The sequence below is a fragment of the Streptomyces sp. SID8352 genome (assembly GCF_009862265.1).
In the GTDB taxonomy this organism is placed as follows: Bacteria; Actinomycetota; Actinomycetes; order Streptomycetales; family Streptomycetaceae; genus Streptomyces.
In genome coordinates this window covers 26,632-83,435 of the sequence record NZ_WWGX01000022.1, presented here as the reverse complement: position 1 = coordinate 83,435, position 56,804 = coordinate 26,632, and the positions used below count along the sequence as shown (strand labels likewise).

The window sequence follows — 56,804 nt, the reverse complement described above, 5'->3', positions numbered from 1 at the left end:
GGCGTCGTGGACTTCCCGGGCGGCACCGGCGAGCCGCCGCCGGGCCGCTCCCACACCTCCGGGACCACCCGTCCTTGGCCCCGGGGCGGCGGACGGGGCGGCCGTCCCGGCCCCCCGGGAACACCAGCGCGGGGAACGCCCCGATGCGGTGAAGTCCCGCCGGGGCCGTAGACGTGTCATGTACACGTCACTACCGTCTAACCAGCCGCACATCCGTGCGCCATGCGGCAACGCGAGCATTCCCCACGCCCGCGCCCCAACACCCCCACACCACAAGGGAGTTCGCATGTCCAGATTCTACGCGCGTCGACGGCTCGGTGTCCTCGCCGCCCTCACCGGACTCATCGCCTCGGCCGGCCTCCTCAACGGCCCGGCCGCCTCCGCCGCCCTCCCCACCCCGGTGAGCGCGGCCACCGCCCGCTCCTACCTCGCCTCCCTCACCGTGGCCACCGAGAACCGCACCGGCTACAAGCGCGAGCTGTTCCCGCACTGGATCACCCAGTCCGGCACCTGCAACACCCGGGAGACGGTCCTCAAGCGCGACGGCTCGGGCGTGGTCACCGACGCCGCCTGCGCCTCCGTCAAGGGCAGTTGGTACTCCCCCTACGACGGTGCGACCTGGACCGCCGCCTCCGACCTCGACATCGACCACGTCGTGCCGCTCGCCGAGGCCTGGGACTCCGGCGCGGGCTCCTGGACCACCGCCCGCCGCCAGTCCTTCGCCAACGACCTGACCCGTCCCCAGCTCATCGCCGTCACCGACAACGTCAACCAGGCCAAGGGCGACAAGGACCCGGCGGAGTGGATGCCCTCGCGCTCCGACTACCGATGCGTCTATGTGCGCGCCTGGGTCCAGGTGAAGTACTACTACGACCTCTCGGTCGACTCCGCCGAGAAGTCCGCGCTCCAGTCGTACCTCGCGGGCTGCTGAGGCCGCTCCCCCGCCCCGGTCCCGGGCCGCCGTCCGCGCGCCCCGGGACCGCCGGGCACGGGGCCGCCGGGCCCCGACCCGCGCGCACGGCGCCCGGCGACACCGGACCGCGCCGGACCGCACGGCACCGCCACCGTCACCGGTCGCCGAAGTGGTACAGCCAGACACCGGCGATCCCGGCCCGGTCCGCCGCGGGCACCTCGTGCAGGGCCGGTTCCAGGCCGTCCCGGGCCAGCGCCCGCAGCCCCGCGATGGCCTCGGCCTGCACCAGGGTCCGGAACCGCCGGGCCCGCGCCCCGCGCGGCGCGGCGGTGACCCCGCTCGCGTCCAGCACGTAGAAGTGGTGCCCGGCCCTCTCGTAGCGGGTGATGTGCCGCGCCGCGCCGTACCGGGCGTAGCCCTCCGGCGGCGCGTACGGCCCCTGGCCGCCCTCCGGCGCGGACAGCAAGGCGACCAGCGTGCCGTTCCGCAGCCCGGCGGCCTCCGCGCCGCCCAGGCGGTGCGCCCCCGTGGAGCACAGCACGAGCCCGGCCGCGCCGAGCGCGCGGTCCCGGTCCTCGACGACGCCGAACCCCTGTGCGAGGGCCCGGGTGCGGCCCACCGGGTCGGTGTCGTGCACCGTGACGCGCACCCCCCGGCCGCGCAGCAGCCGGGCCGCGTGGCCACCGGGCCCGCCGAAGCCGAGGAGCAGGGCGCGGATGCCGTGCGGGGTGTCCCCCCGGCCCCTCAGCAGGTCCTCCGCCGAGGAGACCATGGAGTGCCCCGCCAGGTAGTTCTCCGGCTCCCGCAGCGGGGACCGGGCGACGGACACCACCGGGCAGGGCAGCGCGGTCCGTGCCGCGTAGCGGTCGTGGCCGCCGCCGGTGGACTCGACGACGCCGAGCACGGTGCCGCTGAACCGCTCGCACAGCGCGTCGAGCGAGGACGCGAACCGGCCGCCCGCGTCCAGCAGCACGACCCGCTCGCCCGCCGCCCGCGCCTCCAGGTAGGTGACGGCGGTGTCCGGGTCGGCCAGCCGGTCGCGAGCCAGCTCGTCGACGGCGAAGGCGCGTTCGACCTCGCGGTGGGCGAGGCCGTCGGCCGGATCCGGACCCGGCAGCACGGCGCGCAGCCGCGAGACGGCGCCGACCGCTCTGACGAACGGAGGGTGCTCGGGCAGCAGCGGCGTGACCAGCACGGCGGACGGCGGCGGCTCGGGCATCGTGAACTCCCGTGCCACATGGGCGAAGTAGGCGTCGAGCCGTGTGCGTTCCCGGATGTCCATGGGGCACCTCTCCTCGGTCGGGTCGGGACGGGCCGCCCCCCACTGTCCGGTACGGGACGGCGGGGGTCCGGCGGTTCGGCGGTTCACCGGTACGGAGCGCGGTGGCTCCGGTACGGCGCGGGGCGGGCGTACGGCGGGGCGGTACGAAAGCGTCGGTACGGGGATGCGGACGGCTGCGTCCGCCCGTACGCGGCGCATACGGGACGGGCGTCGGGGCGGGCGGGGTGTCAGCGCGGGCGGGGCCGGGGCCGGGCCTCGCGCGCGCCCCACTCCGCCAGGCGTCTGCCGACCCAGGCGGGATGGACCCCGAACTCGCGCCCGAGACCGGCGGCGGAGACCTCGCCGGAACGGTAGCGGCGGACCGCCTCGTCGCGTGCGGCGATGAACAGGTCGCGCGCCGCCCGCACTTCGGCGGCGGTCCGCCGGGTCAGGGGCCGGCCCCGGAAGACCCGGCCGGCGGACCGGCGGTGCGCGTGGGCCTCGTACCCGCGGCGCGGAGTGACGCCCCAGTCGCGCAGCCGCCGGGTCAGCCAGGCGTCGGTGACGCCGTACCCGGCGGCGATGCGCCGCACCGGTTCCCGTGCCCGGTAGCGGCGCACGATCGCCTCGCGGTCGGCCCGCGCGGCCTGCCGCGCCGCGGCCCGCTCGGCGGGGGTCGGGCGGCGCGCCTCCGCTACGCCCATGCGCCCTCCCCCGTCGGCGGCGGGCACGCGGTCCGGGACGGCGGGGCGCCGTTCCGCGGGGTCCCGGGAGCGCGCGGCGCGGTGCCGCCCGGCGGGACGGGACCGACGGTCAGCGTGTAGGCGCAGTCCAGGTCCGCGAAGGTGACCGAGAGCGGCCGACCGCCCTTGACGCGCTCCCGCGCCGCGCGCTCCCCGGCCACGTCCCCGGCCCAACGGCGCAGCTCCGCAGGGCAGTCGGGCTCCGACCGCGCCGTCGCGCGCACGACCCGTCCGGCCCACTCCGACCGTGCCGGGTCCGGGTCGATCCGGTCCGCGATCCGCCGCGCCTGCCCGCGGAGCCAGCGCAGCGCCAGCACCGGCGAGAGGGTCCGGAAGGTGCCGAGCACATGCCGGGCGCTCTCCCCCGTGCCGCACACCGGCCCCCGCGCGACCACTTCCGCCCAGTAGCCCGGCGGCTCGGCCGGGGGACCGCCGCACGGGCGGATCACAGCACCTCCCCCCGGCTCCGGGCGTTCGCACGGGCGGCCTTGGCCCGCAGGCACTGCTCCGGACTGGCGGGCCGCGTGTCCTCGGGCCGCACGCTCCACTCCCTGCCGCCCGCCGGGGGCCTCAGGTTCCAGAACCCGGCCCACTCCCCCCGGAACTCCCCGACCCTGTCCCACGCGTCCACCACGTGCGTTCCCACGGCCGGGGGTTCGGGCGGCTCCGGAGGGCGGATCAACCCACACATACACGGCACGACCACTCCTCTCCGTAGCGACTCCGCTACCAAGCGGCTTCAGAGTGACCTAGAGTCGAGAACCCTTCAACTGACCACATCCGAAGGAAGGGTTGAGCCAACATGGTCAATCGCAAGACGCTGTCCCCGGAGAGCAGCCCCGCAGCCGCCTATGGTGCGCGTGTACGCAAGTCACGGGAGGATCAAAGCTGGACGCAGGACGAGTTGGCCGCCCGAGTCGCCTACTCAAGCCAGCACATCTCGGCCATTGAAACTGCCCGCAAACCGCCAACCCTCCCTTTCTCACGCAAGCTCGATCAGGTGTTCAGCTTCAGCAACTCAGCTGATTCCTTCGAACAGGAGTGGCGGGACATGCGGCACGGCTCATTACTCGAAGGGTTCCCGGAGTACGTCGCACACGAGGGCCGGGCAGCGGAGATTCGACTCTACGAAGTCGGCGTGATCCCTGGGCTGCTCCAGACTCCGGAGTACGCCGCCACCCTTGAAGCGGATGCGGTGCGCCGAGGCGCCATCACCGCCGCCCAGGCCAGGGAACGAGTGGATCTGGCGCTTCGGCGACAGGCAACGCTCTCGCGGCCCACCGCCCCACAGCTCTTCGCTGTCCTCGACGAAGGCTGCATTCGTCGGCCGATGGGGACGGCCGATGTCATGAATGCCCAGTACGAACGCCTACTTGAGTTCGCCCAGATGCCGAACACGGTGTTGCAGGTCGCACCGTTCTCAATGGGCGCGCGTCGGCCGTTCAGCCTGCCCATCACCGTGCTCACGATGCCGGACCGCTCCTTGATGTCGTACGCGGAGTCATCGCAGCGGGGCCATCTTGAACGGGAAAGCGCCTTCGTACTCCCCACGCTGGCGGCCTACCATCAACTACAGGCCGAGGCACCGTCCCAGGCAGATTCAGTGGCCATGATCGAAAGAGCACGAAAGGGTATGTTTTGACGACCGAAACCCCCTGTTGGCACACATCCTCCTACAGCGGCAACGGCGGGCAGTGCGTCGAGGTGGCCACCAACCTCGCCCCCTCGCACGGCACGATCCCCGTCCGCGACTCAAAGGTTCAGGACGGCCCGGTGCTCACCTTCCCGGCCGCCGCCTTCTCCTCGTTCGTGAACGGCCTCAAGGCGGTCGGGCCCGGCGCCGTCTGACGCACCGCCCGACGGCCCCGCCCCTCCCCACGGAGCGGCGGGGCCGTCACACGCACCCCGAAAGCACCTCCGCAACGCCCCCGTCGGCGCCCTACCATCGGAAGCACGCCGAAGCACCCCAGCGGCAACCGTTCCGAAAGGGCACCCCATGACGACGCCCCGCACCCCCCGCTGGAAGACCTCCTCGTACAGCAACAACGGTGGCAACTGCGTCGAGGTGGCCACCAACCTCGCCCCCTCGCACGGCACGATCCCCGTCCGCGACTCAAAGGTTCAGGACGGCCCGGTGCTCACCTTCCCGGCCGCCGCCTTCTCCGCCTTCGTGAGCGGCCTGCGCGCGGGCGCGCGGCGCACGCGCTGACCCGGCGGCGGCTCCCCCGGCGCCCGGGACGACGGGCACCCTCGCCGTTCCCGCCGGACGGACAGATGCGTTTCGGCCATCGAGCCGGCCGCGATCCTCACTCTGGGAGCGCTCCCAATCATGATTACGCACTCCGCGACCCCCCTCACCACCAGCGAATTCTTGGCTGAATGTTGAACTTGCAAGCATTAGTTAGGCACCCCTAACGTGAACAGCTCACTCGGTTCCGTCCCCCCAGCCGGCCTCCCCGGGCCAGCCGACCGAAGGAGCTCCATTCGCATGTCCCAACGTCTAGACACCTCGGCGCCCTACGCCCTCGGCCTGTACCGCATCGTGGTCGGGCTCCTCTTCGCCTGCCACGGCGCCGCCTCGCTGTTCGGCGTCCTCGGCGGTGCCGCGGGCACCAACGGCGGCACCCTCCAGGCGGGCACCTGGCCGGGCTGGTACGCGGCCGTCATCCAGCTCGTCTGCGGGGTCCTCGTGATGGTGGGCCTCGGCACCCGCGTCACCGCGGTCGTCGCGTCCGGCTCCATGGCGTACGCCTACTTCAAGGTGCACCAGCCGGACGCGCTCTGGCCGATGGAGAACGGCGGTGAGGCGTCCGCGATGTTCTGCTGGACGTTCCTGCTGCTGGTCTTCACCGGCTCGGGCGCGCTCGGCGTCGACCGGGTGTTCGCCCGCAGGGCGGCCACCCAGGAGAACCGTGCCGGGAAGACGCCGATAGCGGCCTGACCGCACGGCACGCACACGGCGGTGCCGCACCCCCAAGGGCCGGGGGTGCGGCACCGCCGCCGTTCACAGGACCTTCTGTGAACGGTTCGTGGCCCCCGCTCGTGCCCCCTGTGAACCACCGCCCCCACCCGGCGCGTACGCTGTATGGCTGTCATTGGCCGCTCCCGCCGTTCCCCGCGTCGCGGCTTGGTCCGGCCAACGGGGGATTCACGGGGAGTAGTGGTGGTGGAGAGTTTCGGGAGTGTCGTGGCGCTGGTCAGCAGCCCATGGATCTACGCGATGGTGACCGTGTCGGTGCTGCTCGACGTGTTCCTGCCGGTGCTGCCGAGCGGGGTCCTGGTGATCGGGGCCGCGACGGCGGCGGCAGCCGGTTCGGGAGCGGCGGCGGCGGGGCACGTCCCGCACGACGTGCCCGACATACTCGTGCTGCTGCTGTGCGCCACGACGGCCTCCGTCCTAGGTGATCTGGTGGCGTACCGGCTCGCCTGGCGCGGCGGGCCGCGCCTCGACCGCGCCATCGCCCGCTCCCGGCGGCTGACCTCCGCCCGGGAGCGCCTCGGCGGCGCGCTCGCGCGGGGCGGCGGGGCCCGGGGCGCGCTGGTCGTCCTGGCCCGCTTCGCGCCGGCCGGGCGCTCGGTGGTCTCCCTGGTCGCCGGTGCCGCGCACCGGCGCAAGCGCGAGTTCCTCCCGTGGTCCGCGGTGGCGGGGCTGGCGTGGGCGGCGTACAGCGTCGCCCTCGGGTACTTCGGCGGCCAGTGGCTGGGCGCGACCTGGCTCGCGACCGGGGTGTCCCTGCTCGCGCTGTTCGGCGCGGGCGCGGGCGCCGCCTTCGTGGTCCGGCGGCGGCCTGCGGCGGAGACCGCCTGACGGACCGGACCGGCCCTCCGGGCGGGGGTGTCAGTCCGCCCGGCGGGCGCCGCCCCGTACCTCCAGGTCGGCCAGCAGATCGGCGGTGGCCCTGGCGACCGCGTCGACGGCCCGGTCGAAGACCTCCCGGTTGTGGGCGGCCGGCGCGCGGAAGCCGGAGACCTTGCGCACGTACTGCAGGGCGGCGGCCCTGATCTCGTCCTCGGTGGCCTCCTCCGCGATCGCGGGCGGCCTGAGTGTCCTGATGCTGCGGCACATGAGCCCAGTGTCTCCCCTCATCCGTCCGGCGCGCCGGTCCCGGCACCTCGCGACGGGACCCGTCCGGCACCGGTCGCCCCGGGGACGGGTCCGGTGACGCGTGGGGGACGCCCCGGCCGACGGGCCCGGGCGCGACGCCCCCGTCCCGGCGGCGGAACCGCGCGCCGACGACGTCCCGCACGTCGTCCACGCTCCCCACCGTAGAACGCCCCACCGACAGACGCGGCCGCGTCCGCCGCCGGAAACCCGGCGCCATGTCGGCACGCGACGGCGCGCGCCATAAAATCGAACAGGCGTATCATCGGGGTGTGGCAACGACCTATGACTTCCCCAGTGACCTCCTCGCCGGCCAGGAGGAACTGCATCAGGTCCGGGCCGAGCTGTCGGCCCTGCTCAAACGGCTCCCCTGGTCGGTCGAGCCGCTGGACGGATTCAGCGACGAGAACGGCTGGCGCAAGATCGAGCGCCCCGCCTCCCCCGGCTGGTCGGAGGACGAGCAGGCCGAGGTGGAGAAGCTCCGCCGCCGCGAGCGCGAGCTGGCGGTGTTCGTCAGCACGCACCGCTACTGGGCGGAGATCACCGGCCCCGACCGGGTGCGGGCCCGCAGCGACCTGAAGCGCACCCGGGAGCCCGCGGACGGGGACGGGGACGGTCCGGAGCGGGACGCGTAGGACACGGGAACGGGAACCGGGACGGCGAGGCCGTCGGCACCCGACCCGGCGCACACCCGACACCCGACACCCGCCGGCGGCGCGGTCGGCGGGGGCAGGGGCCGCGCGGTGGCGCGGTGGGCGGGGGCTGCGGGGTGCGGGGTGCGGGGGCGGGGGGCGGGGTGTGGGCGACGCCGGTCGGCGGCGCCGCCCGCCCGCTCCGGTCAGTCCTCGCCGAGCAGCTCGTTCATCTCCGTGATCTCGGCGTTCTGCGCGGTGACGACGTCGTCCGCGAGGGTCTTCGCGGGGCCGTGGAGCCCCTTCGCCCGCTCGGCCTCGGCCATGTCGACGGCGCCCTCGTGGTGCTCGACCATCATGGCCAGGAACATCCGGTCGAACTCGGCGCCCTCGGCCCGCTTCAGCCTCTCCATGTCCCCGGCGGCCATCATGCCGGGCATCGAGGAGTGCTCCGAGTGGTCCATGCCCGGCATCGAGCCGCCCGCCTCGGGGACCGGCTCGTCCCACGACGTCAGCCAGCCGGTCATGGTCCGGATCTCCGGGTCCTGCGCCCCGCGGATGCGCGCGGCCAGATCCTTGACCCCGGCCGACGCGGACCGGCCCTCGACCAGCTCCGCCATCTCCAGCGCCTGGCGATGGTGCGGGATCATGCCCTGCGCGAAGGCGACGTCCTGCGCGTTGTGCGCGCCCGGCGCGGCCGTGCCGCCGTCGGCCCCGGTGGACGCGGGGGCCGACGCGCCCTCGCCGCCCCGGTCCGGGGCGCCGCCGTCGCCCCCGCAGGCGGCGAGGGCCAGCGCGGCGGTGGCCGTCACCGCGGCCAGCGCCGCCCGGCGGGCGAACGGACGGCGCGGGCGGGCGGCGCCGGCCATGCGGAAGGTACGGATCTGCTTCATGGGTGAACTCCTGTACGAGAATGGGGGGGTCGGCACGCCTCTGCGGCACCCGGCGCCGGGACGTCGGGGTGCTGCGCGGCGGTGCCTATATCCGCAGGAGTTGCAGTTCGGCCAGGGAGGGCGGCGCGCGGGCGCCGTCGGGCGCCCCGGCCGCGCGGGCGCGTACGACCGCCTCGCCGGGTGGCGCGGGCAACGGGTCGGCGGCGGGCGGGGCGGGCGCCGGGGCGTCGTCCGGCGCGCCGGAGGAGCACATGGCGTCGGCGTGGTGCACATGGCCGCCGCCGCAGCCGCCACGGTCCTCGACGCATCCGGCGTGCGCGAGGGTGCCGGACGGCACTGCCCCGGCGCCGGGATGCGCGGAAGCACCCCCGGTGACGGCGCGCGCCGCCGGGGAGGGGCCCGCGCCCAGCGGTCCGGCGGGTGCCGCGCTCGGCGCGCCCGTGGCGGAACCCGCCGCCTCCGTGCGCCCGTTGCCGACGTGCCCGGCGACGGTCCGCCCCATGACCGCGGGTCCCATGACGGCCTGTCCGGTGACGGTCCGCTCCATGACGGCGGGTCCCATGACGGCGGGTCCCATGACGGCCTGTCCGGTGACCGCGTGCCCGGTCGCGGGGTGCCGGGGCACCGGCTGCGGGAGGCTCCCGCCGGGTGCCAGCCCGTGCATGCCCAGCAGCCCGGCCAGCAGCCCCAGCACGCACAGGGCGTACCACCGCCCCAGGGGCGGTCGTCGGCGCTGCTCGGCACTCCTCACGGACCCCATCGTAGGAACTCCCGTGCCGGGCACGGGCGTCGGGCCCCCGAAGGGGCGACCCGGGCGTGGCGCGGGGAGGGTGTGCCGGCTCCGGCCCGCCCAGGGGCCGCGGTTTCCCGAAGGTCCTTCCGGGACCCAGGAGGTCGCCCGGTCCGGGACCCGCGCGGGTCCCGGACCGGGCGCGCCCGTGACGGTCTCCGGCGGGCCGGCGGTGCCCGGCCGGCCCCCCGCCCCGCTCCGTGTGCCACCTCCCGCCCGGCCGAATACGCTGGCATGAGGAACCGTTTCATCCGTTCCATGAAGTGGGCGGTCGCGCAGCGGTCCGCGCCGACCGCCGTCGCCGGGCCGGTGCGGTGCGGTGCGGTGGCGCGAGTTGGCGCCCCCGCGCGGCCCCGTCGCCGGGCGGAGGGCGGTGGAGGTGCGCCGCGGTCGGGTCCGGTGGGCGGGGGCGGGCCGCGGCTGCCGATCCCGAGCGTTTGGAGGCCCGGCCGTGTCCGGAGGGAAGAGGAACCCGGTGGTGGTGCCGCCGGAGAACGACGACGCCGCGGACGTCGCGATGCCCTGGGCGCCCCGGGACCGCGTGTGGTCGGGCTCGAAGGCGGAGTCCCGGGCGAGGGCGTGGGCGGACGGCGACCCCGTCAGGCTGGCGAGCGTCTTCCTGTACCGCAGGCCCGGGGGCAACCCCGCGACGGAGGCGGACTACAAGTTCCCGGTCGCGGACATCGTGGACGGGCGGCCCGAGCGGGTCCTGCACGCGGTGCACGCCGCCGCCGGACGGCTCGACCGGGCGGCGATCCCCGAGGAGGCGCGCCGCCGGGTGAAGGAACGCCTGACCCGCCTGTACCACTCGGCCGCCGAGGCGTTCGACGACCCGGCGATCAAGCCGCCCTGGGAGTGACGGCGGCCCCGGCGTCCCGGCGGCGGCGTCCGGGGTGCCCGCGGGCCCGGCGCGGTGGCCGGAGGAAGCGGGGGAAAACCCCGGCACGGCGAACGGGCACGCCGGCACCACGCGCCCGGGGCGGAGGCGGACCCGGGCCCGGAGCGTCGCGGCCGTCGCGGCCGGCTCGGCCGACGGTGCGCGGCCGCGGCCGTCGCCGCCCGGCGCCCAGGACCACCGGACCCGGCGGCAGTCGGCGCCCGGCTCGGCGGACCGCCGGACCGGGCGGCCGACAGGTCCGGGAGGCGTCCGCCGGCGGCCCCGGACGCGACGATGCCCACCGTCCCGAAACGGGTCGGTGGGCATCGCTGTCGCCGTGTCCCCGCCTTCGGCGCGGGCCGGAGGGCGGGGTCCTGGTGGGCGCGGACGGTTTCGAACCGCCGACATCCTGCTTGTAAGGCAGGCGCTCTACCCCTGAGCTACGCACCCAGGACGAGACGACAGCCTACATGGACACCGGCGGTGCCCCGCAAACCTGTCCCGGCCCTGATCCGCACCCCGATTCCGACCTGGGGACAACCCCACCCCGAATCAGGGAGCGGCCCGGATGCCCCGGTGGGCCCCGGCTCCGTACGGTCGTAGAGCATCACCGCCGACCGTCCCGAAGGTCCACCACCGACCGTCCCGAACGCCGCGCCGTCCACCGTTCCGGGAGCGCCCCGCCGTCCGCGGCGGACGCCCCGGACCGGCCGTTCCACGGCCTCCGCGCCACTCGTCCCAGGGGGAGAACCACCATGCCCGCCCGTTCCGTACCCGCCCGCGCCCTCGCCGTCGCCGGGGCCGTCGCCGTCCTCGTGGCCGGCCTCGCCGCCTGCAACGACGCCTCGGACGACCAGGACCCCGACCGGCGGAGCTTCTCCCTGCCGGGCCGCACCCTCACCATCGACTCCGACGACTCCGCCCTGGAGATCGTCGCGGCGGACGGGCACAGGGCGGGCGCCGTCGAGGTCACCCGGTGGTTCAAGGGCTCGGTCGCCGTCGGCTCCAAGCCCGAGGTGACATGGAGGATGGAGGGCGACCGGCTGACCCTGCGGATGCACTGCTCGGGCATCGTGGCCGACTGCTCGGCCCGGCACCTGATACGGGTCCCGCGCGGCGTCGCCGTCACCGTCCGGGACGGGGACGGCAGTGTGCGGGCCCGGGGCTTCGAGGAGCCGCTGACCATCCGCAGCGGGGACGGCTCCGTCCACGTCACCGACTCCAGCGGCCCGCTGGAGCTGCGCACCGGCGACGGCCACGCGCGGGCCGAGGTGTCCTCCCGCCGGGTCATCGCCCGCACCGGTGACGGCTCCCTGCGGCTCCAACTCAGCGCGGTGCCCGACCTGGTGGAGGCCCGCAGCGGCGACGGCTCGATCTCCCTGACCCTGCCCCGCTCCGCGTACCGGGTGACGACGCGGACGGGCGACGGCTCCGCGAAGGTCTCCGTGCCCCGGGACGACGACAGCGCCCACGTGGTGAACGCCCGCACCGGCGACGGGAGCATCACGGTCGACGCGGCGGGCTGACCGCCCCGTGTGTTCGCCGGTCACGGATGGGACAATGGATCCTGGCAGGACGGACGACACGGGAGAGGGATGTGACGGCGACTCCATCGCAGCCGTACTCGCCGATGGTGCCGCGCGCGCATCGCCGCCCGCCGCACCGGTTCCGGGACCGGCGGACACCCGGCGCGGCTCGGGACGCGCTGGCGCTCATGGGGCTGCCGCTGCTCGGCCTGCTGGCGCTGCCCGCCGCGTTCGCCGGGGGCGGCACCCGGCGCTGGTTCGGCGGGCGGGCCGAGAGCCAGCGCGCCCAGGCCCAGGCCGCGAAGGACGCCGCCGCGGCCGCCTTCTACGAGCTGGACACCGCCCAGCGGGACCTGCGGATCTCCGTGGAGACCATCGCGGCCGTGGACTCCTCCCCCGCCGCGCGGCGGGCGCTGGAGGCCTTCGAGGCGCTGGGCCGCCGCATCGACGAGGTCAGCCACCAGTACATCGGCGCCGTCGACGCCCACGACCTGGACCGGGACGATCTGGAGGCCTCCGCCGCCACCCGGGCGCGCACCGAGCTGACCGCCGCCAAGGACGCGCTGGACCGGGTCGGGCGGGAGCTGGACCGCTACGCCGAGGGGCTCGGCCCGCTGCTCGGCAAGGCGGAGACCCAGCTCGCCCGGCTGGCACCCGCCGTCGAGCGGGCCCGCCAGGCCCTGCGGGCCGCCTCCGGCGCGCTGGACGCGGCCCGGGAGTCCGGGCTGAAGGCCGACGGGCTCGCCGCCCGGCTGGCCGCCCTCGGGCCGGAGCTGACCCTGCTCAACCAGGGGGCCGGCCAGCACGGGGTGCCGCAGACGGTGGAGCGGGCGGAGCGGGTCACCCGGGAGGCAGAGGCCATCCGCGCCGAGGCCGAGCGGCTGCCCGAGCTGGCCGCCGAGACCGACCGCCGCCTGGTCTCCCTGCGCACCCGCGCCCAGGCGCTGACCACCCGGGCCGGACAGGTGGAGCCCGTCCTCAGCGAGTTGCGGCGGCGGTTCACGGCCGCCTGCTGGCAGGACCTCCAGCAGGTGCCCGAGCAGGCCGGGGAGTCCGTGCGGCAGGCGGAGCGGAAGCTGGCCGAGGCGCGCACCGCGCGCGACGAGCAGCGCTGGCCCGACGCCACCTCCCTGCTGTCGACGGCGCGGGCCCTGCTGAACGGGACCGACGAGGCCGTCTCCGCCGCCGGTGACCGGCTGCGGCGGCTGAACGCCGTGCAGAAGGACCCCCAGCAGGAGATCGACCGCACCAGGTTCGCGGTCCGCGACGCCCAGCGGCTGGCCATGGCGGGCCGCCACACCCCCGACCCCCGGCACGCGCGTCCGCTGGACGAGGCGGTGGCCCGGCTGGACCGGGCGGTCGCCACGCTGGAGGACCGGCACCCCGACTACTGGCACTTCCTCACGGAGACGGAGGCGGTGCGGCGCACCGCGGCGGACGTCGTCACCCGCATACGCGAGGAGCTGGGCTCCGGCCAGTGAACGGGAAGCCGCGCGCGGGGCTCGCCGCCCCGGAGCCTGCGCGCGGCTCGGCTCCCGGAACCTGAGCCGGAGGGCCGTGCACTGCGGGCCGGGCCCGTGACCGCACCCGCGAGCCGCAGTCCGCGGACGGGCCCGTCCGGGCCGCCCCGTGACCGGGACGGCCCGGACGACGCTCCATGAGCGGCCCCGCACCCCGCGATCCGAGGGCCGGTCGGGGGCGGACCCGCGCCCCCGGTTCGCCGGGACTCAGGGCTCAGGACTCCCTGAGCTGCGGTCCGTGAACCGGGCTCCGTGAACGGGCCCGTGTCCCGCTGCCGCCGCGAGCCGGGCACCATGAGCAGCCCCGCGCCCCGGCGCCGTACGTCGGATTCCGTGGGCGGGCCCGCGCCCCGGCTTCCCGAGCCGGGGTCCCCGGACCGGGACCCGTGCACGGAACCGCTCACGGGCTCCGTGGATATGCCCCGGACCGGATTCCGGTGGGGCCCGACGGGGCGGCGTGGGCAGGGGCCCCCGGGCCGAAGGCCGGTGGGACCCAATGAGGCGGCATGGGCAGGGGCTCCCGGACCGAAGGCCGGCGCGGTGGCGTGGGCCCGGCCCCGGTCGCCGCGCGCGGACCCGGCGGTGAGCCGCCGGGGCCGCGGGGCTGCGGGGCTGCGGGGCTGCGGGGCTGCGGGGCTGCGGGGCTGCGGGGCTGCGGGGCTGCGGGGCTGCGGGGCTGCGGGGAGCATGCCGTCGCAGGGCGCCGCCGGTCCCGTCCGGTTTCGCGCGGGCCCCGGCCGGGCCGGGCGGGTGGCCGTTAACCTGTGGGCATGCCTCGCTACGAGTACCGGTGCCGCAGCTGCGGAGACACCTTCGAACTGAACCGCCCCATGGCCGAGTCCGGCGACCCGGCCGTCTGCCCTGCCGGGCACGGGGACACCGTGAAGCTGCTGTCGACGGTCGCCGTCGGCGGCTCCGCCTCCGCGTCGGCCCCGGCGCCCCCGTCGGGCGGCGGGGGCGGCTGCTGCGGGGGCGGCTGCTGCGGCTGACCCCGTCCGCCCCACCGGCGCGGGCCCGCGCCCACCGGCACGGCTCACACCCGCCGGCCCCGGCCCGCGCCCGCCGTGCCCAGCGGAACTCCCGCGCCCCGCACCGCGCGGGGCCCCGCGCCGCTTCCCCCCTCCGGGCCGCTACCGCCGCCGGGCCGCCCTGAGGAACTCCCGCAGGATGCGCTCCCCGGCCAGCACCCCCCGCTCGGGCAGAGCGGTGACCGACGGTGCCGACCAGCCCGTGTCGGCCAGTTCGCCGTGGCCGGGGCGCCAGCCCCGGTCGGCGGCGAGCAGCAGGTCCGCGTCGAGGAGGGAGTCCCCCGCCGCGAGCACCGGCTCCGCGCCGCTGCGGCGGACGACCTCCCGGACGGCCGCGCTCTTGGTGAGCGGCGCGGGAACGGCGTAGATCTTGCGGCCCTGGAGGGAGACCGTCCAGCCGCGCTCCCCGGCCCAGGACGCCAGTTCCTTCACCCAGCCGTCGGGCAGCAGCTCCCGTTCGACGACGAGATAGACGAACAGGTCCTCGGCGACGCGGAGCTTGCGCACCCAGGACGGGTCGGCGGTGCGCGCCAGGTGCTCGCGCACCTCCTCCAGCGGGGCGCACTCCGCGGCCAGCCGGGCGGTGACCCGCGCGTTCCAGCCGGGGTCGGAGACGCCGTCGACCAGCAGGTGCCCGCCGTTGGCGCAGATCGCGTACGTCGGCTGGGGGCCGGGCAGGTTGACGCGCTGGTACTGCTTGCGGGTGCGGGTGGTGACCGGGACGAACAGCGCCGCGTCGCCGAGGTCGGTCAGCAGCCGGGCGGCCCGCTCGGTCAGGAAGGACAGCGGCCGGGACTCGTAGACCTCCACGCACAGCAGGCGCGGCGCCCGCAGGTCGGGCATGGTCAGGCCGAGCGCGGCCGTGGAGTAGATCAGGGTGCGGTCGAGGTCGCTGGCGACGAGGACGGTCATCGGCCCGTCACCGCCCGGCCGTCGGCGCCGGTCGCCCCGCGCGTGTACCGGGGGTGGATGAGCCCGACACAGGTGTACGGCAGGCCGGGCACCTCCTCCACGGGCACCCCCCGCTGCTCGGCCAGCAGGCGCACGTGGTCCAGGTCGCTGCCCGCGTCCGGCCGGGCGAGCACCTTCCAGGGCACCCGGCGGAGCATGACCCGGGTGGTCTCGCCGACGCCGGGCTTGACGAGGTTGACGTCGTGGATGCCGTACTCCTCTCTGATCCGCTCGACGGCGGCCCAGCCCTCCCAGGTCGGTTCGCGGTCCGCGGACAGGAGCCGCCCGACCTCGCCGTCGACGGTCTCCGCGGCCTCGGGGAAGCGGGCGGAGACGGCGTCCAGGAAGTCCGGGGAGAGGTCGGCGCCGGCCAGCTCGCGGTAGAACTTGGCGCCGTGGAAGTCCTGCGGCCCCACCAGGTCGGCGCGGAGCACCGTGCGCGATATCAGGCCGGAGACGGTGGAGTTGAGGCAGGCGGAGGGGATCAGGAAGTCGTCCCGGGTGCCGTAGGTGCGCACACAGGAGCCGGGGTCGGCGAGGACCGCGATCTCCGGGTCGAAGCCGGTGACGCCCTCGGCCTTCTCGAAGTCCCGTATGGCGTCGGCCAGTTCACGGGTGATGGCGCCCTTGCCGGTCCAGCCGTCGACGAAGACGACGTCGGCCGGGTCGTGGTGGCGGGCCAGCCAGCGCAGGGCGTTGGCGTCGATGCCGCGGCCCCGGACGATGGAGACGGCGTAGTGCGGCAGGTCGAGGCCGTGCCGGTAGCGGGCCCAGCGGCGCATGAGGACGCCGACGGGGGTGCCCGCGCGGGCGAGGGAGACCAGGACGGGGCGGGTTGAGCGCTCCGCGAGCACGATCTCGGTGACGGCGGCGACGGCCCGCGCCAGCCGGGCGCCGGACGCGGCGAGGGCGGTGTGGAACAGCTCCTGGTACTGGGCGCCGGGCTGGAACTCCACGGGCAGCGACTCGGCGTAGTGGGCGCCGCCGCTCTGGATGGCCTCCTCGCGCTCCTCGGTGGGCGCCTCCAGGGTCACCTCCGAGAGGTCCTGGAGCAGCCAGCCGACCTCGTCGGGCGCGTACGAGGAGAAGGCGGGGCCGCGGAGTGGCTCGGACAGCATGGGGGGCCTTTCGGGGGCGTGCGGCGCGCGCGGCGCGTACGAGGGGACGACCGCGAGCAGGACGTGCGGGATGTGGGCGGCGAGCCGGGCCGTCAGGCCGTCGGGGGCGTGCAGGGCGGGGGTGTCGGCCACCGAGTCGACGACGGCGACGACGGCGTCGAAGCCCGCCCCGGCGACGTTGTAGGCGTAGCGCTCGCCGGGGCCGTCGGCTGGGTCGTCGTGGGCGGGGAAGGCCAGCCGGGTGCGGATGGCGTAGCCGGGGTCGTCGACCGCGAGGACGGGTGAGCGAGTGGTGGTGGAGAAGCGCACCTCGGTGTCCGGGAGGCTCCGCTCCAGCTCGGTGCCGAGCCGCAGCGGGGCGTACATCAGCTCCTCGAAGCCGAGGACGAGCACCCGGCGGGCGCCGTCCGGCAGGGCTCGGGCGAGGCGCTCCGCCATGCCGGGCAGGGCGGCCTCCAGCCGCTCCCGCTGGCCGGGGGTGAAGCCGTGCCGGCCGCCGTCGGGCAGCCCGGCGGGCCAGCCCATGTCGACCCGGGCGACGCTGCCGCCGGGCCGGGTCCCGGCACCCGCCCCCGGAGCACCGGTCACGGCGGGGGCCCCGGGCACCGCGGATACGGCGGGCGGACCCGTCGTACCGGACGCGGCGCCCGCACCCTCCGTACCGGACGCGGCCGTCGTCCCGGACCCGGGGGGCACGGACGCGGGGACCCCGGACACCCCGGGCACGGACGCGGGCGTCGTCGCGGCCTCCTGCCGGGCGACCAGCTCCCGTCCCCGTTCCAGCACGTCCTCGGGAAGCCGCACGGTGCCCGAGGCGGTGGCCACCAGGTCCACCCGGGCGCCGATCGCCCGGGCGAACTCCGTCAGCCGCCCGGCGTCGGCGGGCGAGCGCATGTCGACCAGGGCGACCACGACGTAGTGGCCGCGGGGGTGGCGCTCGTGCAGGGCGCGGATGGTGTTGAGGACGGTGTTGCCGGTGGAGAACTCGTCGTCCACCAGGACCAGCGGCCCGTCACCGGCCAGCAGGGCCGGGTCCTCGGGCAGCAGCAGATGGGAGGTGGCGTGCGAGTGGGACTCCTCGAAGCCCCCGGCGGTGGCGGCCCCGGCGACCGGGCGCCGGGTGGAGTGCAGGTAGGGGGCGGTGCCCAGGCCGTCGGCGACGCTGTGGCCGAGTCCGGTGGCGGTCTCCGCGTACCCGAGGACGACGGCCCGTCCGGCCGCCTCCGCACCGAGCAGTGCCCGGACCCGGCGGCCGAGGGCGACGCCGTGGCCGTGGACGACGGAGGGGGCCTGCGGGACGTGCTTGCCGAGCACGTGGGAGACGAGCAGATGGGCCCGCTTGGGGTTGCGGCGCAGGGCGAGGCCCAGCAGATCGGTCAGGGCGGCGTCCCCGGCCAGCTCGACGCCTAGGCGCCGGGCGACCCAGTCGCCGGACCAGGCCCCGGTCGCGGCGGGGGCGGGTGCGGGTGCGCTCCGGTCGCCCTGGTGCATGTCCTCGTGTCCTCCGTGGTCGGTGGCGCCCGCGGCGGGCACCCCGTCGGGCCCGGCCGTGCGGCCCGCGGCCGGGTCGCGTCCGGCGTCGGCACCGCCGGACCCGGGGTGTCCGGCGCGGGCGGCGGGTGGTGCGGCACGGTCGTGCCGGATGCCGTCGGGCCGGGCGTCCGCCCGACGGGTGTGCGCGGTTCCGGCCGGCCCGGGGTGGTCATGGGCGGACGGCTGGTGCCCGGGGCGGCCGTCCGCCGTGGCGTCGTGCGCGGGAAGGTCGTGCGCGGCGTCGTTCATGTGTCCTCGTGTTCAGTCGGGCAGGCTCGCGGTGAGCAGTTCCACGAAGCCGATGTCCTCGCCCGCCACCCCGAAGACCTCGGCGCGCAGCAGGGTCCGCTCCGCCCAGGCGCGGTGCGGCTTCACCTCGTTCATCTTGTTGGTGTACGCCGACCGCAGGACGCCCCCGCCGCCGCGCTCGGGCCGCAGGATGTCCCGGGCGTCGCTGAACTCCTCGTGGCTGACGACGGACAGCGCGTGCACGACGGGGACGTGCGAGGGGTGGATGCAGGTCTTGCCGAGCAGTCCGTTGGCGCGGTCCAGGGAGATCTCCCGCAGCAGCCCGTCCATGGCGTGCTCCAGCAGCCGGGCGCGCAGTTCCTCCGCCCGGCCCTCCAGGAACGGGCTCTGCCGGAGCTGCGGCTTGAACAGCCGCTCCTGGGCGCGGAAGTACTCCCACACCGGCCCGGTCACGGTGAAGCCCGAGCCGTCGGCGCGGCCCAGCATGTTGACCACGTCGGCGATGACGGAGGCGACGACCTGGACGTCGTAGGCGGTCATGTCGGGGTCGCGGCGCAGCCCGTAGGAGGAGCAGAAATCGGTCACGCCCAGACGCAGGGCGAGGACCCGCTCCCGGTACTTGTCGACGGCGCGGTAGATGCCCTCCAGGGTCTGCACCCGGGTCTCCCGGTAGAGCAGTTCCGGGGACTCCAGCACCGGCATGGCGAACAGCCGCCGGCCGCAGGCGGCCTCGGAGTCCGCGAGGGCCTCCAGGAACGGCACGCCCCGCTTCTCGGTGAACTTGGGCAGCACGAATCCGGACAGCAGCCGTACGGCGGGCCCGAGGCTCCGCACCAGGGCGGGTATCTGCCCGGGGGTGCGGACCCGCACGAACAGCAGCGGGACCTTTGCGCCGGGACGTTCCGCCAGGTCGGAGAGGTGCCGGACGAGGTTCTCCTCACCGGCGGCCACGTCGGCGTCGTCGATGGAGTCCTCCAGGCACAGCACCATCGACACCACGCCCCGCGCGGCCTGCTTCAGGACGTCGTCCGCGAGCGTCGGCCGGGTGGCGGGGCTGTACAGCGTGGCGCCCAGGGCGGCGGAGAGCAGGCGGGCCGGGGAGTCCGCGGTGAAGACACGCGGCTCCCGGTGGAACAGGCGCTCGCGCACCTCTGGGGCGACGTGACCGAAATGACGCATGAGTGCTCCCCCGTGGTGTCTGAGCCACCGGTGCGGTTGTTCGAAGGTGGCCGGTAATAGTACGTAGCCGTCGGTGTCCCCGGTTCCCTCCGGACATGAACGGAGGGTGACCCGGACGGGCGGCCGGCGGCCGGCCGCGGTGGTGCGGCAGGGGCCCGAGTACCCTCCCCCGCGTTGTCGTGACCAGGACCGAGAGGGCAGGATGACGGCATGACGCACGCGATGGTGAAGGGGTCGAACATCCCGCTGCACGCCACCACGGTACGCGCCGTGCTGCGCTGGACCGCGGGCCAGGGGGTCCCGGACGTGGATGCCTCCGCCCTGCTCCTCGGGCCCGACGGCCGCGTGCGCTCCGACGAGGACTTCGTGTTCTACAACCAGCCCCGGCACCCCTCCGGGCAGGTCTGGCGGCTCGGCAAGAAGCGGACCGGCGAGCGGCTGACCGACACGATCCAGACGGACCTGTCCGGTGTGGAGGGCTCGGTCGGCCGGATACTGCTGGTGGCGTCGGCGGACGGCGTCACCTTCGACCGGGTCAGGGCACTGCGCATCCTGCTGTACGACGCGGCGGCGGCCGACGCCGATCCGCTGGCGTACTTCGACGTCAAGCCCGAGACGGGCCGGGAGACGGCGCTGATCTGCGGCGAGCTGTACCGGCGCGGGGAGGGCTGGAAGTTCCGGGCGCTGGGCGAGGGCTATTCGAACGGGCTGGTGGGCCTGGCGACCGACTTCGGCATCTCGGTGGACGAGTCGGAGGCCGCCGAGGAGCCGCCGCCGCCTCCGGCCGCCACACCGCCGCGGCCGCTGCCCGCCGCCCCCGGGCCGACGCCGCTGCCGCTCCCGGCCGCCACCCCCGCGCCGGCCACCCCGCCGCAGGCGTTCCCCGCCGCGCCGCAGCCGTTCCCTGCCGCCCCGGGGCAGGACCCGGCGCCGCTGCCCGCCGCCGCGCAGACCCTGCCGCCCCGGCCGGCCGGCCCCGTCCCGGTGGTGGCACCGGACCAGCCGACCACCGTGCAGCCCGTCCCCTCGTACCCGCTGCCGCCGGAGCGGCCCGCCGGGGTGCCCGCGCAGCCCGCCTACGGCTATCCGCCGCAGCCCCCGGCGCATCCCGCCCACGGCTATCCCCGGCCCGCCGGGCGGCCGGAGTTCCGGCTGCCGCCGCAGGGGCCGCAGTTCGTGGGGCGCTGACACCGCCGAGCGCGGGCCGCCGACACCCGTTCGCGCGGCGCCGACAGCCCCGGTCCGCGCCGCCGTCGCGCGGCACCGACGCCCCGGTCCGCCGGGCGGCCACGGGCGCCGGGCACCGCCCGGGGCGCACGCCCCCGCCCGTGCGCCCGGCGCACGCCCCCGCCCGTGCGCCCGGCGCGCGCCCCCGGGCTACACCTTGGTCTTGTAACCCCGCCCCCACTGGAGCCCCCAGCCGTAGAGCCGGTCCAGCTCGCCCTGGAAGCCGTAGACGTACTTCACCTCGCGGCGGACCATGATCTCGTCCTTGACGTTCTCGATCATCATCACGGCGCAGGAGCGGGCCTGCGGCTGGCGCTCGTCGAGGGCGATCTCGATGCTCGGGCCGTTGCTCGGGTAGAGCGTGACGACGGCGTGTGTCCGGTCGAAGGCCGGGGTCTGGTCGTAGATGTACACGAAGACCAGCAGACGCTTGATGGCGTCCCGGTGGTCGAGGTTGACGTACATCGTCTCGCCGGAGCCCGAGCCGAACCGGTCGTCGCCGCTGAGCTTGACGTACGGCGGCGCGTTGACGTCGCCGAGGTAGTCGCCGAGCGGCTGGACGACGCCCTTGGTGCCGTCCTGGAGTTCGTAGAGGCAGCCCAGGTCGAGGTCGACGTTGACCATGCTCTGGCTGTGGCCGACGACTTCGGGGGGCTTGAGCGCCCGCAGCGGGTGGCGCAGCAGGCTCTCGCGCTGCGGGCCCATGAGGTCCGAGGTCCGCATCCGCCAGGTCAGGTTGACCCGGAGGTGGCCGCTGGCCGCGTCCTGCTTGGTCAGCGAGACCCGGTTCTGCCGTCCGGTGAGCTGGATGGAGTTGGTCGCCGCGTTGCCCGGATCGAAGACGCTCTCGCGCCCGCGCCACAGTCCGTCCAGTAAGCCCATGTCCGCCCCCACCCTCGCCGTCACCGCCGACGGGGCGGCCCCGGGGACTTCTCCCTCCGGGCCGCCCCGCACAGAGCGTTCCTCACCCCGGCCGCCCTCACACCTCCGGTGGGTGCACCGGGGGCGCACCGGGCGCCGGGTCCTCCGTCAGGGTGTCACACCGTGGAGGGTTGCTTGTCCTGTTCCCCCTCGGCGCCTCCGGCCGCGGCGAGCGCCCGGTTGCGGCGCACCGAGGACCAGAAGGACCAGCCGATCAGGACCACGCCGATGAGGCCGGTGATGATCTCGTTGATCTGGTACTGGATGGTGACCAGGAGGAGGACGGCGAGGGCACCGATCGCGTAGTGGGCGCCGTGCTCCAGGTAGACGTAGTCGTCGAGGGTGCCCTGGCGGACCAGGTAGACGGTCAGGGACCGGACGTACATGGCGCCGATGCCGAGGCCGAGGGCCATCAGGACGATGTCGTTGGTGATGGCGAAGGCGCCGATGACCCCGTCGAAGGAGAAGGACGCGTCCAGGACCTCCAGGTAGAGGAACATGAAGAACGCGGCCTTGCCAGCGAGGGCGATCGCGGACCTGGGCCTGCCGCTGCGCGCGGCGGCCTCCTCGGCCTCGTGCTCGGCCTCCTCCTCCTCTTCGAGCTTGTCCTCGAAGTAGCCGGAGAGACCGCCGACGATCATGTAGGTGATCAGTCCCGCGACGCCGGAGATCAGGACCGTCTCCGCCTTGTCGGCGTGGGTGCCGCCGTGCTGGTGGGCGTTGGCCGCGAAGGTCATCGCGGAGACGAGCAGCACGATCAGGGCGACGCAGACCGACAGCATGTCGATCTTGCCGAGCTTGGCGAGCGGGCGCTCCAGCCACCGGAGCCACTTGATCTCGCGGTCCTCGAAGATGAAGTCGAGGAAGATCATCAGCAGGAACATGCCACCGAACGCGGCGATCGACGGGTGGGCGTCGGTGACCAGTTCCTGGTAGCGGTCCTTGTCGGTCAGGGCGAGGTCGACGGCCTCGATCGGACCGAGCTGGGCGCTGACGGCGACGATGACGACCGGGAAGACCAGGCGCATGCCGAAGACGGCGATCAGCACACCGATGGTGAGGAAGATCTTCTGCCAGAAGGCGTTCATCTTCTTCAGGATTCCGGCGTTGACCACCGCGTTGTCGAAGGACAGCGAAATCTCCAGCACGGAGAGGATCGCGACGACGCCGAAGGCGGTCCACCCCCCGTAGAAGATCGCCGCGACCAGGCCGAGCGCGGTCACCGCGAACGACCAGCCGAAGGTTTTCAAGAGCACTGGCTACCCCATCGTGTGTGTACGGGTCTCCCCCGCGCCGTGTCCGGCTTTACTCGCCGTTGACCCGTGAGTCTAGGGCCTGCCGCTGCGGCGGTACCACGAGGGAGTCGGCACCCGGGACACAGGAGGCCCGCCCGGCGGGACGGGGCGGACCCCGCCCGCCCCCGCCGGCGGGGGCGTCACGAGACGTTGACGCCGAAGTCGAGGGCGATGCCGCGCAGACCCGAGGCGTAGCCCTGGCCGACCGCGCGGAACTTCCACTCGCCCTGGTAGCGGTACAGCTCACCGAAGATCATCGCGGTCTCGGTGGAGGCGTCCTCGCTGAGGTCGTAGCGGGCCAGTTCCTGGCCGTCGGCCTGGTTGACCACGCGGATGAAGGCGTTGCCGACCTGGCCGAAGGTCTGGCCGCGCTCGTCGGCCATGTGGATGGAGACCGGGAAGACGATCTTGTCGCAGTGGGCGGGCACCCGGGAGAGGTCGACCAGCAGCGACTCGTCGTCGCCCTCGCCCTCGCCGGTGAGGTTGTCGCCGGTGTGCTCGATGGAGCCGTCGGGGCTCGTGAGCTGGTTGTAGAAGACGAACCACTCGTCGCCGAGCACCCGTCCGCCGCTGCACACCAGCGCGCTGGCGTCCAGGTCGAAGGGTGCGCCGGTGGTGGAACGCGCGTCCCAGCCGAGTCCGACCAGCACCTGTGTGAGGTTCGGTGCGGCCTTGGACAGGGAGACGTTTCCGCCCTTGGCAAGCGTGACGCCCATGCTCTTGGTCCCTCCCCGGGGATGGTGCTCGTGTGGTGGTGCGCGTCCGGCGCCGCACGGCGGGGGTGCGGCGCCGGACGCCCGGGGCCCGGTCGCCCCTGACGGGCGGCCGGACCCGGCCGCCCGGAGTGTCAGACGTTCACACCGAAGTCCTGCGCGATGCCGCGCAGACCCGAGGCGTAGCCCTGGCCGATGGCGCGGAACTTCCACTCCGCCCCGTGCCGGTACAGCTCGCCGAAGACCATGGCCGTCTCCGTGGAGGCGTCCTCGGACAGGTCGTAGCGGGCGATCTCGGCCCCGCCCGCCTGGTTGACGACGCGGATGTAGGCGTTGCGCACCTGGCCGAAGGACTGCTGGCGGTTCTCGGCGTCGTAGATCGACACCGGGAAGACGACCTTCTCGACGTCGGCCGGCACGGTGGCCAGGTTGATCTTGATCAGCTCGTCGTCGCCCTCGCCCTCACCGGTGAGGTTGTCGCCGGTGTGCTCGACGGAGCCGTCCGGGCTCTTCAGGTTGTTGAAGAACACGAAGTTGCCGTCGCTGGCGACCTTGCCGGTGCTGTTCAGCAGCAGCGCGCTGGCGTCCAGGTCGAAGTCGGTGCCGGTCGTGGTGCGGACGTCCCACCCCAGTCCGACGATGACCGCGGTGAGGCCGGGGGCCTCCTTGGTCAGCGAAACGTTGCCGCCCTTGCTGAGGCTGACTCCCACGAGTCCTCCCTTGGTGTCCAGGGGCGGATCGCCCCGTGGTGCGTTGGATGTCGTGCGTTGCGTGTCGTGCGTGGATACCGGATCAACGATCCGATCCTAGTGACGGGTTCCCTCCCCGCGCGTCCCCGTGCGGGGACGGACCGCGGACTCCGGCCACCCGTGCCGCGCCCCGGGGCGCGGCGGGGTCACAGGGAGTCGAGGGCCTTCACGTACTCGTTCAGGTCACGGGCGTCCGGCAGGCCGTTGACGACGGTCCAGCGGACGACCCCTTCGCGGTCGATGATGAAGGTGCCCCGGACGGCGCAGCCCTTGTCCTCGTCGAAGACGCCGTAGGCGCGCGAGACGTCCCCGTGCGGCCAGAAGTCGGAGAGCAGCGGGTACTCCAGGCCCTCCTGCTCGGCGAAGACGCGCAGGGTGTGGATGGAGTCGTTGGAGACGGCCAGCACCTGGGTCCCGCGGTCGGAGAACTGCGGCAGGTTGTCGCGGACCTCGCACAGCTCGCCCGTGCAGACGCCGGTGAAGGCGAACGGGTAGAAGAGCAGCACGACGTTCTTCTGGCCGCGGAAGTCGGACAGCCTCACGGTGGCGCCGTGGTTGTCCTTGAGCTCGAAGTCGGGGGCCTTGTCGCCGACCTGGATCGCCATGGGTCCTGTCCGTCCCTTCGTGGGGTGATTCGCTCGAACACCCGTGGGGTGATTCGCAGGAACCACCCTACGCAGGGATCTGCCCGGACCGCGGGCGGGCCGACCGTGGCCGGCCCGCCCGGGTCCGGATGCTGCGGAGCCCGGCGGCTACCGCTTGGACTTGGCGGCCTTGGGCGTCGCCAGTCGGCTGCCGCTCCAGTCCTTGCCGACGCTGACGCTCTTGGACGCCGTCAGCCCCGCCGTCGTCGAGGCCTCCGAGATGTCGCTGGCCTCGACGTATCCCGGACGGCCGGTCTTCGGCGTGAGGAGCAGGATCGACCCGCCCTCCTCGATGTACGTGGTGGCATCCACCAGCGCATCCGTCAGGTCGCCGTCGTCGTCACGGAACCACAGCACGACGGCGTCGGCCACGTCCTCGTAGTCCTCGTCCACCAGTTCGCCCTCGACGGCACCTTCGATGGCCTCGCGGAGCTCCTGGTCGACGTCGTCGTCGTAGCCGATCTCCTGGACCACCTGTCCGGGCTGGAACCCCAGCCTGGCGGCAGGGCTCGTCCGCTCCTCCGCGTGGTCCGCGGTCGCGCTCACGGGTTGCCTCCTGATCATGTCTCGGTGAATGTCTCTTGAGCCGCGCGCGTGCGCACGGCTTGGCCGTAGTCCACACGGGCGGGACGGATCGCGCAAGTACCCGGCCTCCGGGACCGCCGAAACGGTGACGATCCCGGCCGTGTCGCCGCAACTCCCGCACCGCCGTTCCGCCCGCAGGTGACGTGCACCACACCTATCTGCCCCGTTTGCGCATTTGGGAACCCTGCGTGGGTACGAGACCCGGATGAACACGGCCCCGGCCCCCGACGGGGACCGGTTACCCCACGGTACAGATGACGTCCGCCCCCATGAGGTACACGATGGGGAAACGGCGCCCTCATCCGGCGTCCGTGGCCCTCCGACAGCGAAGGAACAGCGTGGCTTCCGCATCCGACGGCAGTCCGATCATCATCGGCGGCCTCCCGAGTCAGGTTCCGGACTTCGACCCCGAGGAAACCCAGGAGTGGCTCGACTCGCTCGACGCCGCCGTCGACGAGCGCGGGCGCGAGCGCGCCCGCTATCTGATGCTGCGGCTGATCGAGCGCGCCCGCGCCAGGCGCGTGGCCGTGCCCGAGATGCGCAGCACCGACTACGTCAACACGATCGCGACCAAGGACGAGCCGTTCTTCCCCGGCAACGAGGAGATCGAGCGCAGGATCCTCAACGCGACCCGGTGGAACGCGGCGGTGATGGTCTCGCGGGCGCAGCGCCCCGGCATCGGCGTCGGCGGCCACATCGCGACCTTCGCCTCCTCCGCCTCCCTGTACGACGTGGGCTTCAACCACTTCTTCCGGGGCAAGGACGGCGGCGACGGCGGCGACCAGGTCTTCTTCCAGGGGCATGCCTCGCCGGGCATCTACGCCCGCGCGTTCCTGCTGGACCGGCTGACCGAGGAGCACCTGGACGGCTTCCGGCAGGAGAAGTCCAAGGCGCCCCACGCGCTGTCCTCCTACCCGCACCCGCGTTCGATGCCGGACTTCTGGGAGTTCCCGACGGTGTCGATGGGGCTCGGCCCGATCGGCGCGATCTACCAGGCGCGGATGAACCGCTACCTGGAGGCGCGGGGCATCGCGGACACCTCCCGGTCCCATGTCTGGGCGTTCCTCGGCGACGGCGAGATGGACGAGCCCGAGTCGCTGGGCCAGCTCACCATCGCCGCCCGCGAGGGCCTGGACAACCTGACCTTCGTGGTCAACTGCAACCTCCAGCGGCTGGACGGCCCGGTGCGCGGCAACGGCAAGATCATCCAGGAGCTGGAGTCGGTCTTCCGCGGCGCCGGATGGAACGTGATCAAGCTGGTCTGGGACCGCTCCTGGGACCCGCTGCTCGCCCAGGACCGGGACGGTGTGCTGGTCAACCGGATGAACACCACGCCGGACGGCCAGTTCCAGACCTACGCGACCGAGTCCGGCGCCTACATCCGCGACCACTTCTTCGGCGACGACCACCGGCTGCGCGCCATGGTCGAGCACATGACCGACGACCAGATCCTGCACCTGGGGCGCGGCGGGCACGACCACCGCAAGATCTACGCGGCGTTCAAGGCGGCCAAGGAGCACCGGGGCCAGCCGACGGTGATCCTCGCCAAGACGGTCAAGGGCTGGACGCTGGGGCCGAACTTCGAGGGCCGCAACGCCACGCACCAGATGAAGAAGCTGACGGTCGACGACCTCAAGCGCTTCCGCGACCGGCTGCACCTGCCGATCTCCGACCGGGAGCTGGAGTCCGGCGCCCCGCCGTACTACCACCCGGGCCGGGACACGGAGGAGATGCAGTACATGCACGACCGCCGCAAGAGCTGCGGCGGCTACGTGCCGACCCGGCTGGTGCGGTCGAAGCCGCTCGCCCTGCCCGGCGAGGCGACCTACGCGACCGTGAAGAAGGGGTCGGGCCAGCAGTCCATCGCGACCACGATGGCCTTCGTGCGGCTGCTGAAGGACCTCATGCGGGACAAGGAGCTGGGCAGGCGGTTCGTGCTGATCGCGCCGGACGAGTACCGCACGTTCGGCATGGACTCCTTCTTCCCGAGTGCGAAGATCTACAACCCGCTGGGCCAGCAGTACGAGTCGGTGGACCGGGACCTGCTGCTCGCCTACAAGGAGGCGCCGACCGGGCAGATGCTCCACGACGGCATCTCGGAGGCCGGCTGCACCGCCTCCCTGATCGCGGCCGGATCGGCCTACGCCACCCACGGCGAACCGCTGATCCCGGTCTACGTCTTCTACTCGATGTTCGGCTTCCAGCGCACCGGCGACCAGTTCTGGCAGATGGGCGACCAGCTCGCCCGCGGCTTCGTGCTGGGCGCCACCGCCGGGCGCACCACCCTGACCGGCGAGGGCCTCCAGCACGCCGACGGCCACTCGCAGCTCCTCGCCTCCACCAACCCGGCGTGCGTGGCGTACGACCCGGCGTTCGGCTTCGAGATCGCGCACATCGTCGAGGACGGCCTGCGCCGGATGTACGGCGGCGACGAGGAGCACCCGCACGGCGAGGACGTCTTCTACTACCTCACCGTCTACAACGAGCCGATCCGGCACCCCGCCGAGCCGGAGGACGTGGACGTGGAGGGCATCCTGCAGGGGATCCACCGCTTCAGCGAGGGCACCTCGGGCTCGCTGCCGGCGCAGATCATGGCGTCCGGCGTGGCGGTGCCCTGGGCGGTGGAGGCGCAGCGCGTCCTCGCCGAGGAGTGGGACGTGCGCGCCGACGTCTGGTCCGCGACCTCCTGGAACGAGCTGCGGCGCGAGGCGGTGGCCTGCGAGGAGCACAACCTGCTGCACCCCGAGGAGGAGCAGCGGGTGCCGTACGTGACGCGGAAACTGGCCGGAGCCCGGGGGCCGTTCGTGGCGGTGTCCGACTGGATGCGGTCGGTGCCGGACCAGATCGCCCGGTGGGTGCCGGGGACGTACCAGTCGCTGGGCGCCGACGGCTGGGGCTTCGCGGACACCCGGGGCGCGGCGCGGCGGTTCTTCCACATCGACGCGGAGTCGATCGTGGTGGCCGTGCTGACGGAGCTGGCGCGCGAGGGGAAGGTCGACCGGTCGGTGCTCAAGCAGGCGGTGGACCGCTACGGGCTGCTCGATGTGAAGGCGGCCGCCCCGGGGGCGGCGGGCGGCGACGCCTGACCGCACCACCCCGCGCAGCGCGGCGGCCGGTCCCCCCGCGACGGGAGGACCGGCCGCCGTCGCTCAGATGTGGCCGACGCCGGAACCGGCCTCGGCGTTGACACCGCGCTTGGCCAGGAGGGCGACCAGCACCGCGACGACCGCGACCCCGGAGGCGACCAGCGAGGCCAGGCTCATGCCGGAGATGAAGGTCTCGTGCGCCACCCCGGCGATCTTCGCGGCGATCTCCGGCGGAGTGCCCTCGGGCACCGGCGGGACACCGACCCGGACCGCCTCGGACGCCTGGTGGAGCTGGTCCGGCGGCAGTTCGGCCAGGCCCGCGGCGGTCCAGTTGCCGCCGAGGTCGCGGTCGACCTTGGAGGCCATGACGGCGCCCAGCACGGCGGTGCCGAGGCTGCCGCCGATCTGCATGGCCGCCTGCTGGAGGCCGCCCGCCACGCCGGACAGCTCGATCGGCGCGTTGCCGACGATGACCTCGGTGGCGCCGACCATCACCGGTGCGAGGCCGAGGCCGAGCAGGGCGAACCAGAGCGACATCATGGCACTGCCCGTGTCTGTCTCCAGGGTGGAGATCCCGTACATGGCGAGGGCGGTGAAGACCATGCCCGCGGCGAGCGGGAGGCGCGGGCCGACCTTGGTGATCGCGGCACCGGCCAGCGGGGAGCCGACGATCATCATGCCGGTGAGCGGCAGCAGGTGCAGACCGGCGTCGACCGGGCTGAGACCGTGCACGTTCTGGAGGTAGAAGGTCACGAAGAACAGGCCGCCCATGAAGGCGATGGCCATCAGCACCATCAGGACGACGCCCGCCGACAGCGGCACCGAGCGGAACAGCGCCAGCGGGATCAGCGGCTCGCGGACCTTGTTCTCCCAGAGGGCGAACAGGACGAAGCCGATCACCGAGACCACGATGAACAGCCAGGTGGTGCCGTCGCCCCAGCCCCAGCCGGGTGCCTTGATGAGCGCCCAGACGAGGCAGAACATCGACGCCGACAGCAGCAGGATGCCCAGGACGTCGAAGGAGCGCGGCGCGTTCTCGGCCCGGTGGTCCCGCAGGATCAGCACGCCGAGCACCAGCGCCACGATGCCGACCGGGACGTTGATGAAGAACACGGACTGCCAGTTGACGTGCTCGACCAGCACGCCGCCGAGGATCGGGCCGCCCGCGGTGGAGGCGCCGATGACCATGCCCCAGATGCCGATGGCCATGTTCAGTTTCTCGGCGGGGAAGGTGGCCCGCAGCAGGCCGAGCGCGGCCGGCATCAGCAGAGCGCCGAACAGGCCCTGGAAGACACGGAAGACGACGACCATGACGATGCTGCTCGACAGCCCGATGGCCCCCGAGGCGACGGCGAAGCCCGCCGCGCCGATCAGGAAGGTCTGCCGGTGGCCGAAGCGGTCACCGAGCTTGCCCGCGGTGATCAGCGCGACCGCGAGGGCGAGGAAGTAGGAGTTGGTGATCCACTGGACGTCCGCGAGGCTGGCGTCCAGGTCGTCCTGGATGGCCGGGTTGGCGATGGCGACGATGGTGCCGTCCAGCGCCACCATCATGACCCCGACAGCGACGGTGACAAGGGTGACCCACGGATGCCCGCGCAGCCCCGCGGACCGGGCCGGCCCCGACGGGCCGGGCGCGTCGCCCTCCGGACCCGTCTTGTCGATGGTGGTCTGACTAGTCATATGGGGAGGCTAATGACAGCGACTGACAATTGACAAACGGGTTCACTAGTCGGTAACTGACATGTCATCCCGCTATCGCCTGAACTGCGAGGTACCGACACCGCGAGGTCCGGCCACGCGGGAGGGGCCGTCGCGGGGGGCGGACGACTACGGCGGCGGGGACGCGGCCGGCGGAGGAGAGACGTTGATGACGGTCGACACGGCACCGGCGGCCGGGCGCACGCCCGAGGGCCCCCGGCCCGGACTGCGCGAGCGCAAGAAGCTGCGCACCCGGGACGCGCTGCTGCGGTCGGCGCTCGGGCTGTTCACCGAGCGCGGGTACGAGGAGACGACGGTCGACGACATCGTGGAGGCCGCCGAGGTCTCCCAGCGCACCTTCTTCCGCTACTTCGCCAGCAAGGAGGAGGCCGCGTTCTTCCCGGCGCGGCTCTCGGAGGCCCACTTCGTCGAGTCCGTGCGCCGCCGCCCGGCCGGGGAGGCGCCGCTGGACACCCTGCGCCGGGCCCTGTCGGCGAGCTGGGACGGCATAGAGGAGACCGTCGGCCAGGTGGTGCCGCTCGATCTGCACCTGCGCTTCTACCGGACGGTCGAGTCCACGCCCGCGCTCCTCGCCGCCCATCTGCGGCGCGCCACCGAGCTGGAGGAGGAGATCGCGCGGATCATCGCCGCGCGCGAGGGCCTGGACCCGGACACCGACCCCCGGCCGCGGGTGGTGGTGGCCGTCTTCGGCGCGGTGCTGCGGGCCGCCGAGCGGGTCTGGTCGGCACGGGACGACGCCGGGCTGGCCGAACTGCGCGACCTCACGACCTCCCACCTGGACCGGGTGGAGACCGCGCTCACCGGGGCCTGGCACACCTCCCCGGCCGCCGGGGGCCGTTGAGCCGACAGCGGGTGACGGGCGGCGGGCGGTTCCGGGGCCGCGCCGGGGCCCGGGGGCAGGGGCAGGGGCGGGGCTCAGGGGCAGGGGCGGGGCGCAGAGGCAGGGGCGGGGCGCAGGGTTCCCCGGGCCGGGGCCCGTGCGCGGGGCTCCCCCGGGCCGGGGCCCGTGCGCGGGGCTCCCCCCGGGCCGGGGGCCGCGCACGGCTCCGCGGGGCCGGACCGCGGCGAGCGGGCCCCCGGCACCGGCCGCCGTCGCCGCCCCTCCCACGGGCAGGGGCGCGGCACACGACTCCGCCGGGTCCGGACGACGGCGCGCGACGCCACCCGGACCCGGACGCGGCCCGCGACGCCGCCCGGACCCGGACGCGTCGGGTGCCTTCCCCGGGCCGGGCCGTGGTGCGCGCCCCCGGGCCCGCGAGCCCGGCATGATCCGAACGAGAGGCCCTAACCCTCTGACAGGAAAACGAAACGTGATCCGCGTCACTTGGCTCACGCGTGGCCCCGCCGCTCTCCTAGGGTGTCGTCCCAGTGACTTCCTTCGACACCTCCCCGCACCTGAACGTCTGGCGCACCCTGCTCGCCCTGGCCGTGGTGTTCGTGATGCTGGCGACCACCGGCTGGACGGCCCTGCGCAACCAGCGGGGAACGACGGCCCTGGAAGCCTCCGTCGCGGCCTGGCAGCACGGCCGGATCGACGGGCGGCGGCTGCCCGACGCCGCCTCGGCCCCCGCCCGGCTCGCCCGCTTCTTCGCCTCCCTCGGCGAGGGGCAGCGCCTCGCCCTCGCCCACCGCTTCCCCCTCGCCGTCGGCAACATGAACGGCGCCCCCGTCCAACTCCGCTACCGGGCCAACCGGTTCGCCCTGGAGGCGGCCCGCGCCGGGGAGCGGGAGCGCACGCACGACCGGCGCCTCACCCCCGCCGGACAGCGGGAGGCCCGCCGCCGCGCCGACCGCTACACCGCGCTGCTGAGCCCCTCCCGGAACGTCCTCGCCTTCGACCCGGCCGGCGCCGGCAAGGTCGCGGAGGTCTTCGGCGACCTCGACCGCGCCGACCGCGTCTCCGTCGTCGTCCCCGGCGTCGACACCGGCCTGCTCACCTTCCAGCGCACCCACCGGGCGCACTCCGCCCCCGTCGGCATGGCCAGGTCGCTGTACGCGGCGGAGCGTACGGCGGGCCCCGCCACCCGCACCGCCGTGATCGCCTGGGCCGACTACGTCTCCCCCGCCGGACTCGGTATCGAGGCCGCCACCGCGACCCGCGCCGAGCGGGGCGCCCTACGGCTCAACGCCCTGCTGCGGGCGCTGCCCGGGACCGGTCCGGTCGCCCTGTTCTGCCACAGCTACGGCTCCGTGGTCTGCGGTCTGGCCGCCCGTACGGCGCCCAGCAGGGTCACCGACATAGCGGTGGCCGGCAGCCCCGGGATGCGCGCCGACAACGCCGCCCGGCTGCGCACCGCGGCCCGGGTGTGGGCCATGCGGGACGCCGACGACTGGATCGAGGACGTGCCGAACCTGGAGGTCGGCGGGCTCGGGCACGGCGCCGACCCGGTCTCCCCCGCCTTCGGCGCGCGGGTGCTGTCGGCCCGTGACGCCCGGGGGCACGCCGGGTACTTCGTGCCCGGCACCGACAGCCTCCGCAACTTCGCCGCGATCGGTGTCGGCGCCTACCGCTCGGTCGACTGCGCCCGCCGGAGCGGCATCTGCCGGGAGGGTTTGCCCGTGGCCACGGGCTCCTGACGCGCGTAGAGAAACCAGGAACTCCGCTTCGTCCGGAAAGGGGACGTGGCGGCGCCCGCCGCATACGATGAGCCGCATGGGTGACGTACTGGCCGGATTTCACGCCGCCTGGGAGTTCGAATCCGACTCCGTGCTCATCCGCTACGAACGGGGGATTCGGACACCCAGGCTCTTCCAGGCGCTGGGGAAACGCCGCGTGCCGCTGGAGGCCCTCACCGGGGTGACCCTCGCCCCCGGCAGGCGCGGCACCGTCGTGCTGCGCGCCCTGCCGCGCCCCGGCGCCGATCCACTGATGGAGGCCGCGGCCGGGCAGCTCCAGGACGGCTGCGACCCGTACCGGCTGGTGCTGCCCGCCGAGCGGGAGTCCCTCGCCGGGTTCTGGGCCGGGGAGCTGGGGGCGGCGCTGGCCGGTTCCGCGTCCGGGCCCGCCGAGCGCCATCTGGTGGCCGCGCCGGAGGCGCCGCGCCGGTTCAAGGCGTACGACGGGAAGGCGTCCTTCGACGGGACGGCGGTGTCCTTCCGGTGGTCCTGGACGGGGGCGTCGTCGGCGAAGTGGAAGGCCGGGGACCAGAGCTTCGCCGTGAGCGAGCTGGGCGGGGTGGAGTGGTGCTCGCCCGGTGAGCGCCTCCAGGGGCATCTGCGGCTGCTGCCGCGCGACGGCACCACCACGGCCGCGCAGGCCGACCAGGACCCGGCGGCCGTGCTGTTCGGACTGGGCTACGGGCCGGTTCACGAGTCGCTGCCGTTCGCGGCGGCGGTGCTGGCCGCGGTGCGCCACCGGGGGCCCGCCAAGGCGCCGGTGCCGGTCCCGGCACACCGGCGCGACCCGGCCGACGTCGCGGAGCGCATCCGCCACCTCGGGGAACTGCACTCGGCGGGGCTGGTGACGGACGAGGAGTTCAGCGCGAAGAAGGCGGAGCTGCTGGCGGAGCTGTAGCCGCGCCGGCCCCGTAGAAACCGATCTTGTGGTCGAGCACGGCGAGGGTGTCCCGCAGCTCCGCGATTCGGGCGAGGACGTCGCGGCGGGTCGACTCCAGCAGCTCGCGGCGCTCCGGGAAGGTGTCGTCGCCCTCGCGCACCAGCTCGGCGTAGCGGACCATGTCGGCGACCGGCATGCCGGTCAGGCGCAGCCTGGTCACGAAGTCGAGCCAGTCCAGGTCGTGGTCGGTGTAGCGGCGCTGCCCGGTGCGGGAGCGGTCGACCTGCGGCATCAGGCCGATCCGCTCGTACCAGCGCAGGGTGTGCACGCTCAGCCCGGTGAAGGCGGCGGCCTCGCCGATCGTGTGGTGGCCCGCGCCCTGGGGGCGGGGACGGCCGCGGACGACGACGGCGCAGGGGTCGTCCGGACCGGTGTCCACCGGGCCCGCGCCCCGCGCGCCCTCCTGGGCCGCCGGGTCCGGGGCGGTCCGGGCGGGCGGGTCCGGGGCCGCCGGGTCCTGACCGGCCGGGGCCGGGGCGGTCGGATCCGGGAGGGCCGGGTCCTGGGCGGTCGGATCCGGGGCGGTCGAGTCCTGGAGGGTCGGATCCGGGGCGGTCGGGTCCTGGGCGGTCGAGTCCGGGACGGGCGAGTCCGGGACGGGCGGGTCCTGGGACGGGCGGGCGGGCGCCCCGGGAGCGGTCTGGGTCACGGTCATGTCCCCACGCTAGGACCTCCCTTGGGCTGCCCCTGGCGCCCGGGGGCGGTGCGCTGCCGAGGCCGTCGGCCCCTTCCTTCGGGCGGCTGCCCCTCGCGCCCGGGGGCGGTGCCCTCCGGGCCGCCCTCGGGCGGGACCGGGCGCGTACGGGCAGCCGTGCGGAGACACCCCGCGCGGAGGCCGTACGCACCCGGCGCGGGCGCGGCCGGGGAACCCCGTGCGGGCCGAGCCCCGGCGCGGAGGAGGGAGGCGGCGCGCGCCCGGCGCGGGCGGGGCCGAACGGCGGGGCGCCGGGCGGGCCGGGAGGTGCCGGGCGGCGGGGCCGGGGCGACGCGTGCCGGGGCCCGCGGCGCCGGGCACCGGAGGAAAGGCCATAGGCTCACGGCATGTCCCTGAAGAGCCTCGCGACGATCGAGAACTGGCCCGTGCCCACCGCCGCGGCGGGCGTGGTGCGCGCCGACGGCACCGTCGCCGGAACCCACGGCCCCGTCGGACGGCGGTTCCCGCTGGCCTCGGTCACCAAGCCGCTCGCCGCCTACGCCGCCCTCGTCGCCCACGAGGAGGGAGCGATCGACCTGGACGAGCCCGCGGGGCCGCCCGGGTCGACGGTGCGCCACCTGCTCGCGCACACCTCCGGCCTCGCCTTCGACGAGCACCGGACCACCGCGCCGCCCGGGGAGCGCCGGCTGTACTCCAACGCCGGGTTCGAGCAGCTCGGCGAGCACATCGCGCGGGCGGCGGAGATGCCGTTCGCGGAGTACGCCCGCCAGGCCGTGCTGGAGCCGCTCGGCATGGCCTCCACCTCGCTGGACGGCTCCCCCGCCAAGGACGGCGTCTCGACCGTCGAGGACCTGCTGCGCTTCGCCGCCGAGGTGCAGGTGCCCCGGCTGCTGGACCCGCGCACCGTGGCCGCCGCGATGACCGTGCAGTACCCGGGCACCAAGGGCGTGCTGCCGGGCTACGGCCACCAGAGCCCCAACGACTGGGGCCTGGGCTTCGAGATCCGCGACGGCAAGTCCCCGCACTGGACGGGCGCCGCCTCCTCGCCGGGGACCTTCGGCCACTTCGGCCAGGCGGGCACCTTCCTGTGGATCGACCCCGTCGCGGGCGCGGCCTGCGCCGCCCTGGCCGACCGCCCCTTCGGTCCCTGGGCCGCCGAGTCCTGGCCCCCCTTCACCGACGCCGTCCTCGCGGAGCTGCGCGCGGCCTGACCCCACCGGGCGGGCACCCGCGCTCCCCGGGGCAGGCCCGGACGGGCCCCCTACGGCAGGCGCGGTCCGGGCTCCGGCGGCATCTCCCAGAGCAGCAGCTCCGCGTCCGTCAGCGCCTGCAGCCGCACGCCCCGGGGCTCGGTGAGGCGGAGCGCGTCGCCCTCGGCCAGCTCCGCGCCGTCCCGGCGCAGCCTGCCGCGCACCACGTGGACGTAGACCCGCGCCGCGTCCGGGACCTCCGCCTCCTCCCCCGCCGCCGGGCGCCGCACGTGCAGCACCGAGTCCGCGCCGGGGACGGCGTACGGGGTGCGGCCGGCGGCGTTCCGGACCACCTCGTAGGACGGCTCGCCGCCGCTCTCGCGCGGGGCCAGCCACATCTGCACGAAGGTCAGCGGCGCCGCGCCGTCGTTGCGCTCCACGTGCCGGACCCCGCCGGCCGCGCTGAGCCGCTGGAGGTCACCGGCCCGGACGACCGTCTCGTGGCCGGCGCTGTCCCGGTGGGTCAGCTCGCCCTCGGCCACCCATGTGACGATCTCCGTGTGGCTGTGCGGGTGCTCGTCGAAGCCCGCGCCGGGCGCGAGCCGCTCCTCGTTGCAGGCGATCAGCGCCCCGAACCGCAGGTTGCCGGGGTCGTAGTGGGGGCCGAAGGAGAAGGCGTGGCGCGACACGATGCCCGCCGCCGCGTCGCCCCCGGGATAGCGCTCGTCGGCGCGCCGAATGTCCGTCACGGGCCCCACCGTAGACCCGGCGGCACGATCGGCCGTCCGGATAAGGCAGTCTTGTCCCCGTGCCCGAACCCGAGACCAGCAAGCCAGACCCCGCCGCGCGCGCTCCGCACCCGCATGCCGCGACCCTGAGGCGACTCGAGAAGTCCTCCGGATCGCTCGCCGCGCAGGCCATCGCGCGGATGGACGAGACGCTGCCGTGGTACCGGGCCATGCCCCCGGAGAACCGTTCCTGGATCGGGCTCGTCGCCCAGGCGGGCATCGCCGCCTTCACCGAGTGGTTCCGCCGCCCGGACACCCCGCAGGCCATCTCCACCGACGTCTTCGGCACCGCGCCCCGCGAGCTGACCCGGGCGATCACCCTGCGCCAGACCGTGGAGATGGTGCGGACCACCATCGAGGTGATGGAGTCCGCCATCGACGAGGTCGCCGCCCCCGGTGACGAATCGGTGCTGCGCGAGGCGCTGCTGGTCTACGCCCGGGAGATCGCCTTCGCCACCGCCCAGGTGTACGCCCAGGCCGCCGAGGCGCGCGGCGCCTGGGACGCGCGGCTGGAGTCCCTGGTGGTGAACGCCGTGCTCAGCGGCGAGGCCGACGAGGGCGCCGTCTCCCGGGCGGCGGCGCTCGGCTGGAACTCGCCGGACCATGTGTGCGTGGTGCTGGGCACCGCCCCGGACGGGGACTCCGAGCTGACCGTGGAGGCCATCCGGCGCGCGGCCCGGCACGCCAAGCTCCAGGTGCTCACCGGGGTCCTCGGGGACCGGCTGGTGGTGATCGCGGGGGGCAGCGACAGCCCGCTGGCCGTGGCGAAGTCGCTGATCGGCCCGTTCGCGGCGGGCGCGGTGGTGGCCGGTCCGGTGGTGCCCGACCTGCTGGCCGCGACCCGGTCCGCGCAGGCCGCCGCCGCCGGGCTGAAGGCGTGCGTCGCGTGGCAGGACGCGCCGCGGCCGGTGCTGGCGGACGATCTGCTGCCGGAGCGCGCCATCGCCTCGGACCCCTCCGCCCGCGAGCAGTTGGTGGAGGAGATCTACAGACCGTTGGAAGAGGCCGGCGCCGCGCTGCTGGAAACGCTCAGTGTCTATCTGGAGCAGGCGAGCAGCCTCGAAGGCGCTGCCCGGATGCTCTTCGTTCACCCGAACACCGTGCGCTACCGGCTCCGACGTGTGACTGACGTCACCGGTTGGTCGCCCTCTGATGTACGGTCTGCGTTCACCCTGCGGATCGCGCTCATCCTGGGGCGTCTGGCCGATGGAGATCCGCAGACCTAGGCTTTTGTCGGGGTCCAACAAAACCCCTTCGTGTTCTTCGTCCCTGTCCTCACGGGCGGCCCGGGCCGTCCTCAAGAGAGAGTGTGAGAGTGCTCGTACTCGTCGCTCCCGGCCAGGGTGCCCAGACGCCCGGCTTCCTGACTGACTGGCTCGCCCTTCCCGGCGCCGCAGACCGTGTCGCCGCGTGGTCGGACGCCATCGGACTCGATCTCGCCCACTACGGCACCAAGGCCGACGCGGACGAGATCCGCGACACGGCCGTCGCCCAGCCCCTGCTGGTCGCGGCCGGCCTGCTGTCGGCCTCGGCGCTCGGTGCACTGCCGGGCGCGTCCGACGGGACGGTCACACCGGACGCCGTCGCCGGTCACAGTGTCGGCGAGATCACCGCCGCCGTCCTCGCGGGCGTCCTCGGCGAGACCGAGGCGCTCACCCTGGTCCGCCGTCGCGGCCTGGCCATGGCCGAGGCCGCCGCGGTCACCGCGACCGGCATGTCGGCGCTGCTCGGCGGCGACCCCGAGGTGAGCGTCGCGCACCTGGAGCGGCTCGGCCTGACCCCGGCGAACGTGAACGGCGCGGGCCAGATCGTGGCGGCCGGCACCCTGGAGCAGCTCGCCGCCCTCGCCGAGGACAAGCCCGAGGGCGTGCGCAAGGTCGTCGCGCTGAAGGTGGCCGGTGCCTTCCACACCCACCACATGGCGCCCGCGGTGGACCGGCTCGCCGAGGCGGCCTCGGCCCTCGCCCCGGCGGACCCGAAGGTCACCTACGTCTCCAACAAGGACGGCCGGGCCGTCGACACCGGCGCCGAGGTGCTGGAGCGGCTGGTCGGCCAGGTCGCCAACCCGGTCCGCTGGGACCTGTGCATGGAGACCTTCCAGCGCCTCGGCGTCACCGCCCTGATCGAGATGTGCCCCGGCGGCACCCTGACCGGTCTGGCCAAGCGCGCGCTGCCCGGGGTGAAGACCCTGGCCCTCAAGACCCCCGCCGACCTCGACGCGGCCCGTGCGCTCGTCGCCGAGCACGCCTGACAAGGAGCCGGAGACCATGTCGAAGATCAAGCCCAGCAAGGGTTCCCCGTACGCGCGCATCCTCGGTGTGGGCGGCTACCGCCCGACCCGGGTGGTGCCCAACGAGGTGATCCTCGAGACGATCGACTCGTCCGACGAGTGGATCCGCTCGCGCTCCGGCATCGAGACGCGGCACTGGGCCTCGCCCGAGGAGACCGTCGCCACGATGTCCGTCGAGGCGTCCGGCAAGGCCATCGCCAACGCCGGGATCGACGCGCGCCGGATCGGTGCCGTGATCGTCTCCACGGTCTCCCACTTCAGCCAGACCCCGGCCGTGGCCACCGAGATCGCGGACAGGCTGGGCACCGACAAGGCCGCCGCCTTCGACATCTCGGCCGGCTGCGCGGGCTTCGGCTACGGGCTGACGCTGGCCAAGGGCCTGATCGTCGAGGGTTCGGCGGAGTACGTCCTGGTGATCGGCGTGGAGCGGCTGTCCGACCTGACCGACCTGGAGGACCGGGCCACGGCCTTCCTCTTCGGCGACGGGGCGGGCGCGGTCGTGGTCGGCCCGTCCACCACGCCCGAGATCGGCCCGACCGTGTGGGGCTCGGAGGGCGACAAGGCCGACACGATCAAGCAGACCGTCCCCTGGGACCGCTTCCGGATCGGCGACGTCTCCGAGCTGCCCCTCGACCGCGAGGGCAACATCAAGTTTCCTGCTATCACGCAGGAGGGCCAGGCGGTGTTCCGCTGGGCCGTGTTCGAGATGGCGAAGGTCGCCCAGCAGGCGCTGGACGCGGCCGGGATCAGCCCGGACGACCTGGACGTCTTCATCCCGCACCAGGCCAACGTGCGGATCATCGACTCGATGGTGAAGACGCTGAAGCTGCCGGAGCACGTCACGGTGGCCCGTGACATCCGCACCACCGGCAACACCTCGGCCGCCTCGATCCCGCTCGCGATGGAGCGGCTCCTGGCGACCGGCGAGGCGAAGAGCGGGGACACCGCCCTCGTCATCGGCTTCGGGGCGGGTCTCGTCTACGCCGCGACGGTCGTTACTCTCCCCTAGGCACGCCGTCCCGGACCACGTCGGTCCGGGACGGAGCACCACACCGCCACACCTCTGGAACACTACGAAGGAGCGCCACCATGGCCGCCACTCAGAAGGAGATCGTCGACGGTCTCGCCGAGATCGTGAACGAGATCGCCGGTATCCCGGTTGAGGACGTCCAGCTGGACAAGTCCTTCACCGACGACCTGGACGTCGACTCGCTGTCCATGGTCGAGGTCGTCGTCGCCGCCGAGGAGCGCTTCGACGTGAAGATCCCCGACGAGGACGTCAAGAACCTCAAGACCGTCGGTGACGCGACCGACTACATCCTCAAGCACCAGGCCTGATCGTCCGATCACCCGGGCACGACGCCCGGGTGCCGGGCTGAACTGCCCCGCCACCCGGCGGTGGCGCCGTTCGAATCCGTTTCCTTTGGAGAAAGAATTCCCGTGAGCCCGACCAATCGCACCGTGGTCGTCACCGGTATCGGCGCAACCACACCGCTGGGTGGCGACGCAGCCTCGACCTGGGAGGGGCTGGTGGCCGGCCGGTCCGGCGTCAAGCCCCTGGACCGGGACTGGGCCGCCGACCAGGCCGTCCGGATCGCCGCCACGGCCGCCGTGGACCCGACCGAGGTCATTCCCCGGCCGCAGGCCCGCCGCCTGGACCGGTCGGCGCAGTTCGCGCTGATCGCCGCCCGGGAGGCGTGGAAGGACGCGGGATTCACCGCCAAGGCCGGCGAGGACGGCAGCATCGACCCCGACCGCCTCGGCACGGTCATCGCCTCCGGCATCGGCGGCGTGACGACCCTGCTCGACCAGTACGACGTGCTGAAGGAGAAGGGCGTACGCCGCGTCTCCCCGCACACCGTGCCGATGCTGATGCCGAACGGCCCCTCGGCCAACGTGGGCCTGGCCGTGGGCGCCCGGGCGGGCGTGCACACGCCGGTCTCCGCCTGCGCCTCCGGCGCCGAGGCCATCGGCTACGCCATCGAGATGATCCGCTCCGGCCGTGCCGACGTGGTCGTCGCCGGCGGCACGGAGGCGGCGATCCACCCGCTGCCCATCGCCGCCTTCGGCAACATGATGGCGATGTCCAAGAACAACGACGACCCGCAGGGCGCCTCCCGTCCCTGGGACGTGGCCCGGGACGGCTTCGTCCTCGGCGAGGGCGCCGGCGTCATCGTCCTGGAGTCCGCCGAGCACGCCGCCGAGCGCGGCGCCCGCGTCTACGCGGAGGCCGTCGGCCAGGGCATCTCGGCCGACAGCCACGACATCGTGCAGCCCGAACCGGAGGGCCGCGGCATCTCGCACGCCCTGCAGAGCCTGCTGGACGGCACCGACCTGGACCCGGCCGAGATCGTGCACGTCAACGCGCACGCCACCTCGACGCCGGCCGGTGACATCGCGGAGCTGAAGGCGCTGCGCAAGGTCTTCGGCGACCACGTCGACCACATGGCCGTCTCCGGCACCAAGTCGATGACCGGTCACCTGCTCGGCGGTGCGGGCGGTGTGGAGTCGGTGGCGTCGATCCTCGCCCTGTACCACCGGCTGGCTCCGCCGACGATCAACGTCGACACCATCGATCCGGAGGCCGAGGCCACCGCCGACATCGTGCGCGGGGAGCCCAGGGCGCTGCCCGCCGAGGGCCGTATCGCCGCGCTGAACGACTCCTTCGGCTTCGGCGGCCACAACGTGGTGCTGGCGTTCCGCACCGTGTGACGCCCCGGCCCCCGCCGACGCCGACGGCCCGGCCCCCCTCGGGGGCCGGGCCGTCGGCGTCGGCGGGTGCGCGGCGGCCCGGGATCCCGAGCGGCGGGGCGGCGGGGCGGCGCGGCGGCGGGTCAGACGACCTGGTGGAGCCAGCGGACGGGGGCGCCCTCACCGGCGTGGCGGAAGGTCTCCAGCTCGTCGTCCCAGGGCTTGCCGAGGAGCTTGGCGATCTCGCCCTCCAGCTCCGTCTCGCCGCCGCGGGCGCGGGCCAGGGCGGCGCGCAGCCGGTCCTCCGGGATCAGGATGTCGCCGTGGACGCCGGTGACGGCGTGGAAGATGCCGAGGGCGGGGGTGCAGCTGTAGCGCTCGCCCTCGTGGCCGGCGGACGGCTCGGCGGTGACCTCGAAGCGGAGCATCTGCCAGCCGCGCAGCGCGGAGGCGAGCTTGGAGGCGATGCCGGCCTGGCCCTGCCAGGAGAACTCCGAGCGCCAGGTGCCGGGGGCGGCGGGCTGCCGGATCCAGTCCAGGCCGACGCGGGTGCCGAGCACCCCGGCGATGGCCCACTCGACGTGCGGGCAGAGCGCGCGCGGCGCGGAGTGCACGTACAGGACTCCACGTGTCGTCACCGGAACCTCCGGGCTGAGCGGGACATCTCGGAACGGGTGGAACGGCCGCGGCCGGGCCGACCGCGTTGATGGCGAGGCTACCGTGCGACGGCGCAAGGAGTGTGACGTACCGTCGGTCCTGGTGCCGGGAAACCGCCGCCGTTCACCCGGCAGGACGCTTGTGCGGGTGTGAGCCGCCGCACCGGGGGCCCGGGGAACCCGGGCGCGGTGTCATGGGTTGGGAAGTGTGGAGGCGCAGCAGGCGACAGGGAGGGCGCTCATGGCCCGGGTGGTGGAACGGGAACCGCGTGGCCGGGCCCGCGGCCGGGCGGCGCTGGCCGCGCTGGCCGTCGTCGCCCTGGCGCTGACCGGCTGCGACGCGGCGGGCGGGAACCCGGGCGCGTCCGGCACCCGGCGGGCGGCCCCGTCCCCGGCGCCCGCCCCGGCGTGGAACACCGGCCCCCGGTCGCTGGCGGCCGTGGGCGACTCCATCACGCGCGGCTTCGACGCCTGCACGGTGCTGTCGGACTGCCCCGAGGTGTCCTGGGCGACGGGCTCCAGCGAGGAGGTCGACAGCCTGGCGGTGCGGCTGCTGGGCGCGAAGGCGGCCGAGCGGAGCTGGAACCACGCGGTCACCGGCGCCCGGATGGCGGATGTCCCGGCGCAGATGGAGCGGGCCGCGGCGCACCGCCCGGAGCTGGTGACGGTGATGGCCGGGGCGAACGACGCCTGCCGGTCCTCGGTCGGGGCGATGACACCGGTGGCGGACTTCCGGGCGCAGTTCGAGGAGGCGCTGCGGACGCTGCGGGCGCGGCTCCCGAAGGCGCAGGTGTTCGTGGTCAGCGTGCCCGACCTCAAGCGGCTGTGGTCCGAGGGGCGCACCAACCCGCTCGGCAAACAGGTGTGGAAGCTGGGCCTGTGCCCGTCGATGCTGGGCGACGCGGACGCGCTGGACGCGGCGGCCACCCAGCGGCGGAACACGGTGCGGGACCGGGTGGCGGACTACAACAGGGTGCTGGAGGAGGTCTGCGCCAAGGACGACAAGTGCCGCACCGACGGGGGCGCGGTGCACGGCTTCCGGTTCGGCACGGGGCAGCTCAGCCGCTGGGACTGGTTCCACCCGAGCGTGGACGGTCAGGCCCGGCTGGCCGAGATCGCCTACCGGGCGGTGACGGCGAAGGGGCCCTGACGGGCCGGGAGCGCCGGTGTCCGCGGCGGGCGGGCGGTCAGTACGCGGGGCCGGCGGGGCCCGTGCCCGGGACGGTGCCGGGACCCGGGGCGGCGGCCGGACCCGTACCGCCCGGGGCGGCGGCGGCGCCGGCGTCCACGGACCCGTCCGCCCCGGGTCCGCCGTTCCCGTCGGCCCCGTCGGCCGGGGCCGGGCCGCGGCCGGGTTCGCGGGTCTCCTCGCCCAGCAGGTCGCGGGCGAGCAGCGTGGCCCCGGCGACCGCGCCCGGCATCAGGAACACCGCGACGAACGGCACCAGGAAGGCCAGTCCCAGAGGGGTGCCGAAGCCCCAGACCAGGGTCCGCCGGGAGCGGAGCAGGGCCAGCCGCTCGCGCAGTTCGACGCCCCGGCGCTGGAGGGCGACGGCGGCCAGTTCCTCGGTGAGGAAGAAGCCGGTGACCAGGAAGCCGAGCACCGGGACGACGGTCTGCCCGACGACCGGGACGAACCCGGCGGCGAACAGCAGCACGCCCCACACGGCCGCGCGGACCAGGATGCGCAGGCTGTCGCGGCCCGAGATCCACAGCTCGCGCCAGAGCGGCAGCTCCGACTCCGGGGCGGTGCCGTCCGGCGACACGTCGCGGTCGACGCGCTCGGAGAGGCTCTCGTAGAAGGGCTGGCCGACGAGCAGGGTGACGGCGGTGAAGGTGAGCACCGCCAGCAGCAGGGCGAGGGCGAACAGGACGGCGGTGAGGAAGCCGCGGAACAGCCCGCCCCAGGGGCTCGCCCAGTCGTCCGCGAAGGGCGTCGCCCAGGTGGTGAGGTCCTGTCCCCACAGCACCAGGGCGATCAGCGCCGCCGCGTACAGCACCAGCGTGATCAGGCCCGGGAGCAGCCCGAAGCCGTAGCTTCCGCCGTGCCGCGCCATCCACCGCTGGCCCTTGAGAAGATGGCCGAATCCCGCCCCGAGGTCACGCATGCGCGCACTCTACCGGGCGGCGCGGACCCCGCCGGAGGGCACGGTCCGCGCGGGTGACGGGGGATCAGAGGGCGACGATCATCTTGCCGGTGTTGTCGCCGCGCAGGAGGCCGAGGAACGCCTCCAGGGTGTTCCCGATGCCCTCGACGACCGTCTCGCGGTACTTCAGCTCGCCGGAGCGCACCCAGCGGCCGACCTCGGCGACGAACTCCGGCCGGAGGTCCTCGTGGTCGCCCACCAGGAACCCCTGGATGCGGCCCCGGGTCTGGATCAGGCGGACGAGGTTGCGCGGGCCGGGGGCGGGCTCGGTGTCGTTGTAGACGGAGATCATGCCGCAGACGGCGATGCGCCCGTCGCGGTTGAGGGAGCCGATGGCGGCCTCCAGGTGCTCGCCGCCGACGTTGTCGAAGTAGACGTCGACGCCGTCGGGGGCGGCCTCGCGCAGCTGCTCGGCCACCGGCGCCCTCTTGTAGTTGAACGCGGCGTTGAAGCCGTACTCGTCGAGGAGCAGCCGGACCTTCTCGTCGGTACCGGCCGAGCCGATCACCCGGGAGGCACCCTTGAGCCGCGCCAGCTGGCCCACCTGGCTGCCGACGGCACCGGCCGCGCCGGAGACGAAGACCGCGTCGCCCTCCCGGAAGGAGGCGGTCCGCAGCAGTCCGGCGTAGGCGGTCAGGCCGGGCATCCCGAGGACCCCGAGGTAGGCCGGGAGCGGCGCCGCCCCCGGGTCGACCCGGACGGCGCCCCGCGCGTCCAGGGCCGCGTACTCCCGCCAGCCGAGGAAGTGCAGGACGTGGTCGCCGACGGCCAGGCCCTCGGCGTTGGAGGCGACGACCTCCCCGACGGCGCCGCCCTGCATGACCTCGCCCAGGGTGAAGGGGGCGGCGTAGGAGCGGGCCGCGCTCATCCGGCCGCGCATGTACGGGTCGACGGAGAGGAAGTGGTTGCGCACGAGCACCTGGCCCTCGCCCGGCACCGGCATCTCCGCCTCGACCAGGGCGAAGTCCCCGGGCTCGGGGCGGCCGACGGGCCGGCTGAGGAGGTGCCACTCGCGGTTGACGGCGGGGAGGGCGGGGGAGTCGGTCATGGGGCGCCTTTCGAGGGTCTTTCAGCTACTGAAACAACCATGCGTCTGAACATTTCAGGTTGTCAAACACCTGGGTACCCTGGTTCCCATGCCCGTACCGCACCGCACCGTCCGCCCGCCCGATCCGCTGACCCTGGAGGTCGTCGAGCTGATCGGCGAGGTGGTGGCACGCTTCCACGCCGACTACGAGGAGGCGGCGGCCGAGCGGTCGCTGACCGGTGCCCAGGCGCGGCTGCTGGGCCTGCTCGCGCTGGAGCCGCTGCCGATGCGCAGGCTGGCGCGGAAGCTGCGGTGCGAGCCGTCCAACGTGACCGGGATCGTGGACCGGCTGGAGGCGCGCGGCCTGGTGGAGCGCCGCCCGGACCCGGACGACCGCCGGGTGAAGGTGGCGGCGGCGACGGAGGAGGGCCGGCACGTGGCCCGGGAGCTGCGGGAGTCGCTGCGGTTCGCGCGGGAGCCGCTGGCCGGGCTGTCGGAGGAGGAACGGATCGCCCTGCGGGACACGCTGCGGAGGATGCTCGGCACGTTCTGATCCCGTGGGGTGCCCGGGGGTGCCGGGGTGCCCGGGGGTGCCGGGGTGCCCGGGGCCTGCCCGGGGTGCCCGGAGGTGCCGGGGTGCCCGGGGGCTTCGAGCGGCTGCCGCGCGCGGGGGCGGGGCGGCACGGTGGGCCGGGGCACGGTGGGCCGGGGCACGGTGGGCCGGGGCACGGTGGGCCGGGGCACGGTGGGGGCCGGAACCTGAGCCGGCTCGGCGGAGTCCCGGGGCCGGTGGCCTGCTTGGCGGAGCACGACTCGAAGGACGGGCCCGGGGGCCAGTGCCTGCCCGGGGGCCAGTGCCTGCCCGGGGGCGGGACCTGCCCGGGGCCGGACCTGGAAGGGGGCCGGGACCTGCCCCGGGGGCGGGACATGGAAGAGGGCCGGGGCCTGCCCAGGGGCCGGGGCCTGGAAGGGCGCGGCGGGGTGAGGCCGGAGACGACTCGGCGCGACGGTGCGAGCGGCAGGGGGCCGTGCGGTCGGACACGACGTGGCACGACGTGCGCCGCGGCGAGGTCGGGCAGCAGCCGGGCCACCGGCGCGGTGGCTGCGCGCCCGCCGTCTCCCGGTCCCCTGCCACCCCTGGCCCAGCAGCGACGCCCGGGGCGGCCTCCCACTGCGGCCCGGTCCCAGGGGTGCGTCCGGCCCCCTCTCCCCCGGCGGTCGGATTCCGCCCCGAAAATCACCCGAACGGCTGATGGCCGACCGGGGGCGGCTCGCCGGGGCGGCGGGTGGGGACGGCCGGAGCGACGGGCCCCGGTGACGACGGGAGCGGACGAAGCGAACAGCCGGACGGCAGGGGGCCACGTCGCCGGGGCGGCCGAGAGCGGGAGAGAGCGGACGGCGGGGCCGCGCCGCGGCCGGGGCGGCGGACCCGATGACCGGGGCGGCGGGAACCGGGGCCGGACCGATGTGCGGACGGCCCGGGTTCACCGACATGTACGGCCGGGGACGGTGAGGCCCGGTCGCCGGGCCGGGTAGGCGAGCGGGGCGGGGCCGCGCGATCCGGGGCGGGGCCGCGCGATCCGGGGCGGGGGACCGCCCGGTTGCCGGGGCGGGTCGGCGAGCCGCCCGCACGGCGGGAGGCGGACGCGGGGCGCCACCCTCCGGGCAGCGGGTACGCCGGGCCCGGCGGCGTGGCCCCGGAGAAGCCGGGCTCCGGAGGAGCACCCGCGCGGGTGGGTGCGGACGGGAGGTCCCGCGCTGGAAGAATGGGGCGGCACGGCGGTCCGTCCCGCGCCGCGGACCGGCACGGCACGGCGGTCCGCCCGGCCCGGGGCAGCACGGTCGGCGAGCCGTCCGGACACTCTTGGGCACACCGGCCGCACCGCCCCCCGTGCGCCCACCGGCGCGGACAGGCACGACGAGCACAGGCACGACACCGGCACGGCACGGCACGGCACGGCACGGCACGGCAGCAAACAGGCACGGCACACGCACAGGCACAACGGGAGGGCTCCCTTGGAGCTCAGCAGACGCGTTTTCAGCACCCTCGCGGGCACCACCGCCCTCGGACTCGCCCTCGGCGGCAGCGCGGGCGGCGCGGACCGGCCCGCCGCCACCGCCCCGGGCCCGGTGCCCACCGGGCCGCCCCCAGCCCCGCCCGCCGCGGACGGGGCGCGCCACCGGGTCGGCTTCGACCGCCACTCCCTGCTGGTGGACGGCAGACGGCTGACGCTGTGGTCGGGCGAGACGCACCCCTTCCGGCTGCCCAGCCCCTCGCTGTGGCGGGACGTGCTGCAGAAGATGCGGGCGCACGGCCACAACGCCGTCACCGTCCCGCTGGCCTGGAACCTGCACTCCCCCGCGCCGGGCGTCCACGACTTCACCGGCGTGCGCGATCTGGACCTGTTCCTGCGCACCGCCGCCGAGACCGGGCTGTACGTCGTGCTGCGCCCCGGCCCGTTCCCCGTCGCCGACGGCGGCGGCACGGGTCTGGACGCGGGCGGGCTGCCCGGCTGGCTGGGGGCCGCGGAGGGCGACGCCGCCCGCGCCGACGCCGCGTATCTGCGGCACGCGGACGCCTGGCTGTCCCGGGTCGACGCCATCGCCGCCCGGCACCTGTTCACCCGGGGCGACGGCACCCTGCTCCTCTACCGGCTGGACCCCGTCCACCGCGGGCACCTGGACCATCTGCACCGGAAGGTCCGCGCCGACGGCATCGACGTACCGCTGCCGCACGGCGGCCGGCCGCTGCCGGACGGCGAGGTGGAGCGGGCGCCGGACGCGGCCGGGGCGCGGCGGGCCCACCTGGACCTGCTCGGGCGGGGCGCCGCCGTGCACACCGTGCGCACCGCCTTCGGCGGCACCTCCTGGGGCTGGCTGCCCGCGCCGTCCGCGCCGACGCCGACGTACGACCCGACGGCGGGCATCGCGGAGAGCCGGGTGCCGACCGCGCGGCTGGTCCCGCTCCACCAGATCGGGCACCTGCTGCGGCACGTCCCCGACCTCACCCGGCTCCGGGAGGGTGCCGGGGTACGGGCCGCCGATCCGCGCCTGCGGGTGCGGCACCTGGTCAACCCGGACACCGGCGCGCACGCCTATGTGCTGCGCAACGACTCGGCCGGGGAGGTCACCTCGGCGGTGCCGATGGGCGGCGACCGGGTCGAGGTCACGGTCCCCGCGCACGACGCCCGGCTCCTCGCCACCGGGCTGGACCTGGGGTCGGGGCGGCGGCTGGCGTACGCCACGGTGCAGCCCATGCTCGTCCTGGGCGTGGGGCGGCTGGACATCGCCGTGTTCACCGGGCGGGCCGGGGAGATGGCCCGGCTGGTGGTGGACTGCCCGAGCGAGCCGTGGCCGACCCGGGTCGACGACGAGGCCGCCTGGGCCTACGACCGCGGGCGGCTGCACGTGACCGTGCCGCTCGGCGAGGACCGGCTGACCCGGGTGCGGGTGCGCGGCGGCGACTCGGAGCGGACGCTGGTCCTGCTCTTCGCGGACGAGGCGGCCTCGCTGCGGCTCTGGCCGTTCGAGACGCCGACGGGCAAGGGCCTGGTGCACGGCCCGGCGCTGCTGCGCGAGGCCGTCCTGGACGGCCCGGTGGTCCGGCTGACCGGCGACACCGTCGGGGAGGCGGACCTGGAGGTGTGGGCGCCGCGCGGCGTCACCGGCGTCACCTGGAACGGCGCCGACGTCGCCACGTCCGTCAGCCGCGCGCACAGCCTGCTGGCCACCTGGCGGCTGCCGGGGGCGCCCGAGCTGGTGCTGCCCGCGCTCGACGGATGGCGGCGGCGCACGGAGAACCCGGAGGCGGAGCCCGGATACGACGACTCCGGCTGGACCGCCGCCGACCGCCGGACCTCGTACAGCACGACGCCCGTGCCGCGCGGGGGACCCGTGCTGTTCGCGGACGACTACGGCTTCTTCTACGGCGACGTCTGGTACCGGGCGCGGCTGGAGGGCGGGGCCGCCGGGCTGGGGGCGGTCTCCCTCACCTACGCCACCGGGGCCCAGGGGATGCTCATGGCCTGGCTCGACGGCAGGCCGCTGGGCACCCACCGGACCGGCCGGGAGCCCGACGGGCGGGGCACCTGGACCGGCACCGCCCGCTTCCCGCTGCCCGGCGCGCTCCGCGACGAACTGCGCGCGCGGCAGCGGCGGTTCGAGCGGGACCGGGAGCGCGGCCGGGGCGGCCGGGCCCCCGAGCCGGTCCTGTCGGTGCTGGTCCGCCGCACCCAGCACGACCCGGCGGACCACCGGGCGGGGCGCGGACTGGTGTCGGCCGCCTTCGAGGGCGCGTCGCCGCGGGCGCGCTGGCGGCTGCGGGGCACGGCGGCGCCCGACCCGGTGCGCGGTCCGCTCAACCACGGGGGCCTGTACGGGGAGTCGCGGGGCTGGCACCTGCCGGGCCTCGACGACGGCGGCTGGGAGCCCGCCGCCCTGCCGCGCGCGGACCGGCGCCAGGGGGTGACCTGGTACCGGACCTCCTTCCGGCTGGACGTGCCGCCGGAGGTGGACGCCTCCGTGGGCCTGGTCCTCGACGACGACCCGGCCCGCCGCTACCGCGCCCAGATCTTCCTGAACGGCTGGAACCTGGGCCAGTACGTCAACGACGCGCCGCCGGAGCACGCGCAGCACACGTTCGTCCTGCCGGGCGGCGTGCTGCGGACCCGCGCCGCCGCCAACACGCTGGCCCTCGCGGTGCTGGCCGACGGGGACACCGCCTCGGGGCCGGGGACGGCACGGCTGGAACTGCTGGGGTGCGCGGCGGGCGGCATCCCGGTGACTCCCGTGCCGTCGCCGGGGGCGCGCGAGTCCTGAACGGGCGGCCGCGAGCGGCCCGCCGGGGTCCGGTGCCTCCGCCGGGCCGCCCCGGCCGAACCTCCGCGCTCCGGACCTCCGCGGCCGGGCGCGGCCCCCGGCACCCGGTGCCGCGATCGGGCCGGGCGGCACCGGGCCCCGCGGCACGGCGCGCCGCCCGGGCGGCGCCGGGCACCGGGCACGCCGTACGGCCCCGGCGATCGCGGGGAGCGGCACCACCCCGGCACCGGGTGCCAGGCCGGGGCCCGGAGAGGTCCCCACCGCATCCCGGGCCACGATCCCGAAGGGGCCGGGCGGGGTCCGGACAGGAACCGGGACGGGTCAGGGGCGGTCGCGAGGGCGGTGGATTCGGCCAGACCGGTTGGTACGGTCCGGGACCCCTCCGGCGGCTCCGCCCCGGCGCCCCGCGGCCCCACCGGGCCGGGCGCGGACGCCGGGGCGGGCCGTACCGCCGGACGGGACCGGCGGTAACACCCCGACGGTCACCGGAGGTGGGGGCGTTTTCGGGGTACGCGCGCCGGGGGCGGCAATGAGTCACCGCGCCGGTTCCGGCCTGCCGCGCTCCGGCGCCGCCGCGTAACCTCGGCGGCGCCGCGGCGGTGCGGTGGGAAAGGGGTGCGATGGCCAGCGCGGGCGCCCGCGGGCGGGAGGCGGCGGCGCGGTGACGCAGTCGCTCAGCACCTTCTACACGTCCTTCTGGTGGATACCGGCCACGGTCCTGGCCGCCGCCCTGGCGATCAAACTGCCGGCCATCATCCGCTTCCGGGGCGATCCGCTGCTGCTGGCGGTCGGCGGGCTGCTGCTGCTCGCCTGCGCGGTGTTCGTGTTCGTCGCGCCGTCCACCATCGCCTGGGTCAACCGCGTCACGGGGGTGCCGAACATCTCGGCGCCCTGGGTGTACTCGCTGCTGACCGCCTTCTGCGGCTCCTGTCTGCTGCTCATCATCGCCTGGCGCAACGGGCTGTCCGACCGCTCCGCCGCGACCCGGCGGGCGATGCGCTGGGTGGTCTCCGGCTACGGCGGGGTCATCGTGGCGCTCTGGGTGCTGTTCGTCCTCGCGGACGCGCCCGTGGAACGGCGGCTGGACCTGGACACCTACTACGCCAACACGCCGTTCATGCGCGAGGAGATCCTGCTCTACCTGCTGGCCCACACCACAGCCGTGCTGATCACCTCGAAGCTGATCTGGAACTGGGTGCGCGCCGACGGCCTGGACGCCTGGCTGCGCTGGGGGCTGACCTTCCTGGGCGCCGGGTACGCGATGAACCTCGTCTTCGACGCCGCCAAGCTGACCGCCGTCGTGGCCCGCTGGACCGGCCACGACCTGGACCGGCTCAACCTCGAGGTGGCGCCGCCGGTGGCCTGTCTGTCCGCCGTGCTGATCGCGGTCGGCTTCATCCTGCCGCACGCCGGCCAGTATCTGAGCGGACGTCGGCGGGTGCGGCGGGCCCACCGCGAACTGCGGCCGCTGTACCTGCTGATGCGGTCCGTGGACGGCGGGCGGGTGCCGTACGCGCCGTGCGTCGACGCCGGGCTGCGGCTGACCCGCCGGGAGACGTACATCCGGGACGCGCTGCTGCCGCTCGCCCGCTGTCTCGACGAGGACCTGCGGCGCCGCTCGTACGACGCGGCGCGCGGCCTGGGCCTCGCTCCGGACCGGGCGCGGGCGCTGGCCGCGGCGGTGGCGGTCACGGAGGCGGTCGGGGCCCGGCACTGCCCGCGCGGCGGGGCGGACGACGGCTGGGCGGCCGGGCACCCGGAGGACGTCCCCGACCCGACGGAGCTGCTCCGCGAGATCGGCGCCCTCTCCCTGGCCCTCGGCGACCCCGGGGCGCTGCGGATGGTGCGGGCGCTCGCGGTGGCCGCCCCGAGACGCGGGGTGCGGGTCGGGGAGGGCACCGGAGGTGGCTGACCGGGGGCCGCTCTTGGCATATTGCAGGGAACCGCGCGACGCGCCGGCCGGCCGGGCGGCGCCGGAACGGCGGGACCGACAGGAACGACAAGGCAGGGGTTGAGGAGAAAACGGTGGGTACGAGCAGGCAGATGCGCCGCCTCGCGGACACGCTCATCGACCCGATCCGGGTGCCCGTACCGGCCGATCCCGAGGTGCTGTTCGACGCCCTCGTCGCGTCCGTCGCCGCCTGGCGGGGCCGGGAGGTCGTGGTCGTCCGCGAGACGTTCCCCCCGCACACCGCCAGCGGCCTCTGGGTCGAGGGCGAGGAGCAGGACGTGATCGTCGTCGACCGCCGCGCGGCGGTGTGGCACCAGATCGTCATCCTCTGCCACGAGGTGTGGCACATCCACCGCCGTGAGGCCGAACGCGCCGCAGCCGGGGCGGCGGCCCGCCCCCGGCTCGGGTGGCTGCGCGGCGGCCGGACGGGTGGGCCCTCGGCGGCATCCGGACGGGCCGGAGAGGCTCGGCCCGTCCGGGGCGCGGCCGTTCCGGGCCGGGCGGTGGCGGCGCGCAGCGACTTCAGCCTGGCGGAGGAGCAGGAGGCCGACCGGTTCGGCATGCTGATGGGCCGTCGGCTGCGGTCCCGGCTGGAGTCCTCCGAGGACCCGGTGTACGCGCCCGACGGCGCGGCCGGGGACCTCGCGGGACGGATCGGCGCCGCCCTCCACTACCGGGGGCCGCGCGGATGAACGGTCTCGTCAACTACGTGAGCTGCGCCGTGCTGTGGCTCGGCCTGGCGGTCAAGGCGCCGGACCTGATACGCCACCGGCGCGACCCGTACCTCGGCTCCATCTGCGCGGTGCTGGGTCTCGCCGGACTCTGCTTCTTCCTCGGCGCCCCGCCCACCGTCGGCGCCGTCAACCGCCTCGGCGGGGTGCCCAACCTGGCGGCGCCGCTGACGTACGCGTCGATCACGGCGTACGGCGCCGCCGCGCAGGTGCTCATCGTCCACTGGCGGGGCGGGCCCCGGGTGCGGGAGGTCGCCCGGCGGTGGGTGTGCGCCTACACGCTCGTGGTGCTCGGCATAGCCGTGCTGTTCGCGCTGGGCGAGGCGCCCGTGGAGCGCCGCACCGACCTGGACACCTACTACGCGACGACGCCGTTCATCGGGCAGATGATCGTGCTGTACCTGGCCGGGCACCTCACCGCCGTCACGGTCACCGCGGTGTCGGCGCTGCGCTGGGCCCGGGAGGTGGGCGGCGCTCTGCGGGTGGGGCTGCTGGCGCTGGGCGCGGGCGCGCTGTGCAACGCCGGTTACAGCGTCACCAAGCTCGCCGCCGTGGGGGCCCGCCACGCCGGGCGGGACTGGTCGGTGCTGGCCTCCGGGGTCTCCCGGGCGGCGGCGGCGGTGAGCGCCCTGCTGACCGTGGCGGGGGTGCTGATCCCGCTGATCGTGCCGCGGCTCGCCGCCTGCCGCCGGGCCTTGCGGACGTACGCCCGGCTGGCTCCGCTGGAGCGGCTGCTGGACGGGGTGCTGACCCGTCGCCGGCTGCGGCTGCCCCGGCCCCGGCTGGCCTCGCCGTCGACCCGGCTGATGTGGCGCCAGACCAGCATCCACAACGCGCTGAGCCATCTCGTCCCGTACGTCGACGGCGCTCTGTACGAGCGGGTCCTGGCGGCCGAACTGCGCGCGGACGGGGACGCGGCGCGGGCCGAGGCCGCCGCCTGGGCGGCGGTCGTGGCGGCGGCGGTCCGGGCCGCGGAGGGCGGGGAGGCTGCCCGGCCGGAGCCCGGGGCGCCGTCGGCCGGGACCCCGCTGCCCCTCTCCGGACTGCCGTCGGGCTGCCCCGCCGCCGTCGCGGCCGTCGCCGTCTCCGCCGTTCCGGCCGCGGTCCCCGCCGCCGTCGGCACCGGGGAGGCCGGGCGTGCGCCGGAGCGGCTGCCGGGCGCCACCGCGCTGGTGCGCATCGCGGACGCGCTGGCCGCCGTGCCCCCGCCCCGCCGCACGCCCAGCGGACGGAGGTCCCCGGTGTGAGCCTCGTGGTCTATCTGGCCGCCGTGGTCTTCGGCCTGTCCTGCCTGGTGCTGTTCCGCCGCCCCCGATCCCGTCTGACGCTCTCCACCTGCGTGGCGATACTCCTGGGCTCGCTGGTCTTCGTCTGCTCCGCCCCGCTGACCCTGGCCACCGTCAACCGCCTCACCGGCGTACCGAACTTCGGCGCCCCGCTGACGTACTGCATGATGTCCGCCTACAGTTGCTCGCTGCTGGTGCTGCTGATCAACTGGCGGGGCGGCTCCAGGGCCCGCGTCCGGCGCCGGGTGCTGCGCAGCGTGGCCGCGTACACGCTGCTGGGCGTCGTCCTCGTCGTGCTGTTCGCGCTGGCCGACACCCGCACCGAGCGGCTCACCGACCTCGACACGTACTACGCGGACACCCCGTACATGCGGGTCATGATCGTGCTCTACCTGGCCGGGCACAGCGCCGCGACCCTCGCGATGTGCGCGGTGTGCGTCAAGTGGGGCCGCGAGGTCACCGGACTGCTGCGGACCGGGCTGCGGCTGATCCTGGCCGGGAACCTGCTCGACGTGGTGGGCTTCCAGCTCACCAAGTACACCGCCCTGGGCGCCCGTTGGACCGGGCACGACCTGGACTTCCTGTCCACCTCGGTGGCCCCGCCGATGGCCTCGCTCGCCGCGCTGACCTGTGCCTCCGGATTCGTGCTGCCGCGGCTGCTGCCCGCCGCCGGGGCCCAGTGGCGGGGGCTGGACCTGCACCGCCGGCTCGGCCCGCTGTGGCGGCTGGTGCGCTTCGCCTCGACTGCGCCCGAACAGCCCTACTCCTGGTGGCGGTTGCCCCGGGAGCGGCTGCGGTGGCGGGAGATGTCCATCCACGACGCCCTGCTGGCGCTGGCCCCGTACTTCGACGACGGGGTCCGCGAGCGGGCCCACGGGGCCGTGCTGAGCGCGGGCGGCACCGACCGGCTGGCCCGCCCGGCCGGGGAGGCCGCCATGCTGGCCGACGCCGCCCGCCGGGCCGCCGCCGGGGAGGAGCCGCCCGCCGTGCCGAGCACGCACCGGCTGCGCGCCACCGAGGTCTCCGGCACCGGTGAACTCGTCGAGCTGGCACGGGCCCTGGACGGCGTGACCGCGGCGGGCGCGGACCGGGACGGTACCGTGAGGGCCGCCCACGGCTGACGGGGGCCGTACCCGGCCCGCGCCGCGGGCTGCCGGGCGGCGGCGCGGGCCCGACCGAAGGAGACGCATGTCCCGTAGAGCAGTCGTCATCGGCGCCGGTGTGGCCGGCATGCTGGCCGCGGCGGCCCTGTCGGCCGCCGTGGACGAGGTGACCGTGCTGGAGCGCGACGAGCTGCCCGACGGTCCGGCGCACCGCAGGGGCCTGCCGCAGGGCCGTCACGCGCATCTGCTGATGGCCGGGGGGCTGGCCGCGATGGACGGCCTGGTGCCGGGCCTGTCCGTGCGCGAGCACCTGCTGGCGGCCGGGGCGCGGGAGGTTGCGCTGGGCTCGGGGATGGTCGCGCTCACCCCCGAGGGCTGGTTCCGGCGCTGGCGGCACGAGGGGCCGCGGATGCTCACCTGCAGCCGCGCGCTGCTGGACTGGGCGGTGCGCGAGGCGGTCCTCGGCCGGACCGGGGTGCGGCTGGTGCGGGCGGACGTCCTGGGGCCGACCGGGACCCCGGGCCGGGTGGACGGGGTCCGGGCCGCGACGGCGGACGGCGAGGAGGTGTTCGGCGCGGATCTGGTGGTGGACGCCGGAGGACGCGGCTCGCGCCTGCTGACCTGGCTGGACGGGATGGGGGTGACCGGGGTGCGGACCCGCACGGTGGACGCGGGCCTGGTCAACGCCACCCGCGTCTACCGGACGCCGGAGGGCGCCGGGGACTTCCCGATGACGGTCCTGCACGCCGACCCCTACGCGGGGCGGCCGGGCCGCAGCGGGATGGTGCTGCCGATCGAGGGCGACCGCTGGATGGTGAGCCTCGGCGGCACCCGCGGGGGTGAGCCGCCCGCCGATTCCGAAACGTTCCTGCGCTATGCGAGGGAGCTGCCGCACCCGATCGTGGGCCGTCTGATCTCCGGCGCCGAACCGCTGACCGACGTACGGGTGGGACGCGGCACCAGCAATGTGCGGCGCCATCTGGAGCGGGCCCGGAACTGGCCGGAGGGGTTCGTCGTCCTCGGGGACGCGCTGGCGACCTTCAACCCCGTCTACGGGCAGGGCATGTCGGTGGCCGCGCTGGAGGCGCGGCTTCTCGGCGAGGAGGTGCGGCGCGCGGGGGCGGGCGCGCCGGGGCTCGCGCGGCGCGCGCAGCGGCGGATGGCCGGGCCGGTGGACGCGGCGTGGGCGATGGCCGTCAGCCAGGACGTCCTGTACCCGGACACCCGGGGCGGGACTGCGGGCGCCGCCGACCGCCTGGTCGCCTCGTACGCGCGCCGGCTGACCCGCGCGGCGACCGGCTCCTACCCGGCGGCGGCGGCCCTGTGGGACCTCACCAGCCTCCTCGCCCCGCCCACCCGCCTGCTGCGTCCCACCGCGCTGCTCGCCGCCCTCACGGGCCCCGCCCTCCCCCCGCTCTCCGGCCCCCCGCTGACCCCGGCGGAACACGCGACGCTGCGGAGGCTGACGGCGGGGGGCGGGTGAGGCGGGGGCTGCCCGGCGGGGGTGCGGGGGCTGCCCGGCGGGGGTGCGGGGGCTGCCCGGCGGGGGTGCGGGGGCTGCCCGGCGGGGGTGCGGAGTACCGCACGGCGGGGGTGCGAGTGCCATACGGCGGCGGTGCCGCACGGCGGGGGTGCGGGGCGGCGGTGCCGCACGGCGGGGG

General features: G+C 75.1%; 52 protein-coding genes and 1 tRNA gene. 30 read left to right on the top strand and 23 right to left on the bottom strand.

The features are described 5' to 3' along the window. Positions 1-286: 286 nt before the first annotated feature. Complete coding sequence (locus GTY84_RS05735) at positions 287-931, top strand: HNH endonuclease family protein (protein WP_161225003.1); 645 nt, start codon at positions 287-289, stop codon at positions 929-931. 136 nt (positions 932-1,067) lie between these two features. On the opposite strand, the gene GTY84_RS05730 is transcribed toward GTY84_RS05735, so the two are convergent. From GTY84_RS05730 to GTY84_RS33510, 4 genes are all read right to left on the bottom strand, one after another. Next, a complete protein-coding gene (locus tag GTY84_RS05730; RefSeq protein ID WP_161225002.1) occupies positions 1,068-2,195 on the bottom strand; it encodes an adenosylhomocysteinase in 1,128 nt (375 codons plus the stop codon). Positions 2,196-2,422: 227 nt separating this feature from the next. Next, entirely contained in the window at positions 2,423-2,878 is a 456-nt protein-coding gene (locus tag GTY84_RS05725) for a hypothetical protein (protein WP_161225001.1), read from the bottom strand. Further along, a complete protein-coding gene (locus GTY84_RS05720; RefSeq protein ID WP_161225000.1) occupies positions 2,869-3,366 on the bottom strand; it encodes a hypothetical protein in 498 nt (165 codons plus the stop codon). The genes GTY84_RS05725 and GTY84_RS05720 overlap by 10 nt, the downstream gene beginning before the upstream one ends. After that, positions 3,363-3,608 (bottom strand): hypothetical protein, encoded by a 246-nt coding sequence (locus GTY84_RS33510; protein WP_237532083.1) that lies wholly within the window; start codon positions 3,606-3,608, stop codon positions 3,363-3,365. The genes GTY84_RS05720 and GTY84_RS33510 overlap by 4 nt, the downstream gene beginning before the upstream one ends. A gap of 111 nt (positions 3,609-3,719) precedes the next feature. Here GTY84_RS33510 and GTY84_RS05715 point away from each other — a divergent pair, with 111 nt between their 5' ends. The 5 genes from GTY84_RS05715 (at position 3,720) to GTY84_RS05695 (ending at position 6,725) form a co-directional block, all read left to right on the top strand. Next, the gene (locus GTY84_RS05715) at positions 3,720-4,559 is read left to right on the top strand and encodes a helix-turn-helix transcriptional regulator (RefSeq protein WP_161224999.1); all 840 of its coding nucleotides are present in this window, start codon (positions 3,720-3,722) and stop codon (positions 4,557-4,559) included. After that, the gene (locus GTY84_RS05710; protein ID WP_161224998.1) at positions 4,556-4,765 is read left to right on the top strand and encodes a DUF397 domain-containing protein; all 210 of its coding nucleotides are present in this window, start codon (positions 4,556-4,558) and stop codon (positions 4,763-4,765) included. The genes GTY84_RS05715 and GTY84_RS05710 overlap by 4 nt, the downstream gene beginning before the upstream one ends. A gap of 148 nt (positions 4,766-4,913) precedes the next feature. Then, positions 4,914-5,126 carry a DUF397 domain-containing protein gene (locus GTY84_RS05705; RefSeq protein ID WP_161224997.1) on the top strand — a complete coding sequence of 71 codons (213 nt, stop codon included), beginning with the start codon at positions 4,914-4,916 and terminating at the stop codon, positions 5,124-5,126. 279 nt (positions 5,127-5,405) lie between these two features. After that, positions 5,406-5,858, top strand: a complete 453-nt coding sequence (locus GTY84_RS05700; RefSeq protein ID WP_161224996.1) for a DoxX family protein — start codon at positions 5,406-5,408, stop codon at positions 5,856-5,858. Positions 5,859-6,080: 222 nt separating this feature from the next. Then, entirely contained in the window at positions 6,081-6,725 is a 645-nt protein-coding gene (locus GTY84_RS05695) for a VTT domain-containing protein (RefSeq protein ID WP_265291384.1), read from the top strand. A 30-nt stretch (positions 6,726-6,755) separates the two neighbouring features. Here GTY84_RS05695 and GTY84_RS05690 read toward each other — a convergent pair whose 3' ends face one another. Then, a complete protein-coding gene (locus tag GTY84_RS05690; RefSeq protein ID WP_161224994.1) occupies positions 6,756-6,983 on the bottom strand; it encodes a DUF2277 domain-containing protein in 228 nt (75 codons plus the stop codon). Between the two features lie 308 nt (positions 6,984-7,291). Here GTY84_RS05690 and GTY84_RS05685 point away from each other — a divergent pair, with 308 nt between their 5' ends. Beyond that, entirely contained in the window at positions 7,292-7,654 is a 363-nt protein-coding gene (locus tag GTY84_RS05685; RefSeq protein ID WP_161224993.1) for a hypothetical protein, read from the top strand. Between the two features lie 203 nt (positions 7,655-7,857). On the opposite strand, the gene GTY84_RS05680 is transcribed toward GTY84_RS05685, so the two are convergent. Together GTY84_RS05680 and GTY84_RS34870 are read right to left on the bottom strand one after the other, a co-directional pair. Beyond that, positions 7,858-8,544: a DUF305 domain-containing protein gene (locus GTY84_RS05680; protein WP_237532082.1), complete on the bottom strand. Its 687-nt coding sequence runs from the start codon at positions 8,542-8,544 to the stop codon at positions 7,858-7,860. Positions 8,545-8,629: 85 nt separating this feature from the next. Continuing rightward, positions 8,630-9,295: a DUF6153 family protein gene (locus GTY84_RS34870; protein WP_202550140.1), complete on the bottom strand. Its 666-nt coding sequence runs from the start codon at positions 9,293-9,295 to the stop codon at positions 8,630-8,632. Positions 9,296-9,785: 490 nt separating this feature from the next. Here GTY84_RS34870 and GTY84_RS05675 point away from each other — a divergent pair, with 490 nt between their 5' ends. Continuing rightward, positions 9,786-10,193, top strand: a complete 408-nt coding sequence (locus GTY84_RS05675; protein WP_161224992.1) for a hypothetical protein — start codon at positions 9,786-9,788, stop codon at positions 10,191-10,193. 393 nt (positions 10,194-10,586) lie between these two features. Here GTY84_RS05675 and GTY84_RS05670 read toward each other — a convergent pair. Then, positions 10,587-10,661, bottom strand: a tRNA-Val gene (locus tag GTY84_RS05670). A 305-nt stretch (positions 10,662-10,966) separates the two neighbouring features. On the opposite strand from GTY84_RS05670, the gene GTY84_RS05665 reads away from it, so the two are divergent. From GTY84_RS05665 to GTY84_RS05655, 3 genes are all read left to right on the top strand, one after another. Beyond that, the gene (locus GTY84_RS05665; protein WP_161224991.1) at positions 10,967-11,737 is read left to right on the top strand and encodes a DUF4097 family beta strand repeat-containing protein; all 771 of its coding nucleotides are present in this window, start codon (positions 10,967-10,969) and stop codon (positions 11,735-11,737) included. A gap of 71 nt (positions 11,738-11,808) precedes the next feature. Beyond that, on the top strand, positions 11,809-13,218 hold the full coding sequence (locus GTY84_RS05660; RefSeq protein WP_161224990.1) for a hypothetical protein: 1,410 nt from the start codon (positions 11,809-11,811) through the stop codon (positions 13,216-13,218). A gap of 809 nt (positions 13,219-14,027) precedes the next feature. After that, positions 14,028-14,246: a zinc ribbon domain-containing protein gene (locus GTY84_RS05655; RefSeq protein ID WP_161224989.1), complete on the top strand. Its 219-nt coding sequence runs from the start codon at positions 14,028-14,030 to the stop codon at positions 14,244-14,246. 141 nt (positions 14,247-14,387) lie between these two features. Here GTY84_RS05655 and GTY84_RS05650 read toward each other — a convergent pair whose 3' ends face one another. The 3 genes from GTY84_RS05650 to GTY84_RS05640 form a co-directional block, all read right to left on the bottom strand. Continuing rightward, positions 14,388-15,197, bottom strand: coding sequence for an HAD family hydrolase (locus GTY84_RS05650; RefSeq protein ID WP_161224988.1), 810 nt, complete (start codon positions 15,195-15,197; stop codon positions 14,388-14,390). After that, on the bottom strand, positions 15,194-17,845 hold the full coding sequence (locus tag GTY84_RS05645; RefSeq protein ID WP_161225379.1) for a phosphoribosyltransferase: 2,652 nt from the start codon (positions 17,843-17,845) through the stop codon (positions 15,194-15,196). Before GTY84_RS05645 ends, GTY84_RS05650 begins: the two co-directional genes overlap by 4 nt. A 303-nt stretch (positions 17,846-18,148) precedes the next feature. Next, positions 18,149-19,315 (bottom strand): HpcH/HpaI aldolase/citrate lyase family protein, encoded by a 1,167-nt coding sequence (locus tag GTY84_RS05640; RefSeq protein ID WP_161224987.1) that lies wholly within the window; start codon positions 19,313-19,315, stop codon positions 18,149-18,151. A 210-nt stretch (positions 19,316-19,525) separates the two neighbouring features. Here GTY84_RS05640 and GTY84_RS05635 point away from each other — a divergent pair, with 210 nt between their 5' ends. Further along, positions 19,526-20,503, top strand: coding sequence for a TerD family protein (locus tag GTY84_RS05635; protein WP_161224986.1), 978 nt, complete (start codon positions 19,526-19,528; stop codon positions 20,501-20,503). 189 nt (positions 20,504-20,692) lie between these two features. On the opposite strand, the gene GTY84_RS05630 is transcribed toward GTY84_RS05635, so the two are convergent. The 6 genes from GTY84_RS05630 to GTY84_RS05605 form a co-directional block, all read right to left on the bottom strand. Then, complete coding sequence (locus GTY84_RS05630) at positions 20,693-21,424, bottom strand: Tellurium resistance (protein ID WP_161224985.1); 732 nt, start codon at positions 21,422-21,424, stop codon at positions 20,693-20,695. A 155-nt stretch (positions 21,425-21,579) separates the two neighbouring features. Next, positions 21,580-22,719 carry a DUF475 domain-containing protein gene (locus GTY84_RS05625; RefSeq protein ID WP_161224984.1) on the bottom strand — a complete coding sequence of 380 codons (1,140 nt, stop codon included), beginning with the start codon at positions 22,717-22,719 and terminating at the stop codon, positions 21,580-21,582. A gap of 179 nt (positions 22,720-22,898) precedes the next feature. Beyond that, entirely contained in the window at positions 22,899-23,474 is a 576-nt protein-coding gene (locus GTY84_RS05620; RefSeq protein WP_161224983.1) for a TerD family protein, read from the bottom strand. Between the two features lie 131 nt (positions 23,475-23,605). Beyond that, positions 23,606-24,181, bottom strand: coding sequence for a calcium homeostasis/redox stress adaptation protein (locus GTY84_RS05615; RefSeq protein WP_161224982.1), 576 nt, complete (start codon positions 24,179-24,181; stop codon positions 23,606-23,608). Positions 24,182-24,366: 185 nt separating this feature from the next. Next, positions 24,367-24,825 (bottom strand): peroxiredoxin, encoded by a 459-nt coding sequence (locus tag GTY84_RS05610; protein WP_161224981.1) that lies wholly within the window; start codon positions 24,823-24,825, stop codon positions 24,367-24,369. A 147-nt stretch (positions 24,826-24,972) separates the two neighbouring features. Beyond that, positions 24,973-25,410, bottom strand: coding sequence for a DUF3052 domain-containing protein (locus tag GTY84_RS05605; RefSeq protein ID WP_265291374.1), 438 nt, complete (start codon positions 25,408-25,410; stop codon positions 24,973-24,975). Positions 25,411-25,787: 377 nt separating this feature from the next. Between GTY84_RS05605 and aceE the strand changes: the two genes are divergently transcribed. Next, a complete protein-coding gene (gene aceE / locus GTY84_RS05600; RefSeq protein WP_161224979.1) occupies positions 25,788-28,535 on the top strand; it encodes a pyruvate dehydrogenase (acetyl-transferring), homodimeric type in 2,748 nt (915 codons plus the stop codon). Positions 28,536-28,598: 63 nt separating this feature from the next. Here the strand turns inward: aceE and GTY84_RS05595 are convergent, their stop codons facing one another. After that, positions 28,599-30,215, bottom strand: coding sequence for an MFS transporter (locus tag GTY84_RS05595; RefSeq protein WP_161224978.1), 1,617 nt, complete (start codon positions 30,213-30,215; stop codon positions 28,599-28,601). Positions 30,216-30,402: 187 nt separating this feature from the next. Between GTY84_RS05595 and GTY84_RS05590 the strand changes: the two genes are divergently transcribed. From GTY84_RS05590 to GTY84_RS05580, 3 genes are all read left to right on the top strand, one after another. After that, entirely contained in the window at positions 30,403-31,095 is a 693-nt protein-coding gene (locus GTY84_RS05590; protein WP_161224977.1) for a TetR family transcriptional regulator, read from the top strand. 527 nt (positions 31,096-31,622) lie between these two features. After that, on the top strand, positions 31,623-32,831 hold the full coding sequence (locus GTY84_RS05585; protein ID WP_161224976.1) for an alpha/beta hydrolase: 1,209 nt from the start codon (positions 31,623-31,625) through the stop codon (positions 32,829-32,831). Between the two features lie 76 nt (positions 32,832-32,907). Beyond that, positions 32,908-33,768, top strand: a complete 861-nt coding sequence (locus GTY84_RS05580; protein WP_161224975.1) for a DUF4429 domain-containing protein — start codon at positions 32,908-32,910, stop codon at positions 33,766-33,768. Here GTY84_RS05580 and GTY84_RS33500 read toward each other — a convergent pair. Then, on the bottom strand, positions 33,731-34,189 hold the full coding sequence (locus GTY84_RS33500; protein WP_161225378.1) for a MerR family transcriptional regulator: 459 nt from the start codon (positions 34,187-34,189) through the stop codon (positions 33,731-33,733). The genes GTY84_RS05580 and GTY84_RS33500 overlap by 38 nt on opposite strands. Before the next feature lie 662 nt (positions 34,190-34,851). Between GTY84_RS33500 and GTY84_RS05570 the strand changes: the two genes are divergently transcribed. Further along, a complete protein-coding gene (locus GTY84_RS05570; RefSeq protein WP_161224974.1) occupies positions 34,852-35,676 on the top strand; it encodes a serine hydrolase domain-containing protein in 825 nt (274 codons plus the stop codon). 50 nt (positions 35,677-35,726) lie between these two features. Here the strand turns inward: GTY84_RS05570 and GTY84_RS05565 are convergent, their stop codons facing one another. Next, positions 35,727-36,404, bottom strand: a complete 678-nt coding sequence (locus GTY84_RS05565) for a pirin family protein (protein WP_161224973.1) — start codon at positions 36,402-36,404, stop codon at positions 35,727-35,729. Positions 36,405-36,463: 59 nt separating this feature from the next. Between GTY84_RS05565 and fasR the strand changes: the two genes are divergently transcribed. The 5 genes from fasR to GTY84_RS05540 all read left to right on the top strand — a co-directional run bounded on the left by fasR (position 36,464) and on the right by GTY84_RS05540 (position 41,445). Then, positions 36,464-37,669 (top strand): fatty acid biosynthesis transcriptional regulator FasR, encoded by a 1,206-nt coding sequence (gene fasR / locus GTY84_RS05560; RefSeq protein WP_161224972.1) that lies wholly within the window; start codon positions 36,464-36,466, stop codon positions 37,667-37,669. A gap of 89 nt (positions 37,670-37,758) precedes the next feature. Beyond that, positions 37,759-38,694 carry an ACP S-malonyltransferase gene (locus GTY84_RS05555; protein WP_161224971.1) on the top strand — a complete coding sequence of 312 codons (936 nt, stop codon included), beginning with the start codon at positions 37,759-37,761 and terminating at the stop codon, positions 38,692-38,694. A gap of 16 nt (positions 38,695-38,710) precedes the next feature. Next, on the top strand, positions 38,711-39,742 hold the full coding sequence (locus tag GTY84_RS05550; RefSeq protein WP_161224970.1) for a ketoacyl-ACP synthase III: 1,032 nt from the start codon (positions 38,711-38,713) through the stop codon (positions 39,740-39,742). 80 nt (positions 39,743-39,822) lie between these two features. After that, on the top strand, positions 39,823-40,071 hold the full coding sequence (locus GTY84_RS05545) for an acyl carrier protein (protein WP_161224969.1): 249 nt from the start codon (positions 39,823-39,825) through the stop codon (positions 40,069-40,071). Positions 40,072-40,173: 102 nt separating this feature from the next. Next, positions 40,174-41,445 carry a beta-ketoacyl-[acyl-carrier-protein] synthase family protein gene (locus tag GTY84_RS05540; RefSeq protein ID WP_161224968.1) on the top strand — a complete coding sequence of 424 codons (1,272 nt, stop codon included), beginning with the start codon at positions 40,174-40,176 and terminating at the stop codon, positions 41,443-41,445. A 122-nt stretch (positions 41,446-41,567) separates the two neighbouring features. Here GTY84_RS05540 and GTY84_RS05535 read toward each other — a convergent pair whose 3' ends face one another. Beyond that, the gene (locus tag GTY84_RS05535; protein ID WP_161224967.1) at positions 41,568-42,062 is read right to left on the bottom strand and encodes a DUF3145 domain-containing protein; all 495 of its coding nucleotides are present in this window, start codon (positions 42,060-42,062) and stop codon (positions 41,568-41,570) included. 259 nt (positions 42,063-42,321) lie between these two features. On the opposite strand from GTY84_RS05535, the gene GTY84_RS05530 reads away from it, so the two are divergent. After that, entirely contained in the window at positions 42,322-43,230 is a 909-nt protein-coding gene (locus tag GTY84_RS05530; RefSeq protein ID WP_161224966.1) for an SGNH/GDSL hydrolase family protein, read from the top strand. 37 nt (positions 43,231-43,267) lie between these two features. Here the strand turns inward: GTY84_RS05530 and GTY84_RS05525 are convergent, their stop codons facing one another. Both GTY84_RS05525 and GTY84_RS05520 read right to left on the bottom strand, forming a co-directional pair. Then, a complete protein-coding gene (locus GTY84_RS05525; protein ID WP_161224965.1) occupies positions 43,268-44,188 on the bottom strand; it encodes an EI24 domain-containing protein in 921 nt (306 codons plus the stop codon). A gap of 64 nt (positions 44,189-44,252) precedes the next feature. Continuing rightward, positions 44,253-45,275, bottom strand: coding sequence for an NADP-dependent oxidoreductase (locus GTY84_RS05520; RefSeq protein ID WP_161224964.1), 1,023 nt, complete (start codon positions 45,273-45,275; stop codon positions 44,253-44,255). Between the two features lie 88 nt (positions 45,276-45,363). Between GTY84_RS05520 and GTY84_RS05515 the strand changes: the two genes are divergently transcribed. The 7 genes from GTY84_RS05515 to GTY84_RS05485 all read left to right on the top strand — a co-directional run bounded on the left by GTY84_RS05515 (position 45,364) and on the right by GTY84_RS05485 (position 56,626). Continuing rightward, the gene (locus GTY84_RS05515) at positions 45,364-45,807 is read left to right on the top strand and encodes a MarR family transcriptional regulator (RefSeq protein ID WP_161224963.1); all 444 of its coding nucleotides are present in this window, start codon (positions 45,364-45,366) and stop codon (positions 45,805-45,807) included. 1,463 nt (positions 45,808-47,270) lie between these two features. Further along, on the top strand, positions 47,271-50,072 hold the full coding sequence (locus GTY84_RS05510; protein WP_161224962.1) for a beta-galactosidase: 2,802 nt from the start codon (positions 47,271-47,273) through the stop codon (positions 50,070-50,072). A gap of 661 nt (positions 50,073-50,733) precedes the next feature. Beyond that, on the top strand, positions 50,734-51,984 hold the full coding sequence (locus tag GTY84_RS05505) for an MAB_1171c family putative transporter (protein WP_161224961.1): 1,251 nt from the start codon (positions 50,734-50,736) through the stop codon (positions 51,982-51,984). 113 nt (positions 51,985-52,097) lie between these two features. Then, complete coding sequence (locus tag GTY84_RS05500; RefSeq protein WP_161224960.1) at positions 52,098-52,715, top strand: toxin; 618 nt, start codon at positions 52,098-52,100, stop codon at positions 52,713-52,715. After that, positions 52,712-54,001: an MAB_1171c family putative transporter gene (locus GTY84_RS05495; RefSeq protein ID WP_161224959.1), complete on the top strand. Its 1,290-nt coding sequence runs from the start codon at positions 52,712-52,714 to the stop codon at positions 53,999-54,001. Before GTY84_RS05500 ends, GTY84_RS05495 begins: the two co-directional genes overlap by 4 nt. Then, positions 53,998-55,161: an MAB_1171c family putative transporter gene (locus GTY84_RS05490; RefSeq protein WP_161224958.1), complete on the top strand. Its 1,164-nt coding sequence runs from the start codon at positions 53,998-54,000 to the stop codon at positions 55,159-55,161. The genes GTY84_RS05495 and GTY84_RS05490 overlap by 4 nt, the downstream gene beginning before the upstream one ends. Before the next feature lie 67 nt (positions 55,162-55,228). Then, positions 55,229-56,626: a pyridine nucleotide-disulfide oxidoreductase gene (locus GTY84_RS05485; RefSeq protein ID WP_202549969.1), complete on the top strand. Its 1,398-nt coding sequence runs from the start codon at positions 55,229-55,231 to the stop codon at positions 56,624-56,626. Positions 56,627-56,804 lie beyond the last annotated feature (178 nt).

Coding starts and splice junctions, on each gene's coding strand:
- GTY84_RS05735 (WP_161225003.1), top strand. CDS start 287: ATGTCCAGATTCTACGCGCGTCGACGGCTCGGTGTCCTCGCCGCCCTC.
- GTY84_RS05730 (WP_161225002.1), bottom strand. CDS start 2,195: ATGGACATCCGGGAACGCACACGGCTCGACGCCTACTTCGCCCATGTG.
- GTY84_RS05725 (WP_161225001.1), bottom strand. CDS start 2,878: ATGGGCGTAGCGGAGGCGCGCCGCCCGACCCCCGCCGAGCGGGCCGCG.
- GTY84_RS33510 (WP_237532083.1), bottom strand. CDS start 3,608: ATGTGTGGGTTGATCCGCCCTCCGGAGCCGCCCGAACCCCCGGCCGTG.
- GTY84_RS05715 (WP_161224999.1), top strand. CDS start 3,720: ATGGTCAATCGCAAGACGCTGTCCCCGGAGAGCAGCCCCGCAGCCGCC.
- GTY84_RS05705 (WP_161224997.1), top strand. CDS start 4,914: ATGACGACGCCCCGCACCCCCCGCTGGAAGACCTCCTCGTACAGCAAC.
- GTY84_RS05700 (WP_161224996.1), top strand. CDS start 5,406: ATGTCCCAACGTCTAGACACCTCGGCGCCCTACGCCCTCGGCCTGTAC.
- GTY84_RS05690 (WP_161224994.1), bottom strand. CDS start 6,983: ATGTGCCGCAGCATCAGGACACTCAGGCCGCCCGCGATCGCGGAGGAG.
- GTY84_RS05680 (WP_237532082.1), bottom strand. CDS start 8,544: ATGAAGCAGATCCGTACCTTCCGCATGGCCGGCGCCGCCCGCCCGCGC.
- GTY84_RS05665 (WP_161224991.1), top strand. CDS start 10,967: ATGCCCGCCCGTTCCGTACCCGCCCGCGCCCTCGCCGTCGCCGGGGCC.
- GTY84_RS05655 (WP_161224989.1), top strand. CDS start 14,028: ATGCCTCGCTACGAGTACCGGTGCCGCAGCTGCGGAGACACCTTCGAA.
- GTY84_RS05650 (WP_161224988.1), bottom strand. CDS start 15,197: ATGACCGTCCTCGTCGCCAGCGACCTCGACCGCACCCTGATCTACTCC.
- GTY84_RS05645 (WP_161225379.1), bottom strand. CDS start 17,845: ATGCACCAGGGCGACCGGAGCGCACCCGCACCCGCCCCCGCCGCGACC.
- GTY84_RS05640 (WP_161224987.1), bottom strand. CDS start 19,315: ATGCGTCATTTCGGTCACGTCGCCCCAGAGGTGCGCGAGCGCCTGTTC.
- GTY84_RS05635 (WP_161224986.1), top strand. CDS start 19,526: ATGACGCACGCGATGGTGAAGGGGTCGAACATCCCGCTGCACGCCACC.
- GTY84_RS05630 (WP_161224985.1), bottom strand. CDS start 21,424: ATGGGCTTACTGGACGGACTGTGGCGCGGGCGCGAGAGCGTCTTCGAT.
- GTY84_RS05620 (WP_161224983.1), bottom strand. CDS start 23,474: ATGGGCGTCACGCTTGCCAAGGGCGGAAACGTCTCCCTGTCCAAGGCC.
- GTY84_RS05610 (WP_161224981.1), bottom strand. CDS start 24,825: ATGGCGATCCAGGTCGGCGACAAGGCCCCCGACTTCGAGCTCAAGGAC.
- GTY84_RS05595 (WP_161224978.1), bottom strand. CDS start 30,215: ATGACTAGTCAGACCACCATCGACAAGACGGGTCCGGAGGGCGACGCG.
- GTY84_RS05590 (WP_161224977.1), top strand. CDS start 30,403: ATGACGGTCGACACGGCACCGGCGGCCGGGCGCACGCCCGAGGGCCCC.
- GTY84_RS05580 (WP_161224975.1), top strand. CDS start 32,908: ATGGGTGACGTACTGGCCGGATTTCACGCCGCCTGGGAGTTCGAATCC.
- GTY84_RS05570 (WP_161224974.1), top strand. CDS start 34,852: ATGTCCCTGAAGAGCCTCGCGACGATCGAGAACTGGCCCGTGCCCACC.
- GTY84_RS05550 (WP_161224970.1), top strand. CDS start 38,711: ATGTCGAAGATCAAGCCCAGCAAGGGTTCCCCGTACGCGCGCATCCTC.
- GTY84_RS05545 (WP_161224969.1), top strand. CDS start 39,823: ATGGCCGCCACTCAGAAGGAGATCGTCGACGGTCTCGCCGAGATCGTG.
- GTY84_RS05530 (WP_161224966.1), top strand. CDS start 42,322: ATGGCCCGGGTGGTGGAACGGGAACCGCGTGGCCGGGCCCGCGGCCGG.
- GTY84_RS05525 (WP_161224965.1), bottom strand. CDS start 44,188: ATGCGTGACCTCGGGGCGGGATTCGGCCATCTTCTCAAGGGCCAGCGG.
- GTY84_RS05520 (WP_161224964.1), bottom strand. CDS start 45,275: ATGACCGACTCCCCCGCCCTCCCCGCCGTCAACCGCGAGTGGCACCTC.
- GTY84_RS05515 (WP_161224963.1), top strand. CDS start 45,364: ATGCCCGTACCGCACCGCACCGTCCGCCCGCCCGATCCGCTGACCCTG.
- GTY84_RS05495 (WP_161224959.1), top strand. CDS start 52,712: ATGAACGGTCTCGTCAACTACGTGAGCTGCGCCGTGCTGTGGCTCGGC.
- GTY84_RS05485 (WP_202549969.1), top strand. CDS start 55,229: ATGTCCCGTAGAGCAGTCGTCATCGGCGCCGGTGTGGCCGGCATGCTG.